A 55,509-nucleotide genomic window follows, 5' to 3' on the forward strand; every position below is an offset into this window, starting at 1 on the left:
GGCTGGCTCGGCGACCGCGGGTACCGCACCGGATGCTTCGCCTTCGAGGCCCTGGCCGTCCTGGTCCGCGACGGCTTCGCCGGCCGCCTCGTGCCCGGGGCGACCCCGCTGCTCGCGGCCGGTCTCGTCGAGGGCTTCGACGGCAACCCGCTCGACCGGGTCACCCACCCGGAGGCCTGGTGGGAGGCCTATCTGTCCCACGCCGTGCCCCCGGTCCTGGCGGCCTTCGCCGGGCACGGCGTCGTCGTCGAGGCCCATCTGCAGAACACACTGGTCGCCGTGGACGCCGACGGCATGCCCGTGCAGGTGCTGTACCGGGACGCCGAGGGCGTGAAGCTGCTGCCGGACGTGGAGCGCGCGGCCGGCTGGGAGCGGCTGGTGTACTGCCTGGTCGTCAACCACCTCACCGAGATCGGCGGCGCCCTCGCCGAGCGCCGGCCCGGGTTCGACCCCTGGCCCGCCGCCCGGCGCGAACTCGCCCGGCACGACCTGCCGGAGATCCCCGCCCTGCTCGCCTCCCCGACGCTCCCCGCCAAGACGAACCTGCTGCTGCGCTGGACGGGCGCGGACGGCGCCGACGCCCGCTACCTGCCGCTGCCGAACCCGCTCAGGCGGTCCTGACCCCGTCACGGCCCCGTGGAATGATGACCGGCGACAAAGGCGACGGCGGACGAGGAAGCCGGTGTGAATCCGGCGCGGTCCCGCCACTGTGATCGGCGAGCCGGTCCCGACATGCCACTGCCCGCGAGCGGGTGGGAAGGCCGGGACCGGCGTCGACCCGAGAGCCAGGAGACTCACGCGGTCGCCTCCTCCACGGACCACCGGGGCGGATCTCCCCGGAGAGAGGGCAGGTGCGGCATGCCCGCGACGCCGGCCGGCGAACCCCTGGACGACACCCCGAGCGGCCCTCCGCCGTGCCGCATCGTGGTGTGCCGCGACTGCTGCTGCGGCAGCCCCAAGGTGACCGGCGTCGACCACGCGGCCCAGACCGAGCGCCTGCGTGCGGCGGCGCCCGTGCGGGTCTCCGACTGCCTCGACGTCTGCGACCAGGCCAACGTGGTCGTCGTGCAGCCGTCCGCCGCGGGCCGGGCCGCCGGTGCCAGGCCGGTCTGGCTCGGCCTGGTCAACGACCCGGACGCCACCGAGGACGTCGTCTCCTGGGTCCGCGCAGGCGGCCCGGGCGTCGCCCCGCTGCCGGACATCCTCGGCCTGTACGTCTTCAGCCCCCGGGCGCGACGGGACGGCGACCGCCCCTGACACCGGCCTCAGACCGCCCTCCGGCTCCGGACCAGCAGCCACAGGAAGTACGGGGTGCCGATCACGGCCGTCATCAGGCCGGCGCCCAGCTGGGCCGGGGCGATCACGGTCCGGCCCAGCAGGTCGGCCGTGCCGACGAGCGCGGCGCCGAGCAGCACGGCCACCGGCACCACCCGCACGTGCCGCCGGCCCACCAGGGCCCGGGCCGCGTGCGGCGCTACCAGGCCCACGAAGCCGATGGTGCCGGCCGAGGCGACGGCGGTCGCCGCGAGCAGCACGCCCACCACCAGGAAGCCGAGCCGGGCCCGGGGCAGTCCGAGCCCCAGCAGCCGCGGGGTGTCCCCGTCCAGCGAGACGAGGTCCAGCTCGGTGCGCCGGGCGACCGCGACGGCCAGCCCCAGGGCCAGTACGAGCGCGACGGGCACGACGTCCGCCGTGGTCCGCCCGTACGTCGAACCGGACAGCCAGGTCAGCGCCTTCGTGGCGTTGAACGGGTCGGTGAGCACGATGAGCAGGCTGATCAGGGCCGTCGACCCGGCCGCCACGCCGATGCCGACGAGGACCAGCCGGCTCTGCTGGTAGCCGCCGCGGGCGGCGAGCCCGAAGACCAGGGCGGAGGCCAGCGCCGCGCCCGCGAAGGCGGCCCCCGCGACGCCCCAGGAGCCGGCGGCGGGCACGGTGGTCACCAGCAGCACGGCACCGAGCGCGGCGCCGCCCGAGACGCCCAGCACCCCGGGCTCCGCCAGCGGGTTGCGGGTCACGGCCTGCACCAGCGTGCCGGCCAGGGCGAGCGCGGCGCCCGCGCAGAGTGCCGCCAGCACCCGCGGCACACGGGTGTCCAGGACGAAGGAGACGGTCTGACCGGCCCGTCCCAGCGCCCAGTTGGCGACATCGCCGAGCAGGAGCTTTGCGTCGCCCAGCAGGACACCGGCGAGGGCGACGGCGACGACCACGGCGGCCAGGGCGGTCACCGTGGCCAGGAACGCCGTCCGGCCGGGGACGCGCAGCCGGTCCGGTGCCTCCACCCCGGCCGTGTCCTTCAGCCGCAGGGCCGTCGCCACCAGGAACACCGCCCCGACCAGGCTGGTGACGATGCCGGTGGGCACGCCGACCGCCGTGTCCGCCGGGATCAGGGCCCGCAGCAGCACGTCCGAGCCGAGCACCAGCGCCGCCCCGGCAAGCCCCGCCGCGGGCAGCGCCGCCCGCGCGCGGGTGAAACCCCGGAACCGGCGGGCGAGCGGACGGACCAGGGCGGGCGCGCACAGCCCGACGTAGCCGAGCGGGCCGGTGAGCGTGACGGCCGCCGCGGACAGCAGCGCCGCCAGCACCACCACCGTGACGCGGGTGGCGTGCACCGGCACGCCCAGCCCGCGCGCCGCGTCGTCGCCGAGGGCGAGCGCGTCGACCCGCCGGGCGACCAGCAGCAGCCCGGCGAGCCCCACCAGGGCGACGGGCAGCATCTGCAGGACGCCGTCGAAGCCGTTCTGGCCGATGCTGCCCTGGTTCCACTGGTAGAGGCCCTCCGTCTGCTGCGGGAACAGCAGCAGCAGCCCCTCGGTGAGGGAGTTCAGGCCCAGCGCGAGCGCGGTGCCGGCCAGCACCAGCCGTACGGTGCCCGTGCCGAGGCCGGACAGGGCGAGCACCACGGCCGCGGCCACCAGCCCGCCCGCGAAGGCCACGCCCGAGGAGGCGAGCAGCGGCAGGGAGACGCCGGTCGCGCCGACCAGCCCGAGCGCCAGGTACGAACCGGCGTTCACCGCGAGGGTGTCGGGCGAGGCGAGCACGTTGCGGCTGACGGCCTGCAGGACGGCGCCCGCGATGCCGAGGACGACGCCGACCAGGATCCCCGCGGCCATGCGCGGCAGCCGGGAGGCGATCACCACGGACGCGTCGGCCGGATCGGCCTGCCCGGTCAGGGCCTTGAACACCTGCGCCGGCCCGACGGCGGCGGTGCCCTGGGTGATGTCGACGACCGCGAGGGCGGCGACGAGGAGGACGAGTCCGGCCGTCACCGCGGACGCGCCCGACCGGGTCGCGGCCGCCGGGGGACGGACGGCGGAGGGCGCTTCGGCGACGGCCATGGGGGCGTTACTTCGTCAGCGCGCCGACGAGGGCGTCGATGTACGCCTCCATCGAGCCGGGACCGCCGAACATCCAGATGCCGTCGGGCAGCCGGTGCACGTCGCCGGCCTTCACGAACGGCAGGGAGCTCCACACGGCGTTCTTCTTCAGCTGCCCGGCGAACGGGTTGCTGGCCTTGTCGCCGTCGTTGCCTATGTAGGCGAACGCGGTGTCCTCCGGCAGGGCGGTGAGGCCCTCGACGTCGGTGGTGCCGAGGCCGTACGCCGGGTCGCCCTTGACCTTCCAGGCGTTCCTCAGGCCGAGTTCCTCGTTGACGGACCCGATGAGGGAGCCGCTGGTGTACGGACGGATGGAGACCTGGTTGGACGTCACGTACCCGTCGGCGAAGGCGACGGGGCTGCCGCCGAGCTTCGCGCCGGCGAGGGTCTTGCGGCCCGCGGCGACCTTGCTCTCGAAGCTCTCGCGGGCGGCCTCGGCCTTGTCGGTGGTGCCGGTGGCCTTCGCGATCAGGTCGAGGTTCTTGAACATCTGCCCGATCTGGTCGGAGGCGTCGGCCGACTTGATCTCCAGGACGGGCGCGATCTTCCGCAGCTGCTTCACGGCCGCGTCCGGCAGGTCCGAGCTGGCCACGATCAGGTCGGGGGAGAGCGAGGCGATGGTGTCCGTGCTCGGCTCGCCGCGCGTGCCGATGTCCTTGGGCTCGTTCCTCAGCGGGACGGCGGTGTCCCAGGTCCTGTAGCCCTTGACGTCGGCGACGCCCACGGGGTCCACGCCGAGGGTGAGCAGGCTCTCGACCTCGTTCCACTCGGTGGCCACGACCTTCTTCGCCGGGCCGTCCAGCTTCACCGTCGCGCCGGTGGAGTCGGTGAGGCTGATCGCCCCGGTGGTCTTCTTCGTGCTGTCGGCGGCCGGCTCGGTGGTGCCGCAGGCGGCGAGGGTGAGCGCCGCGGCGGTGGTGGTGGCCGCGGTGAGCAGGAGACGTCTCATGAGGTGGTGCCGAGCCTTTCGCTTCGGGTGGTGCGGGTGTGGTGGCGGCCGATCGGACGGGTCCGCAGCCGGCCGGTGAGGGGGTCGGTGTCGACGTCGATCCGGATGCCGTAGACGGCCGTGAGGCGCTCAGGCGTCAGGACGTCCTCGGGCGGGCCGTCGGCGACGACTCGGCCCGCTTCGAGCAGGGTGATCCGGTCGGCGATGGCCGCCGCCTGGTCGAGGTCGTGCAGGACGACGCCCACGGCGATCCCGTGGTCGTCGGCCAGGTCGCGGACGAGGTCGAGGAGTTCGATCTGGTACCGCAGGTCGAGGTAGGTCGTGGGTTCGTCCAGCAGCAGCACGCCGGTCTCCTGCGCGAGGCAGCTCGCGAGCCAGACGCGCTGCAGCTGCCCGCCGGAGAGGTGGTCGGCGCCGCGCCCGGCGAGCTCCGTGACCCCGGTCAGCGCCAGCGCCCGCTCGACCGCGGCCGGGGCGTCCGCGTCGGGACGGCCGAAGCGGCCCCGGTGGGGGTAGCGGCCGAACTCCACGAGGTCCCGCACGGTCAGTCCGCCGGGTGTGGGCCGCCCCTGGGTCAGCAGGGCCACGTGCCGTGCGAACTCCCGGGCGGACAGGGCCAGGCCGTCGATGTCGCCGTCGATCCGCAGCCCGGCCCGGCGGGCCCGCTGCAACCGGGCGACCGTCCGCAGCAGCGTCGACTTCCCGCTGCCGTTGGGACCGACCAGGACGGTGACCTCACCGGGGCGCAGGGCGATCGACGCGCCGTGCACGACGTCCACGCCGTCGTACGACACGGTCACGTCCGTGGCCGACAGTTCATGCCCGCGCAGACGCCGTCCGCCCGCGGGTGCTTCACCAGATCTCACGAGAGAGAAGGTTAGCCTAACCTAACCGCAGGTCGGGAGGGGGTGTCCGGTTCCGCCTCAGGCGACCGTCCAGGACGCGGGGTCCCACACGCCCGAGCGGCGCAGCGACGCGGGGCAGTGCAGATAGATCTCGTCGATCTCCAGCAGCAGGGCGAGGGCGGGGCGTTGGCCGCCGTGGCTCATGGCGTCGAAGAACGGGGCGTCGGTGAGGATGCGGGCGCGGCCGTTGACGCGCAGCACCTCCCTGCCGCCGGGTATCAGATACAGCAGGCCGGCGTGCGGGTTGTCCAGGATGTTGTGCAGACTGTCGCCGCGCCGGTTGCCCGGCCGCTCCGGCAGGGCGATCGTGCCGGAGTCGACGACGTGCGTGAAACCGGCCGTGTCCCCGCGCGGCGAGACGTCGCAGCTGCCTCCCGCGTCGGAGGTGGCCAGCAGGCAGAAGGGGGAGCGGGCGAGGATGCCGAGGTCCTGCTCGGTGAGCCGGTCGTGGACCTTCTCGATCACCGCGGGCCAGGGCTCGCCCAGCAGTCCGCGCAGTTCGGCGCGGGAGGCCAGTTCGGTCCAGCCCTCCTCGGGCGCCGCGTCGGGCCCGGCCCCGGCGGCGTCGGTGGTGTGCGGCATGACCGGCTCCCGTGCTCGAAGTGATCGAAGTTAGGCTTGGCTAACCTTAACGGCCGGGGTGACTGGCCACATCCACGGCCCGGCCGCCCGGTACGGTGGGGGGATGCTGTCCGAGGTCACCGCCACCCGCTACGTCGAGCCGCTGCGCTCCGGCGGTTCCGTCCCCGGGATCGTCGAAGCGGACGACCTGGGCACGTACGTCGTGAAGTTCACCGGCTCCGCACAGGGCCGCAAGGCGCTGGTCGCCGAGGTGATCGTGGGCGAACTGGCCCGGGCGCTCGGACTGCGCTTCCCCGAGCTGGTATTGGTGCACTTCGACCCGGCGATCGCGCGGGACGAGCCGCACCAGGAGGTGCGGGGCCTGCACGCGGCCAGCGCCGGAGTGAACCTCGGCATGGACTACCTCCCGGGCGCCCGGGACTTCACCCCCGAGGTCGCCCGGGTCTTCCCCGTTGATCCGCTGGAGGCCGGGCGGATCGTCTGGCTGGACGCCCTGACCGTGAACGTCGACCGCACGGTCCACAGCTCCAACCTGATGGTCTGGCCCACCCTGGGCGTGGCGCCGCCGCGCCTGTGGCTGATCGACCACGGCGCCGCCCTCGTCTTCCACCACCGCTGGGACGGCACCGACCCCGCCAAGTCCTACGACTTCCGGCACCACGCCCTCGGCCACTACGCGCCCGACGTCCGGGCCGCCGACGCCGAACTGGCCCCCAGGGTCACCGAGGACCTGCTGCGCCGCATCCTCGCCGAGGTGCCGGACGCCTGGCTGGCCGAGGATCCGGCCTTCGGCACCCCGGACGCGGCACGGAAGGCGTACGTGGCGTTTCTGCACGCGCGGGTGCGATCCTCCCCGGCGTGGCTGCCCACCGACTTCCCCAGCCGGGAGGAGCTCGCCGCCGAGGAGGCCCTGCGGGCGGCGCGGAACCAGCGAGGACGTCCCGCGTGGCTCAAGCAGGTCCCCGACCTGCACGGCAAGCCCGCGGCCCAGCAGGATTGGTCGGTGCACCTGGGATGAGTGGCCGTGTCGAGATCGAGTACTGCACCCGGTGCCGCTGGCTGCCCCGCGCGGCCTGGCTGGCGCAGGAGCTGCTCACCACCTTCGAGGCCGAACTGACCGAACTGGCCCTGAAGCCCGGCACCGGCGGGGTGTTCGTGGTCCGCGTCGGCGACGAAGTCGTCTGGGACCGTCGCGAGCAGGGCTTCCCCGAGCCGACGGCCGTGAAGAAGGCCGTACGCGACCGAGTGGCCCCGGGCAGGACCCTGGGCCACTCGGAGCGGTAGGGCCCGTTCAGCCCTTGAGCTGCTCGTAGGCGGGCAGCGTGAGGAAGTCGGCGTAGTCCTCGTCGAGGGCGACCTTCAGCAGCAGGTCGTGGGCCTGCTGCCAGGTGCCGGCCGCGAAGGCCTCCTCGCCGATCTCGGCCCTGATGGCGGCCAGTTCCTCGGCGGCGACCTCGCGGGCGAGTTCGGCGGTGACCCGCTCGCCGTTGTCCAGGACGACGCCCGCGTTGATCCACTGCCAGATCTGCGAGCGGGAGATCTCGGCGGTGGCCGCGTCCTCCATCAGGTTGAAGATGGCGACGGCGCCCAGGCCGCGCAGCCAGGCCTCGATGTACCGGATGCCGACCTGCACGGCGTTGACCAGGCCCGCGTAGGTCGGCTTGGCGTCGAGCGAGTCGACGGCGGTGAGGTCGGCCGCCTTGACGTCGACGTCCTCGCGCAGCCGGTCCTTCTGGTTCGGCTTGTCGCCGAGGACCTTGTCGAAGGACTCCATGGCGATCGGCACCAGGTCGGGGTGGGCGACCCAGGAGCCGTCGAAACCGTCGTTCGCCTCGCGGTCCTTGTCGGCGCGGACCTTCTCGAAGGCGACCTTGTTGACCTCGGCGTCCCGACGGGAGGGGATGAAGGCCGCCATGCCGCCGATGGCGTGCGCGCCGCGCTTGTGGCAGGTGCGGACGAGGAGTTCGGTGTAGGCGCGCATGAACGGGGCGGTCATCGTCACGGAGTTGCGGTCCGGCAGGACGAACTTCGCGCCGCCGTCACGGAAGTTCTTGACGATGGAGAACAGGTAGTCCCAGCGGCCCGCGTTCAGCCCGGAGGCGTGGTCGCGCAGCTCGTAGAGGATCTCCTCCATCTCGTAGGCGGCCGTGATCGTCTCGATGAGGACGGTGGCGCGGACGGTGCCGTGGGGGATGCCGCAGTACTCCTGCGCGAAGACGAACACCTCGTTCCAGAGGCGGGCCTCCAGGTGCGACTCCGTCTTGGGCAGGTAGAAGTACGGCCCCTTGCCGAGGTCGAGCAGGCGCTGGGCGTTGTGGAAGAAGTACAGGCCGAAGTCGACCAGCGCGCCGGGCACGGGGGTGCCGCCGGCGTCGACGAGGTGACGCTCGTTCAGGTGCCAGCCGCGCGGGCGCATCACGACCGTAGCGAGTTCCTCGTTCGCCTTCAGGGCATAGAACTTGCCCGACTTCGGGTCAGTGAAGTCGATGTTCCGGGTGTGGGCGTCGATCAGGCTGAGCTGGCCGAGGACCACGTTCTCCCAGGTGGGTGCGGAGGCGTCCTCGAAGTCCGCGAGCCACACCTTCGCGCCCGAGTTGAGGGCGTTGATGGTCATCTTGCGGTCGGTGGGGCCGGTGATCTCGACCCGGCGGTCGTTCAGGGCGTCCGGGGCCGGGGCGACCTTCCAGGAGCCGTCGGCGCGGATCGCGGCCGTCTCCGGCAGGAAGTCGAGGGTGCAGGTGCGGGCGATCTCGGCGCGGCGCTCGGCGCGGCGGGCGAGGAGTTCGTCACGCCGGGGGGTGAACCGCCGGTGCAGCTCGGCCACGAAGGCGAGCGCCGCTTCAGTGAGGACCTCCTCCTGCCGGGGCAGGGGCTCGGCGTCGACGATGGCCAGCGGGGACGGCGCTGGAGCGGACATGAACGGTCACTTCCTTCAGCGAGCTGTGAAGACGAGCCGGCGGTGGCACCCGGTGCCAGTCTTCCCGGATACGGCGTTCGGCGCCCGGGGAGCCACCGGGCGCTTCTGAATAGTGGATAGTAGTTTCCTCATGGTGGAAGTTCAATCGTCTGTTGATGTCGAGATTCTCTGAGTCGAGGCAAGGTGGCGCTGGGTGCCACCCCGCTCACTCCAGGTGGACGAGGTCGGCCTCGGTGTCGATGTCGAAGGGCCGGGCCACGTCGGCGCACTCCACGAGCGCGGGCGCGTGGGCCCTCAGATAGGCGCGTGCCCCTCGGTCCCCGGTGGCAGTCGCGGCGATGCCCGCCCAGTGGGCGGCGCCGAACAGCACCGGATGGCCGCGCACCCCGTCGTACGCGGCCGAGACCAGGGACTCCTCGCACGAGTGGGCCCCGAGCACCCGGGCCACCGCCTCGGGGCCGATGCCCGGCTGGTCGACGAGGAAGACCAGGGCCGCCCGTGCGTCCGTACCGGCGAGGGACTCCAGCCCGGCCCGCAGGGACGACCCCATGCCCTGCTCCCAGTGCGGGTTGTCGACCAGGACGCAGTCCGTCAGCTCGGCCCGGGCGCGTACCTCGTCGGACCGTGCGCCCAGGACCACGTGCACCCGGGTGCAGCCCCCCTCGCGCAGGACCCGCACCGCGTGCTCCACCAGGGGGCGCCCTCGGTGCGGAAGCAGCGCCTTGGGGCGTCCGCCCAGGCGTCGTCCGCCCCCCGCCGCGAGCAGCAGGGCAACCACACCCGCCCCGTCGGTCGTCTTCCTTGTCGTCATGGATCCTGCATACCGCACGATCTCGGGCCCGACGGTCACGCAGCGGAACAAGTCGATGACGCAATGGACTGGCGCCTGGTGGTCCGCGTCGTTTACTGTCGCCCGCACCGACCGGCCGGGCGTGCGGCCGCCGCCGGGTGCGGAGGGCTTCGTGCCGGCACGGCACGCGCACTACGAGGTGCGAGGGGGAGGACTGTGTTGCGGAGCGTGGAGCGGAAGCGGCAGGGGCCTGTGACCGGCAGCGACGAGGATCCGCGGGTGACGGAGCTGCGCTCCGCCGTGGCCCGGCTGCGGCGTCGGCTCGCCGCGCATCCCGGTGAGTTCGCCGACCGGAGCATCGCCGAGGAGGAGCTGGCCGCCCTTGCGGCCATGGTCGCCGCCGGCGCCCCCGAGGTCCCGCGGCTGCGCCGCTCCCTGCTGCTCATCGCGGGCGCGATCGGCTCGGTGAGCGCGCTGTCCCCCGGCCTGGCGGAGGTCCGTCAGGCGGTGGACCTCTTCGGTGGACCGGTGCGCGGGCAGGGGTAGCGCGTCCCGGGCGGTGCTACGGGAAGGTTTCCCGGTGACCGCCGTGCGCGCCGCGGTGCTCGAACGCCCCGCACGTCTACGTCCTCTACGTGAACTCCGGTCCCCGGTCTTTCGGAAGCAGGCCGGAGCGGTCATCGGCCCGCGGCCGGGGACCGGGGTGGGAAGCGGGACATCGCCTCGGGCGGCTCGCCGGCGAGTGTGCCCAGGGCGTCCATCGTCTCGCCCTCGAAGCGGACGCCCCTGGTCGTCGTGCGGATCAGCTGCGGCCGTCGGACTCGAAGGCGACCTCTCGTGCGCCGTGCCGGTCGGTGCAGCGGCCCGGCCGGGCGTGTGGGGCGCTCACGCGGGGTTCTGGCTGGCGAGCGCCTGCGACAGTTCGCCGGCGATCTGCTGGAGCACGGGCACGATCCGCTCCGTCGCCGCCTCCGTGACCCGGCCCGCCGGGCCGGAGATGGAGATGGCCGCGGCGGTGGGGGAGTCGGGCACCGGAACCGCGAGACAGCGGACCCCGATCTCCTGCTCGTTGTCGTCGATGGCGTAGCCCTGGCGGCGTACGTCCTCCAGCGCCGCGAGGAACCCGTCGGCCGTCGTGATCGTCTTCTCCGTCGCGGCGGGCATGCCCGTACGGGCCAGCAGCGCGCGCACCTCCTCCGGCGGGAAGCCGGCCAGCAGGGCCTTGCCCACGCCCGTGGAGTGCGGCAGCACGCGCCGGCCGACCTCCGTGAACATGCGCATCGAGTGCTTCGACGGCACCTGAGCCACGTACACGATCTCGTCGCCGTCCAGCAGCGCCATGTTCGCCGTCTCGCCGGTCTCCTCGACCAGGCGCGCCAGGTACGGCCGCGCCCAGGTGCCCAGCAGCCGGGAGGCCGACTCGCCCAGGCGGATCAGGCGGGGGCCGAGCGCGTACCGCCGGTTGGGCTGCTGGCGTACGTAACCGCAGGCCACGAGCGTGCGCATCAGGCGGTGGATGGTCGGCAGGGGCAGCCCGCTGCTCGCGGACAGCTCGCTCAGACCGACCTCGCCGCCCGCGTCCGCCATCCGTTCGAGCAGGTCGAAGGCGCGCTCCAGGGACTGGACCCCGCCGTTGGAGGACCGGGCGGAGTCGGTGGTGCTGGCGCTGGACGTGGGCACGGCGCGTTCCTTTCGGGTAGCATTTCGCTTCCCGGTATATTAATTCCGCTTCGTGGAAAAGTCCAGGGGGTGGCCGCCGGTGCCGTCCTGTAGCAGTGTGCCCTTGACGGGGCCGGAGCGGGAGTGAAGACTCTTCAACAGAATGTTGAAGAAAGGGGTTCGGGTGTCCGACGCTGAACTGGTGCTCCGCTCGACGCGCGTCATCACTCCCGAGGGGACGGTCGCGGCATCGGTGGCCGTCGCCGACGGCACGATCACCGCCGTCCTCCCGTACGACGCCCCCGTGCCCGGCGGGGCCCGACTGGAGGACCTGGGCGACCACGTCCTGCTGCCGGGCCTGGTCGACACCCACGTGCACGTCAACGACCCCGGCCGCACCGAGTGGGAGGGCTTCTGGACCGCCACCCGGGCCGCGGCGGCCGGCGGCATCACGACCCTCGTCGACATGCCCCTCAACTCCCTGCCGCCCACCACGACCGTCGCGAACCTGCGCACCAAGCAGCGGGTCGCCGCCGACAAGGCGCACATCGACGTCGGCTTCTGGGGCGGAGCCCTGCCCGACAACACCAAGGACCTGCGCCCGCTGCACGAGGCGGGGGTGTTCGGCTTCAAGGCGTTCCTGTCACCGTCCGGCGTGGACGAGTTCCCGCACCTGGAACGCGACCCGCTCGCCCGCACCATGGCCGAGATCGCCGCCTTCGACGGCCTGCTCATCGTGCACGCAGAGGACCCCCACCTGCTCGCCTCCGCCCCGCAGCGACCCGGCCCCCGCTACGCCGACTTCCTCGCCTCCCGCCCCCGGGACGCCGAGGACAGCGCCATCGCCCTGCTCATCCGCGAGGCCAAGGCCCTCGACGCCCGCGTGCACGTGCTGCACCTGTCGTCCAGCGACGCCCTGCCGATGATCGCCGAGGCGCGAGCGGAGGGCGTGCGCGTCACCGTGGAGACGTGTCCCCACTACCTGACCCTGACCGCCGAGGAAGTCCCCGACGGCGCCAGTGAGTTCAAGTGCTGCCCGCCGATCCGCGAGGCCGCCAACCAGGACCTGCTCTGGCAGGCGCTGGCCGACGGCACCATCGACTGCGTCGTCACCGACCACTCCCCGTCCACCGCCGACCTCAAGACCGACGACTTCGCGACGGCCTGGGGCGGCATCTCCGGGCTCCAGCTGAGCCTGGCGGCGGTGTGGACCGAGGCCCGTAGGCGCGGGCACGGCCTGGAGGACGTGGTCCGCTGGATGTCCGCGCGGACCGCCGCACTGGTCGGGCTCGACGACCGCAAGGGCGCCATCGCCGCCGGACGCGACGCCGACTTCGCGGTCCTCGCCCCCGACGAGACCTTCACCGTCGACCCGGCCTCCCTGCAGCACCGCAACCGCGTCACGGCCTACGCCGGCAAGACCCTGTACGGCGTCGTGAAGTCGACCTGGCTGCGCGGGCAGCGCATCGTCGCGGACGGCGAGTTCACCGAACCGAAGGGACGGCTGCTCACCCGGACCCACTGACATCCCATCCCGGACACCCGAAAGGAAGACCTGATCATCGTGACGGCGATTCCCAGCTTCACCGGCGACGCGAACCCCTACGGAGGCGGCGACCCCTACGCGGACTACCGCACCGCCGACCTCCCCTTCACCCAGTACGCCAACCTCGCCGACCGGCGCCTCGGGGCCGGGGTGATCGCCGCCAACGACGAGTTCTTCGCCCAGCGCGAGAACCTGCTGGTGCCCGGGCGTGCCGAGTTCGAGCCGGAGCACTTCGGGCACAAGGGCAAGATCATGGACGGCTGGGAGACCCGGCGCCGCCGGGGCGCGTCGGGCGACCACCCCTGGCCGACCGCCGAGGACCACGACTGGGCGCTGGTCCGCCTCGGCGCCCCGGGCGTGATCCGGGGGATCGTCGTCGACACCGCCCACTTCCGCGGCAACTACCCGCAGGCCGTGTCCGTCGAGGGCACCTCCGTGCCCGGCTCCCCGTCGCCGCAGGAGCTCCTCGGGGACGACGTGAAGTGGACGACGCTGGTGCCGCGCACGGCGGTCGGCGGCCACGCGGCGAACGGTTTCGCCGTCGCAGTCGAGCAGCGCTTCACCCACCTGCGGGTCAACCAGCACCCCGACGGCGGCATCGCCCGGCTGCGCGTCCACGGCGAGGTCGTCCCCGACCCGGCGTGGCTCGCGGCGCTCGGCACCTTCGACGTGGTCGCCCTGGAGAACGGCGGCCGGGTCGAGGACGCGTCCGACCTCTTCTACTCGCCCGCCACCAACACCATCCAGCCGGGCCGCTCCCGCAAGATGGACGACGGCTGGGAGACCCGGCGCCGCCGCGACCAGGGCCATGACTGGATCCGCTACGGGCTGGCCGCCCAGGCGCAGATCCGCGCGCTGGAGATCGACACCGCCTACCTCAAGGGCAACAGCGCCGGCTGGGCGTCGGTGTCGGTGCGGGACGGCGAGGACGGCGACTGGCGGGAGATCCTGCCCCGCACCCGCCTCCAGCCCGACACCAACCACCGCTTCGTCCTCCCGGAGCCGGCCGTGGGCACGCACGCGCGCGTGGACATCTACCCGGACGGCGGCATCTCCCGGCTGCGCCTCTTCGGCTCCCTCACCCAGGAGGGCGCGACCCGCCTGACGGCCCGCCACCAGGAACTGGGCGGCTGACCCGACCTCACGACCCACGGGACGCCCCGGCCGGACAGCACGGGTGGGCTTCTGTTTCTTGCACTGGGCGAGGGACAGCACCGGGTGCTCCGCGCGGCGCACCGGGCCGGAGCGCCGCGTGCGGGAAGAGCACTGGGGGGCCCTGCGCTGCACCGGCTCGGGACGCTGTACGCGCGGGACAGCACCGGCCTGCCCCCCGTGCCGCATCGGCCCGGGGCGCCGTACGCGAGGGAGCACTGGGGGCCCCGCGCTGCACCGGCTCGGGGCGCCGTACGCGCGGGACAGCACCGGGTGCTCCACGTGGCGCACCGGGCCGGAGCGCCGCGTGTGGGAGAGCACTGGTGGGGTTCCGCGCGCTGGGACCGGCCTGGGGCGGCGCGCGGGACAGCACCGGTGTGCCCCCCGCGCTGCACCGGCTCGGGGCGCCGTACGTGAGGGAGAGCACTGAGGGCCCCGCGCTGCACCGGCCCCCGGCGCCGTACGCGCGGGGCACGTGCCCCGCGTGCCGCACCGGGCCGAGGTGCCGCACGCGTGGGCAGCGCCGGGCGCTTGGCGTGGCCGCACCGGTCCGGCGCGCCGTGCGTGCCGGACCGGCTGCCCGAGCGTCAGGCCGCGTGTCCGCCGTCCACGGCGAACTCCGCTCCCGTCACGAACGTCGCCCCCGCCAGGTACGCGACCGTCGACGCCACCTCCCCGGCCGTGCCGAAGCGGCCCAGCGCCGTCATCGCCGCCTGCCCGGCCGCGTAGGGGCCGTCCGCCGGGTTCATGTCCGTGTCGATCGGGCCGGGATGGACGAGGTTCGCCGTGATGCCCCGCCCGCCCAGCTCCCGGGCCAGCGCCTTCGTCAGGCCGGTCAGCGCGGCCTTGCTCATCGCGTAGAGCGTCCCGCCCGGCCCCGGCACCCGCTGGGCCATGCAACTGCCGACCGTGATGATCCGCCCGCCCTCGCGCATGATCGCGGCGGCAGCCTGGGAGGCCAGGAAGACGGCGCGCACGTTCACCGCGAGGACCCGGTCCACCTCCGTCAGGGACAGGGTCTCCAGCGGCCCGAGCACCCCCACGCCCGCGTTGTTCACCAGGACGTCGAGCCCGCCCAGCGCCTGTGCCGCCGCGTTCACGACGCCGGCGGCCTCGCCCGGGTCCGCCGCGTCCGCGCGCAGCGCCACCGCCCGGCGCCCCCGCGCCTCCACGGCCCGGACGACCTCCTCGGCCGCCTCCTTGCCGCGCACGTACCCGACCGCCACGTCCGCGCCCTCCAGGGCGAGCCGCACAGCCGCCGCCGCGCCGATGCCACGGCTCCCGCCGGTCACGAGAGCCACCTTGCCGTCAAGAGTTCCTCGAGAAGTCATGCCTCCATCCCAGCGGCCCGCCCCCCGGCGGCGCTGGCGGCGAACGGACGTCGAACTCACGGGCGCCGCGCACCGGACGGCCCAGCGATGAGTTGCGGGGACCGGCGGGGTCTGAACCGATGACACCGGGGCCTCGGCGCCCCGCTCGGAATCCGGAAGGAAGGCACCCGCCATGGGCAAGCTCGTCTCCACCCTCTTCATCACCCTCGACGGCGTCTACCAGGCCCCCGGCGGCCCGCAGGAGGACACCCGCGGCGGCTTCACCCACGGCGGCTGGAGCTTCCCGTACGCCGACGAGGACTTCGGCCGGTTCATCAACGAGGTGTTCGCCCGCCCGGCCGCCTTCCTGCTGGGCCGCCGTACCTACGACATCTTCGCCACCTACTGGCCGAAGGTGACCGACCCCGCCGACCCGGTCGCCTCCAAGCTCAACTCCCTGCCGAAGTACGTCCCCTCCTCCACCCTGACCGACCCCGGGTGGGCCGGCACCACCGTGCTCTCCGGCGATCCCGTCGAGGAGGTCACCGCCCTGAAGGAGCGCACCGACGGCGAGATCCAGGTGCACGGCAGCGGGGCCCTGGTCCGCTCCCTGCTGGCGCTCGGCCTCGTCGACACCCTGCACCTGCTGACCTTGCCGGTCGTGCTCGGCTCGGGCTTCCGCCTGTTCCCGGAGGGCGCCGTGCCGACCGCCTTCGAGCACGCCGGAGGGAGCGTCACCGGCGCGGGCGTCTCGGTGCAGACGTACGACGTGGCGGGCCGCCCCCAGTACGGCGAGTTCGGACTGCCCGAGGACGCCTAGGGGCGCGCACGGCGCCGGACGGAAGGTTAACGTCCCGCGAACTCATCGGACTTGACCGGAAAATCTGTCGTCTTGTCATTGACATGCCACTGTCTACGCGCGTCATCATGAGCGCATGATTTTCCCCCCACGCGCCTCACGGCTGGGCGCAGCAGCCGCCCTCCTGTCCGCTCTCCTCGTCGGCGGTGCCGTCACCGCCCCCACCGCCGGCGCGGCCCCCACCGCCGTCGGTGACATCTGCTACAGCGCCCTGCCGTCCCAGGCCCACGACACGCTCGACCTGATCGAGCAGGGCGGCCCCTACCCGTTCGACCAGGACGGCACCGTCTTCCAGAACCGGGAAGGCATCCTGCCCCCCCAGTCGTCCGGCTACTACCACGAGTACACGGTCATCACCCCGGGCTCCTCCACCCGCGGCGCCCGGCGCATCGTCACCGGCGAGCGGAGCCAGGAGGACTACTACACGGCCGACCACTACGCGTCGTTCGACCTGGTCGACCACGGCTGCTGAACCGGGCCCCTCCCCGGCGTGCGCCGGCCGGAAGTCCGTCGCGTCCGGCGGGCCTCACACGGACTTCCGGCTCCCGGCCGCCGCGAACAGGGCGACGCCCAGCACCAGCAGGGCGACGCTCGCGTAGACCTCGTGGCCGTCGAGGAACCCCAGGCGCCGCACGAGGCCCCAGTCCCAGTCGGTGAACTCGTGCACCAGGCCCGCCACGCCCTGCACCAGGGCGAGGAAGCCGAGGATCTCCAGTACCTGCTTCATGCCTCCCGACCCTCGCCCCGCGGACCCCCCAACGCACATCGGCCGCGGGGCGGGCATCCCCCGACGGAAGTCCCCGTTCCGGCCGGACGGTCGCGCCGAAAGTCCACGCCGGGGCGACTTTGGTCGACGATCCCGCCCGCAGCACCCGTGGAGCGGGCCAGGGCTGCGTAGATTTGGCGACCGTGGATGGTGAGAACGCGGGGCGGACCGGCCCGGTGCCGACCGAGGAGACACCGGCGCTCTTCACCGGACCCCGGTGGTACTTCCCCTCCGCCCTGCTGCACGAGCTGGACCCCGAGGCCGCCGGGACCCGGCGGCGGCCCCGGCGCACCGCCCGCGACTGGGTCGTGGACTTCTCCTGCTTCCTGCTCGCCGTGATCGTGGGCGCGACGGCCCTCGACGCGCTCCAGCAGAACCCGCACGTCCCGCCGGGGCTCGCCGTCGTCGACCAGGTGGTGGGCGCGCTGGCCTGCGCGGCGGTCTGGCTGCGGCGCCGCTGGCCGCTGGGGCTGGCCGTGGCGATGGTCCCCGTCACCTTCGTCTCGGACACCGCGGGCGGCGCCGGCATCATCGCGCTGTTCACCCTGGCCGTGCACCGCCCCTTCCGGTACGCGGCCTGGGTGGGCGGCGTCAACACGGCGCTGGTTCCCCTCTACTACTGGCTGCGCCCCGACGCGGAAATCTCCTACCTGGTGATCGTGCCGTTCGTCATGCTGCTCACCGTGGCGATCATCGGCTGGGGCATGTTCGTGCGGGCCAAGCGGCAGCTCATGGTCAGCCTCAGGGACCGCACGCGGCGGGCGGAGACGGAGGCGCGGCTGCGGGCCGAGCAGGCGCAGCGGCTCGCCCGGGAGGCCATCGCGCGCGAGATGCACGACGTGCTCGCGCACCGGCTCACCCTGCTCAGCGTGCACGCGGGCGCACTGGAGTTCCGGCCGGACGCGCCCCCGGCGGAGACGGCGCGGGCGGCCGGCGTGATCCGGGAGAGCGCGCACGAGGCGCTGCAGGATCTGCGGGAGATCATCGGCGTCCTGCGGGCGGCCGAGCCGGACGACACCGGCCGGCCGCAGCCGACGCTCGGGGCGCTGGACACGCTCGTCGCCGAGTCCCGGGAAGCCGGTATGAAGGTCTCCCTCGACCTCCGTGTCGACGACCCGGCCGCCGTCCCCTCCTCCGTCGGCCGCACCGCCTACCGGATCGCCCAGGAGGGCCTGACCAACGCCCGCAAGCACGCCCCCGGCACCGAGGTCACGGTCTCGGTCGCCGGCGCGCCGGGCGACGGCCTCACCGTCCGCGTGCGCAACCCGGCTCCAGAAGGGGAGGTGCCCCCCGTACCCGGCTCCGGGCAGGGCCTGATCGGCCTGACGGAACGGGCGACCCTCGCGGGCGGCCGCCTGGAGCACGCCCCCACGCCGCAGGGTGGGTTCGAGGTGCGGGCCTGGCTGCCGTGGGGCTGAGGGGTGATCACCGTTCCCGCCCTGCTCCCGCGGCAGCCGTGATTACGTATGAGCCATGACTGCGATCAGACTCCTCCTCGTCGACGACGATCCGCTGGTGCGGGCCGGGCTGTCCCTGATGCTGGGCGGGGCCGACGACATCGAGATCGTCGGCGAGGCCGCCGACGGCGGCGAGGTGGAGTCCCTCGTCGACCGCACCCGCCCCGACGTCGTGCTCATGGACATCCGGATGCCGGCGGTGGACGGACTCACCGCAACCGAGCTGCTGCGCGCCCGCGAGGAGGGACCGCAGGTGATCGTCCTCACCACGTTCCACGCCGACGAACAGGTGCTGCGGGCCCTGCGCGCGGGCGCCGCCGGGTTCGTCCTCAAGGACACCCCGCCCGCCGAGATCCTCGCGGCAGTGCGCCGCGTCGCGGCCGGTGACCCGGTCCTGTCGCCCACGGTCACCCGCCAGCTCGTGCGGCACGCCGTCGGCAGCGCCGCCGACACCCGCCGCACGCGCGCACGCGCGCGCATGGACTGCCTCAACGACCGTGAGCGCGAGGTCGCCGTCGCGGTCGGCCGGGGCCTGTCCAACGCCGACATCGCCGCCGGCCTGTTCATGAGCGTCGCCACAGTCAAGACGCACGTCTCGCGCATCCTGGCCAAGCTCGGCCTGAACAACCGCGTGCAGATCGCGCTGCTCGCCTACGACGCGGGCCTCCTCGACGAAGGGGCCGAAGGGGCCGAGGAGCAGGCGGACAGCTGAAGGTCCGGGGGCCGGTCAGGCGAACGCGGCGGCCCCGCCGGGGATCTCCGCGAGCCGCACCGGCCTGCGCTCCCGGCGCGACACCTCGCACGCCTCGGCGACCCGCAGCGCCTGCAGGGCCTCCCGCCCGTCGCAGGGGTTGGCCCGCTCACCCCGGACGACCTCCACGAACGCGTTCAGCTCGGCCTCGTAGGCCGGGCCGAAACGCTCCAGGAAGCCCGTCCAGGGCTTGTCCGCGGCCGGCGGCCCGGTCGGCTCGGTGGACGCGATCGGAGTACGGTCGTCCAGCCCCACCACGATCTGGTCGTGCTCACCGGCCAGTTCCATGCGCACGTCGTAGCCGGCCCCGTTCAGCCGGGCACCGGTGACCGTGGCGAGCGTGCCGTCGTCGAGGGTGAGCAGCGCCGCGCCGGTGTCGACGTCCCCGGCTTCGCGGAACATCGCGGGTCCGGCGTCCGACCCGGTGGCGTACACGTCCGCCACCTCCCGGCCCGTCACCCAGCGCAGCACGTCGAAGTCGTGGATCAGGGTGTCCCGGTACAGCCCGCCGGACACCGGCAGCCACGCCGCCGGCGGCGGTGCCTGGTCGCTGGTCAGCGCCCGCACGGTGTGCAGCCGCCCCAGCCGGCCCGCGCGCACGGCCTCGCGGGCACCCGCGTAACCCGGGTCGAAGCGGCGCTGGAAGCCCATCTGCAGCACCGTCCCGGCCGTCTCGACCTCGGCGATCGCGCTCAGCGTCCCCGGCAGGTCCAGCGCGATGGGCTTCTCGCAGAACACGGGCAGGCCCGAGCGTGCTGCCCGACCGATCAGTTCGGCGTGGGCCGACGTGGCCGTCGTGATCACCACGGCGTCGACGCCCCAGCGGAAGATCTCCTCCACACCGGGGGCCGCCGTCTCACCCAGGCGGTGCGCCAGGTCCTGGGCCCGCGCGGGGTCCGCGTCCGTGAGGATCAAGGACCCCACGTCACGGTGCCTGCTGAGGGTGTTCGCGTGGATCGTGCCGATGCGGCCCGTACCGATGACGCCGATGCGCATGGAAACAAAGTGCGTGCACAGCCCTCCGCTGTCAATCTGTATGTCCGGACAATCTGACTACACAACTTCCCGTCAACAACGCGCGGAGCTACGCTCAGCGCGTGCCGAAACCAGAAGTGGACCCGACCGTGCAGCTAGAGCTCAGCGTGGACCGCAGTTCCCCCGTGCCGTTGTACTTCCAGCTGTCCCAGCAGCTGGAGGCCGCGATCGAGCACGGCACGCTGACGCCCGGCAGCCTGCTGGGCAACGAGATCGAGCTCGCCGCCCGGCTCGGGCTGTCCCGGCCGACCGTCCGCCAGGCCATCCAGTCGCTCGTCGACAAGGGCCTCCTCGTGCGCCGCCGCGGCGTCGGCACCCAGGTCGTGCACAGCCAGGTCAAGCGCCCGCTGGAGCTCAGCAGCCTCTACGACGACCTGGAGGCGGCGGGCCAGCGCCCCGCCACCAAGGTTCTCGTCAACACGGTCGTGCCCGCCTCCGCCGAGGTCGCCGCCGCCCTCGGAGTCGCCGAGGACAGCGACGTCCACCGCGTGGAACGCCTCCGCCTCGCCCACGGCGAGCCCATGGCCCACCTCTGCAACTTCCTGCCCCCCGGCCTGATCGACCTCGACACCGGCCAGCTGGAGTCGACGGGCCTGTACCGCCTGATGCGCGCGGCGGGCATCACCCTCCACAGCGCCCGCCAGTCCATCGGCGCCCGGGCGGCGAACCAGGCGGAGGCCGAGCGCCTGGCCGAGGAGCCGGGCGCCCCGCTGCTCACCATGCAACGCGTCACGTTCGACGACACCGGCCGCGCGGTCGAGTACGGAACGCACACCTACCGCCCCACGCGCTATTCCTTCGAGTTCCAATTGCTCGTGCGGTCGTGAGCTGGTTTCAGCAGCGCGGGGAACTGCGCGACGAGCCCTCACGCACCGGCACCCGGCGATGATCCGCACCACCCCTCTGCTCCGCACCCCGCCTCCCCGTGAGGCAGAATCGGCGGCGATGAGCACCTACCGCGACTTCACCGCCCCCATCGGTTCCCGCCGTGCCACCGTGCTCCGCACCGTCGGCACCCGGGAGCGCCGCTCGCACCTGACGGCACCCCGCGTGCCCACGGTCGGCATCGACATCGGCGGTACGAAGGTGATGGCGGGCGTCGTCGACGCCGACGGCAACATCCTGGAGAAGCTCCGCACGGAGACCCCGGACAAGTCCAAGAGCCCCAAGGTCGTCGAGGACACCATCGCCGAGCTGGTCCTGGACCTCTCCGACCGGCACGACGTGCACGCCGTCGGCATCGGAGCGGCCGGCTGGGTCGACGCCGACCGCAACCGCGTGCTGTTCGCCCCCCACCTGTCCTGGCGCAACGAACCGCTGCGCGACCGCCTCGCCAGCCGGCTGTCCGTCCCGGTGCTCGTCGACAACGACGCCAACACCGCCGCCTGGGCCGAGTGGCGCTTCGGCGCCGGCCGCGGCGAGGACCACCTGGTCATGATCACGCTGGGCACCGGCATCGGCGGCGCCATCCTGGAGGACGGCCAGGTCAAGCGCGGCAAGTACGGCGTCGCCGGCGAGTTCGGCCACATGCAGGTCGTGCCCGGCGGCCACCGCTGCCCGTGCGGCAACCGCGGCTGCTGGGAGCAGTACAGCTCCGGCAACGCCCTGGTCCGCGAGGCCCGCGAGCTGGCCGCCGCCGACTCCCCGGTCGCGTACGGGATCATCGAGCACGTCAAGGGCAGCATCGGCGACATCACCGGCCCGATGATCACCGAGCTGGCCCGCGACGGCGACGCCATGTGCATCGAACTCCTCCAGGACATCGGCCAGTGGCTCGGCGTCGGCATCGCCAACCTCGCCGCCGCCCTCGACCCGTCCTGCTTCGTGATCGGCGGCGGCGTCTCGGCCGCCGACGACCTCCTGATCGGGCCCGCCCGGGACGCCTTCAAACGGCACCTCACCGGCCGCGGCTACCGCCCCGAGGCCCGCATCGTCCGCGCCCAGCTCGGCCCCGAGGCCGGCATGGTCGGCGCCGCCGACCTCGCCCGGCTCGTCGCCCGCCGCTTCCGCCGCGCCAAGCGCCGCCGCGTGGAGCGCTTCGAGCGCTACGAGCGGTACACGCAGTCGCTGCGCAGCAGCCAGGAGACGCTGTGACCGCCTCCCTTCCCCACCAGGGCCCCTGGCCCGGCGGACCGGACCGCCCGGTCGAGGACCGCCGCCACATGATCCGCCGCAGGGCGCTCACCCTGCTGATCATCGTGCTGCTCATCGGCATCCCGGCCGGTTACCTGGTGATCTCCGCGAACCAGAGCCGCGACAGCGGCAAGGACAAGGAGGCCAAGTACTCGGCGACCGGCCTCACCGAAGGCTGGCCCTCCAAGCTCCAGCGCCGCATCTACCAGGTGCCGATCCCGCACCCGGCCTGGCACGTGGCGTACTACGAGACCAACAACTGGAAGACCAGCCGCCTCTACGCCCAGTTCGAGACCAACACGGCCGGTCTGGACGCCTATCTGACGGGCCTCGGCATGACCCGCGCGGACCTGAGGAAGGGCGACATCACCATCGGCGCCCGCGACCGCAAGATCACCGGCTGGAAGTTCCCCGGGGGCGACGCGTGGTACGGCTTCGTCCACCGGCAGAAGAACCCGGCCCCCACGCACGACGTCGTCGTCGACCTGTCCAACCCGGCGTACCCCTGGGTGTACGTCGTGTCCCGGACCGTGCCCTGAGCCCGCCGCCGGGGCCGGTTGTCAGACCCCGCCCGTAGAGTCGGAGACAACTGATCCGACAGGCGGGCGGGAGGTGGCAGGACGTATGGGCGACACGGCTGTGACAGCCGAGCGGGCGGACGACGCGACGGCACCGGCCCGGCTCCCGGCCGTCTTCCTGCCCGCGCCCCTCCCGCGCGACGGACGCATCGCCTTCTGGGACCCCGCCGGCGAGCCACTGCCCGCCGATGCCACGGAACTCACCGTCGTGCGACGCCACGGGACAGGCGTCCGGCGGCACGCCACCCCGGCGCTGTCCCTCCCGCTGGAGACGGCCCTGCCCCTGCTGGTGCGCGCCCGGCACGACCCGGCGGCCCACCCCGCCACCGCCTGCTGGGGCGCCGCCGCCCTGCACGCCCTGCGGCTGACCGCCCGCGGCCGGCTGCTGCCCGGCCTCACCGCCACGGGACACGACGCCTGGCGCGCGGGCCCCCTCGACCCGGATGACATCGCCCACCTGCGCGCGGTGGCCGCCGCCCTGCCTTACGAAGGCCACGCGGTCCCGCTGCCCGGCCCGGGCCCGATCCGCCTGCCCGAGCCGGAAGCGCTCGTGCGCGCCTTCCTGGACGCGGTCGCCGACACGCTGCCGCGCACCCCGGCCGCCCCCCACGCCACCGGCCGGCCCTTCGCCGCCCGCGACGCCACGCACCTGCCCGGCGCCCATGACTGGGCCGCCGAGGTCGCCGCCGGCATGGACGCCGGCGTGCGGATCTCGCTCCGCCTGGACCTCACCGCCTACGACCTGTTCGACGGTGCCCCCGACGGCGGCGCGCGCGGCGCCGGCGCGCGCGGCGCCGGCGCGGCCGTCGTCCAGGTGCACAGCCTCGCCGACCCGACCCTCGTGGCCGACGCGGCGGCCCTGTGGGCGGGCGAGACCGACGACGCCTTCGGCCCCCGCGCGCGCGTGGACGCGGCCCTCGCCGTCCGCCGCGCCGCCCGGGTCTGGCCGCCGCTGGACCGGCTCTCCGACCAGGACGTGCCCGACGTGCTGGCCCTGAGCGAGGAGGAGGTGAGCGACCTGCTCGGGATCGCCGCCACCCGGCTCGCCGCGGCCGGCGTCGCCGTGCACTGGCCGAGGGACCTCGCGCAGGACCTGTCCGCCACCGCGGTGGTCCGCCCCGCGCCCGGCTCGGCCACCGACGGCACCGGCTTCTTCGAGAGCGAGGACCTCCTCGGCTTCCGCTGGCAGCTCGCGCTCGGCGGCGACCCGCTCACCGACGCCGAGATGGACGCCCTCGCCGAGGCGCACCGGCCGGTCGTCCGGCTGCGCGACCGCTGGGTGCTGGTCGACCCGGCCCTCGTCCGCAAGGCCCGCAAGCGCGACCTCGGGCTGCTCGACCCGGTGGACGCGCTGTCCGTCGCCCTCACCGGCACGGCCGAGGTGGACGGCGAGACGGTGGAGGCCGTTCCGGTCGGCGCCCTGGCCACTCTGCGCGACCGCCTCACCGCCGGCATCCGCCCGGCCGAGCCACCGCCCGGCCTGCACGCCACCCTGCGGGACTACCAGCTGCGCGGCCTGGCCTGGCTCGACCTCATGACCTCCCTCGGTCTCGGCGGCTGCCTCGCCGACGACATGGGCCTCGGCAAGACCGTCACGCTCATCGCGCTCCACCTCAAGCGGGCCCGCCGAGAACCGACCCTGGTCGTCTGCCCCGCCTCGCTGCTCGGCAACTGGCAGCGCGAGATCAACCGCTTCGCCCCCGGCGTCCCCGTCCGCCGCTTCCACGGACCCGACCGCAGCCTGTCCGGCCTGGACGGCGGTTTCGTCCTCACCACGTACGGCACGATGCGCTCGGCCGCCCCCGCCCTGGCCGAGCAGGCCTGGGGCATGGTCGTCGCCGACGAGGCGCAGCACGTCAAGAACCCCTACTCGGCCACGGCCAAGGCGCTGCGCACCATCCCCGCCCCCGCCCGGGTCGCCCTCACGGGCACGCCCGTCGAGAACAACCTCTCGGAGCTGTGGGCCCTGCTCGACTGGACGACCCCGGGACTGCTCGGCCCGCTGAAGTCCTTCCGCGCCCGGCACGCCCGGGCCGTGGAGACCGGCGAGGACGAGCAGGCGGTGGAGCGACTGGCCCGCCTGGTCCGCCCCTTCCTGCTGCGCCGCAGGAAGTCCGACCCCGGCATCGTCCCCGAACTGCCGCCCAAGACCGAGACCGACCACCCGGTCCCGCTCACCCGCGAACAGGCCGCGCTGTACGAGGCGGTGGTGCGCGAGTCGATGCTCGCCATCGAGACGGCCGAGGGCATGGCGCGCCGCGGCCTGGTGCTGAAGCTGCTGACGTCGCTGAAGCAGATCTGCGACCATCCCGCGCTGTACCTGAAGGAGGAGCACGCGCCGCCGGGCGACCGGCTCGCCGCCCGCTCCGGCAAACTCGCCCTGCTGGACGAGCTGCTGGACACGCTGCTCGCCGAGGACGGCTCCGCCCTGGTCTTCACGCAGTACGTCGGGATGGCCCGCCTGATCACCTCCCACCTGGCCGGCCGCGCGGTCCCGGTCGACCTCCTGCACGGCGGCACCCCGGTCCCGGAGCGAGAGCGCATGGTCGACCGCTTCCAGGCCGGCTCGACCCCGGTCCTGGTCCTGTCCCTGAAGGCGGCGGGCACCGGCCTGAACCTCACCCGCGCGGGTCACGTCGTGCACTTCGACCGCTGGTGGAACCCCGCCGTCGAGGAGCAGGCCACCGACCGCGCCTACCGCATCGGCCAGACCCAGCCGGTCCAGGTCCACCGCCTCATCACCGAGGGCACGGTCGAGGACCGCATCGCCGAGATGCTCCACGCCAAGCGCGCCCTCGCCGACGCGATCCTCGGCTCCGGCGAGTCGGCCCTCACCGAACTGACCGACCGCGAGCTGTCGGACCTGGTCTCCCTGCGGAGGTCGTCATGAGCCCCCGCCCGGCCGACGAGGCCCGCCGAGCCCTGCGCGAGGCCAGGTCCCGGGCGGCCCAGGACTCCCACACGGCACCGTCCCCCGGCGGTGAGTCCACGGGCCGGGAGACCCCGCGCCCCGGGGACGCCGCCCGTGAGGCACTGCGGAGGGCGGTGTCGGAGCAGCGGGGGAGTGGCCGGGGCGACGACGACCCGCCGGGCGAGGAGCCTGCGGCGCGGGACACCGGGGCGGGCCAGGACACCGGGACGGGCCAGGACACCGGCGCGGCCGGAAGCGGTACGGAGCCGGAAGCGTTCACCGGCCCGCAGGAGAGCCCTGCCGGGACCGACCCGGCCCACGCGACCGCAGCAGCGGCGGAGGAGGAACGAACTCCGAGCGCGGAAGCCGACCGGCCCGGGCCCCGCGCCGCGGACGTCGCACGCGAGGCGCTGCGCGCGGCCCGGGAGGACGCGCGGCGGGCCCGGGAGGAGACCGAACGGGAGGGCGCCCGACGCAGGCGCCGGGCCCGGCAGAAAGCCGTGGACGACAGGGCGGCGGCAGTACGCCGGGCGCGTGACCACGGCACGGGCGAAGCCGCTGACGTACGGCGGCTGCTGTCGGACGCGTTCCGGATGCCGGACCTGCCGGACGAGCCGGAGGGAGCGTCCTCCGACCGCGCGGAGAGGGCAGGACAGGACAGGACGCCCTCACGCGTGACCGAGTTGCTCCACGGGCATGCCGGCAGGGAGCCGGAGCCGGAGCCGGAGCCGGAGCCCGAGGACGTGGCGTCCTGGTCATCTCCCGCCGCGCCCAGGGCGGCCCGGAACGGCGCTGCGGACGCCGAGCCCGCGCCGACGCCGCCGGCCGCCCCGCTGCACGCTCCCGGGACCGGTGCTCCCGCCGCGCCGGTCACGACCCCTGCCCGACCCCCCGAAGCAGGCCCTTCGGCGACTCCGGCCCCGGAACAACGGGATCCTTCGGTGACTCCGGCCTCTGAAAAGGGCCAAGCCCCTGCATCCGACACCCCTGCGCCCCCGGCCTCGTCGCCCCACGCCCCGTCGGCCACCGTCCACCTAGCACCCCCGCCCCCCGTCACACCCGACCCCACTCCGCCCCCCACCCACGCAACCCCCCGCACAGCCGCCGGGGCGAACCCCCGCACCACCCCCCGCTCCATGGCCGCCCCCAACCGCGACAATGACCTCCGCCGCACGTTCCCGGCCTTCCCGGCCAGGGAGGGCGACCGGTTCGCCGAGAGCTGGTGGGGGAACGCCTGGGTCTCCGCGCTGGAACAGGGCGCGCTGGACGTCAACCGACTGGAGCGCGGCCGCGGGTACGCCGAGCAGGGACACGTGGACGCCATCACGGTGACGCCCGGCCTCGTGCTGGCGTACGTGCAGGGGAGCCGCCCCCGGCCGTACCGCGTCCAGGTGCGTCTGCGCACGCTCGACGACTCCGACTGGGACCGCTTCCTGGACGCCGCCGCCGACCGGCCAGGAGACATCGCGGCGTTGCTCGACAAGGAGATGCCCCCGTCACTCGCCCACGGCGGCGTGCCCCTGCTGCCCGGCCCCGGTGATCTGGAGCCCCGGTGCAGCTGCCCCGACCGCGGCCACCCCTGCAAGCACGCCGCCGCCCTCTGCTACCAGACCGCCCGGCTGCTCGACGCCGACCCGTTCGTGCTGCTCCTGCTGCGCGGCCGGGGCGAGCGGGAGCTGCTCGACGCGCTGTCCCGGCTGAGCGCCACCCGCGCGGCGCGCGCCGCGCAGGACAAGGAACCGGCACCGCTCCCCGGAGTGCGGGCCAAGGAGGCGCTGCAGCCGCGCGCCCTGCCGCCCCTACCCGCGCCCCTGCCCCCGCCCGCGCACCCGGAACAGCCCCCGGCCTACCCGGCGTCCCCCGGCGGCCCGGACCCCTTCGCCCTGGACCAGCTGGCCACGGACGCCGCCGCCCGGGCGCACGCCCTCCTCACCACAGGCCGTGACCCGGTCGGGCAGCTGACGTTCTGGCAGGACGCGGTCCGCCTGGCCGCGGCCCGCCCCGGCTCGGGACTCACCGCCGGCACCCGGGCCCTCTACTCCTCCCTCGCCACCGCGGCCGGCCGCACGCCCGCCGACCTGGCGCGGGCGGTCGCCGCCTGGCGGCAGGGCGGGCTCGAGGGCCTCGCCGTACTGGAGGAGCCCTGGGACCCGCCGGCCGGCCGGTTCGACCGGGCCCGCCCCCTGCTCCTCGCCGCCGACCTCCCAGCGTTCCGCCCCTGGCGCAACCACCTCACGCACCCCCACGGCCACCTTCAGCTCCGCCTCGGCCGCGACGGCCTGTGGTACGCGTACGAATCCGAGCCGGGCCGCGACGACTGGTGGCCGCGCGGCACCCCCGACCTGGACCCGGTCGGCGCCCTGACCGGCCTCGGCCTGACAGACGACCTCTGACGCCGCCGTGCCCGCCAGGCCATAGCGCACACCGGTGGGCACCGTTTCGGCCGGTGTCCAGCCCCCTCGTTTCAGGGGCGCTCGTCCTACGTGAGAAGGTCTACGGCGTGAGTGAGACACCGTCGAACACCCTGCAATACCGCTTTGACGGGCCGGAAGAGGCTCCCGTCCTGATCCTCGGTCCCTCACTGGGTACCACGTGGCACAAGTCATAGAACCTTTCCGAGGGGTTCCGCACAGTCCAGACAGTGCCGAAAACTTCCAGGTGAGCGCCGCTCACTCCGTCTCGCTCCGCAGAGAGTGTGACACCTCGTGACACGACGAAGCCCTGGCCGGGGAACACCACCGGCCGGGGCTTCTGTCGTCAGGCGTCGCGGTCCCGCAGTCTCTCCTCACGGGTCTTGATCACCCGCAGCCGGTCCGGCTGCTGCGAGGTCCACCGGTCCGGACCGGCCTCCGGCCGCAGCACCCACGTGGCGCCGCCGCGCACGTCCGCCACGATGCCGCGACGGTCGGCGTCTTCGTCGTGGATCAGGTCGCCCACCCACGCGCGCCGCGTCTGCTCGCCGGTCATCCGTGTCCCTTCCCGTGCAACTCCGCCCACACGTGTTTCCCCCACGGGAGCAACGTGGTGCCCCAGCCCTCCGCCAGCGCCGCCACGAGCGCGAGGCCACGCCCGCCTTCGTCCTCGGGGCCGGACGCCTTGCACACCGGTGGCGCCTTCGAGAAGTCCACGACGCCAATACGCACCCGCGCTGTCTCGGGCCTCTCGACAACCACCCGGATCGAGTCACGCCTTGCGTGCTGCACGGCGTTGGCCACCAGTTCGGACACGATCGTGGCGCCGTCCTCGGCCAAGTCCTCCAGGCGCCACGCGGCGCACGCTGCACGGACCAGGCGCCGGGCGGGCGCGGCGCTCTCGGGCTGACGGGGCAGGGTCTCGCTGTACCCGGGGTGCCCGGTCCTGCGAGCCCGCGTTGTAGGTTGCGGCATGTCGGTCTGCTCTCTCAGATCGGCCAAGCCCCGGGGCCGGTCGCACGGCCGCCGGGGCGCTGTCCGCTCATGTAAGCGACATGCCTGGAACGCTGACAGGGGCGCAACGTCCCAATTTCACCACGCTATTCGCAGACCCCCAGGAACTCCGCCAACGGCCGCAAGCCCGGAGGGTGATTGGGGAGCGCCCACAGGTCGCGCACGATGGCCACCGCCAAGGTGTGGTGCTGCATCCATGTCGGCGCCACACGGCGCAGGGACTCCAGGGTCTTCACCGCTCCGGCCGCATCCCCGGTGTCCGTGTGGGCCCGGGCCACGTCCAGCAGCAGCCACGTGCGCCACGACGGAGGCGTGTCCTTGCTGAGCCGCATCCCCTTTGCCAGAGCTAGGGCGTCCTGCGGGTGCCCGTACTGCACTGCGAGCCGGACGCGTTCGATGCGGACCGATGAAGGGCTGAAGACGCTGACCATGCGGTTGTCTCCGCCGTCCGGCAACTTCGAGACCCGGGCGGCTTCCTTCTCGGCCGTCTCCATCATCGCGGCTGCGCGCTCGTAGTCGCCGCTGCGCGCAGCAGACGTGGCGGCGCTCATGGTCAGCGCGCCCCACACCTTCAGGCCATCGGCCGTATCCGTCTGGTCCGCGTTCGCCATGGAGTCGGCGGCCCGGAGAGCGATACCCAGCGCGTCTTCCAGACGGCCTTGCCGCTGGTACGTCCACGCCGTGGAGTTGACGATCATCGGCAGTAGCAGCGGATCGGAGGACTGCCCGGCAGCGTCTATGGCGCGCTCCAGGCTGATCAGAGCGAGGTCCGTCTTGCCCATCCGCACGGCAACGTGCCCGGCGAGCTGAAGTGCCTTCCCCAGGGCCGCGAAACCGGCCCTGCGCTCGTCCTCGCTGACCGATGCGGTGGCGGAACGCGCATCCGAGATCAGGTCCGGCAGCGCCTTCATCACCGTGTCGAACTCGGCAGAGTGGTACTGCGTCCAGCCGTCCGCGATTTGCTCACGCAGGCTGTCCATGGAGAAGTCGGGCCCGGGTGGCTCGGGTGCCGGTCCCCAGAGCGCGGGCATGATGGCACGGCGCACCGCCACGAAGCGGGGACCGTCGTTCTCCCCGGTGGAGGACACGGCAGGCGGGTCCCCGAGAAGCGTGGTCAGCTCCACGCCGAGACCATTCGCCAGGGCGTGCAGCGTGGGGAGACGCGCCGAGTGCTTCCGTCCCTGTTCGAGCTGACGAATCACGTCAACGGATACGCCGGAGCGCTCGGCCAGCTCTTCTTGTGTGAGGGAGGCGAGACGGCGCAGGCGGCGCAGAGTCTTCCCCAGGTCTTCGTTTGCCACGCTGCCACGGTACGCCTGCCGTGCTCAGGACAGGGCGCCGATGACGCCTCCGCTCGGGCGCTAGGCAGGGCTGTCCGCGTATAGCCCTCGCAGATGGTGGCTCAGCCGGTCCTGAAGGGCATCGAGCGCCGCCCGTGCTGCTGCCGCATTGCGGTGCGGCTCCAGCCACTCCAGCGCGCTGGCGGCAAGTTCGCGGTCTTCAAGCCGGGCGATGTGGGCACGGAGATGCAGCGCGGATTCCGTTGCCGCTGCCCGGAATTGCTCACTCATCCTGGCCCCGGGCGGCAGCTCGTTCGCGGCCATGCGGCCTTCAAGCGCGTGCTGTATCTCCATGATCGCTTCCCGCTGGAGAGTCGCCCGCTCTGCGGCCAAACGGATCTTCGCTTCTTCCTGTGCGAGCAGCCGGTCACGCCGGAGGGTGCGTGAGTCGGACAGCCTCTGCCCGAGCAGTGTGCCGAGACTTCCCAGGACAACACCGACCAGGGGCGCGATCGTCTTCCACCATTCCATCGGGGGATCGTAACCAGGGCCCGCAGCGTTGGGCTGTGGGTCGGTTGTAGCAGGCCGGCTAACCGTTTACACGCCAGAAGGCCGCAGCTCACACGGGCTGCGGCTCACTGACATTCAGGCGGCGGGAAGTTCCGGCCGCCCCTCGGTGGCCATGCCCCGCAGGAGACCGGCCATCACGTCCGGCACCCGGCGCCGCTGCTCCGCCGTCAGCTCCGGAGCGTCCAGCGCCCGGTTCATCGCCTCGAACATGATCTTCGTCTGGACCTCGGCCAGCGTCACGGGCGCTCGCTTACACCCATGCGGGCCGCGAGGTCTGTACATCTTCAGCAGCCGGTCCCGTTCCTCGCCGTACAGCCGCACCCACCCGGGCCGTGACGCGTCGCCTGGTGACCGTGAACGTGGCGAGCGAGGTGCACATCCCGCTGAAGGCGCGAAAGGCGGAGCGCAAGACGAAGGCGGTCGTGGCGCCGTGGAACGCCACGGAGGTCGGAGCCTTCGTCACCGCGATGAAGGGGGACCGCCTGTACGCGCCCCTACTGCTCTCCCTGATGGGCCTGCGCCCGGCGGAAGTCTGCGGCCTGCGGTGGTCGGACATCGACCTGGACGCGGCCATGCTCAGCATCGCCAACACGCGGACTCTGATGGGGAATCGCACCGTCGTGGAGAAGGACACGAAGAGCATGGCGGGCGAACGCGTGCTGCTCGTGCGCGAGGCACTGAAGACGTTCCGCGCCACGCAGGCAGCGGAGCGCCTGGCGGCGGGCGAAGGCTACGAGGGCGCGGGCTACGTGCTCGTGGACGAACTCGGGGCCGCGCTGAACGGTCGGCAGCTCCGGGTGCGGGCCTACAAGATCATGGACGAAAACGGCCTTCGCAGGGTCCGTCTGTACGATGCTCGGGCGTCGTGCTTGACCTTCCTGGCGAACAACGGGGTGCCGGATCACCTGCTTGCCATGTGGGCCGGGCACACAAACGTGAAGACGACGAAGAAGTGGTACGTGAAGCCGGACGTGGCAGCCCTGCTTCCAGCAGCGGAGGCATGGGGAGGTCTCGCACGGGGCGTGTGACAGATCGTGACAGATGAAGGTGTGAACCCGTGAGCGAGACCAGGATCAATACGCTGCAATACCGCTTTGACGGGCCAGAAGACGCCCCAGTCCTGATCTTGGGACCGTCCCTCGGTACCACATGGCACATGTGGGACCGCCAGGTCCCCGAGCTGATCAAGCAGTGGCGGGTCTTCCGGTTCGATCTGCCGGGCCACGGCGGCGCTCCCGCCTACCCGGCCGGTTCCGTCACCGATCTCACCACACGGCTGCTGGCCACCCTCGAAGCGCTCGGCGTGCACCGCTTCGGCTACGCGGGCTGCGCGCTCGGCGGCGCCGTCGGTATCGAGCTGGCCCTGCGCCACCCCGAGCGGCTCGCCTCCCTCGCGCTGATCGCGGCCTCCCCGCGCTTCGGCACGGCCGACGAGTTCCGGCAGCGTGGCGTGATCGTCCGGACCAACGGCCTCGACCCCATCGCCCGGACCGCGCCGGAACGCTGGTTCACCGGCGGGTTCGCCGCCGCGCAGCCCGCCATCACGGAGTGGGCCGTGCAGATGGTGCGCACCACCGACCCCGGCTGCTACATCGCCGCCTGCGAGGCGCTCGCCTCCTTCGACGTCCGCACCGAGCTCGGGCGCGTCGGTGTCCCCACCCTGGTCCTCGTCGGTTCGGACGACCAGGTCACCGGCCCCGCCGAGGCCCGCACGCTGGTCGCCGGCATCCCGGACGCCCGCCTCGCCGTCGTCCCGGGGGCCTCGCACCTGGTGCCGGTGGAGCAGCCCGCCGCCGTCACCGACCTGCTCGTGCGGCACTTCTCCACCGCCTGGCAGCCCGCCTTCGAGACCTCCACCGGCCAGACCGCGCTGCCCGCCGCCGGGCTCAAGCCGGTCCTGTCCCCGGCCCCGCCGCAGCCGCCGCAGACCGGCCCCGTCGCCGAGATCGCCCCGGTCGCCGCCCCGCCGCAGGGGCAGGGGCGGCCCGACCCGTACGACGCCGGGATCAAGGTCCGCCGCGAGGTGCTCGGCGACGCCCACGTGGACCGGGCGCTGGCGCAGGCCGACGAGTTCTCGGGGGACTTCCAGGAGTTCGTCACCCGCTACGCCTGGGGCGAGATCTGGGACCGCCCTGGCCTCGACCGGCGCACCCGCAGCTGCGTCACCCTCACCGCCCTGGTCGCCGGCGGACACCTGGACGAGCTGGCTTTCCACACCAGAGCCGCCCTGCGCAACGGCCTCACCCCCGATGAGATCAAGGAGGTGCTGCTCCAGGCGGCCGTCTACTGCGGCGTGCCCGCGGCGAACAGCGCCTTCAAGGTGGCCCAGCAGGTCATCCGCGAGGAGACCACGCCCCAGGAGTGAGTCCGCCGCGCACCGCGGAGGCAGGATGGAGACCATGAAGCTCACGAAGCAGTCACACTCCTGTGTCCGCCTGGAGAAGGCCGGCCGGACCCTCGTCCTCGACCCCGGCGTCTTCACCGAGGAGGACGCCGCGCTCGGCGCGGACGCGATCCTCGTCACCCACGAGCACCCCGACCACTTCGACGAGTCCCGGCTGCGCGCCGCGATGGAGGACAACCCGGCCGCCGAGATCTGGACCCTGCGGTCGGTCGCGGAGAAGCTCTCCTCCGCCTTCCCCGGCCGCGTCCACACCGTGGGCCACGGCGACACCTTCACCGCCGCCGGCTTCGACGTCCAGGTCCACGGGGAGCTGCACGCGGTGATCCACCCGGACATCCCGCGCATCACCAACGTCGGCTACCTCGTCGACGGCGGCAAGGTCTTCCACCCCGGCGACGCCCTCACGGTCCCCGACCAGCCGGTCGAGACGCTGATGCTGCCCGTCATGGCCCCCTGGAGCAAGATCTCGGAGGTCATCGACTACGTCCGCGAGGTGAAGCCGCATCGCGCCTACGACATCCACGACGCCCTCCTCACCGACCTGGCCCGCCCGATCTACGACCGCCAGATCGGGCAGCTCGGCGGCTCGGAACACCTGCGGCTGACCCCCGGCGACTCCGCCGAGATCTAGGCCCGGGCGGCACCCGGCCGCGTCGTCACACCCTCCGGGTAGGTTGTGAGGCATGCGCATCGCGACCTGGAACGTGAACTCGATCACCGCCCGCCTGCCGAGGCTCCTGGCCTGGCTGGAGAGCAGCGGCACGGACGTGCTGTGCCTCCAGGAGGCCAAGGTCGCCGAGGAGCAGTTCCCCGCGGAGCAGCTGCGCGAGCTGGGCTACGAGTCGGCGGTGCACGCCACCGGCCGGTGGAACGGCGTGGCGGTGCTCTCCCGCGTCGGCATCGAGGACGTCGTCAAGGGCCTGCCGGGCGACCCCGGCTTCGACGGCTCGGTGGAGCCCCGTGCCATCTCGGCGACCTGCGGCCCGGTCCGCGTCTGGTCGGTCTACGTGCCGAACGGCCGTGAGGTGGACCACCCCCACTACGCCTACAAGCTGCAGTGGTTCGAGGCACTCAGGGCCGCCGTCGCCGGTGACGCGGCCGGCAGCCGCCCCTTCGCGGTGATGGGCGACTACAACGTGGCGCCGACGGACGACGACGTCTTCGACCCCGCCTTCTTCGAGGGTTCCACGCACGTGACGCCCGCCGAGCGCGCCGCCCTGGCCTCCCTGCGCGAGACGGGCCTGTCGGACGTGGTCCCGCGGCCCCTGAAGTACGAGCACCCGTTCACGTACTGGGACTACCGCCAGCTCTGCTTCCCGAAGAACCGCGGCATGCGCATCGACCTGGTGTACGGCAACCAGCCGTTCGCGCAGGCCGTGAAGGACGCGTACGTGGACCGCGAGGAGCGCAAGGGCAAGGGCGCCTCGGACCACGCCCCGGTCGTCGTCGACCTGGACGTCTAGGGCCTGAGCAGCCGCAGGTCCACCGAGTCCGCCAGGGCCGCCAGTCCCGCGTCGCCCGGATGCAGATGGTCGCCGCTGTCGTAGGCGGGCAGCAGCCGTGACGGCTGCTGCGGGTCCCGGGCGACGGCGTCGAAGTCGAGCACGCCGTCGAAGACCCCGCCGTCCCGGAGCCAAGCGTTCACGGCCCGGCGTTCGGCGTCCACGGCGGCGGTGCACCGCGCCTCGCCCTCGCAGGGCAGGATCGTCGCGGCGAGCATCCGCACCCCCCGGGCGTGCCCGCGCGCCGCGAGTTCCCGCAGGCCCGCGATCACCTGCTCCGCCGAGGTGTCCCACCGCAGGTCGTTGACGCCCTCGAAGACGACCGCCGTCCGCGCCGACGTCTGGGCGAGCACGTCCCGGTCGAACCGGTGCAGGGCGCTCACCCCGGCCGTGTCCGTGGACACCCCGTCACCGGGGTACCGGTCGGTGACCACCCGGTTGCCCGAGACGCCCTGGTTCAGCACGCCGTAGCGCGGGACGGTGCTCTGGCTCAGGAGGCGGCCGGCCAGCACGTCCGGCCAGCGCCGGTTGGCGTCCACCGTCGACTTGTCGCCGTCGGTGATCGAGTCCCCGAGCAGGACCACGGACCCCGGCCCGCCGCCCACGTCGACCCCGGCGAGCAGCGGCCAGCCGGTGATCGCCGAGGTGTACGCCCGCGCCGAGCCGTCCGCCGCGTGGTCGCCGGGCTCACTGACGTACGACCGCTGCTGCGCGAGCCGGTGCACCGGCGCCGCCGCCACCGTGCCGGGCAGGTGGAAGCTCACCAGCAGGTCGCTGCCGGCCGGCACGTCGAAGCCGAGGGGATCGCTGTACGCCTGCGCCCCGGCCGGGATCGCGACGCCCGCCGCCCCGCCGAAGGACAGCGGCACCGGAGTGCCCCGCGCGGCCGCCCCCGAGGCGCGCACGGCCACCGTCGCGCCGCCGATCCGCACGGGCGCGGACGCGAACGTGTTGTCGAACCGGACCCGCACCCGGGGCCCGCCGGCCGAGGCGTGCACCACCAGCCGCAGTGTGCGGTCCGTCCACGGCCCGACGGCGGCGTAGCCGCCCGTGGACGTCGCCCAGCTGCCCGTCCAGCCCGCCGTCCCGGACCGTACCGAGACGGCGAAGACGTGCAGCCCGGCCGCGTCCGGCAAGCGCACCGAGGCGACCGCGCGCCCCGGCGCCAGCGGCACGGTCACGGCGTACAGCCGGGCGCGCTCGGTGAGTTGCCCGCCGGGCGTGTTGACGTGCGGCAGGGCCACGGCCTTCGTGGCGAGCGGCCCGGTGCGCCAGTCGGGCGCGGTCAGCCGGTACGCGGAGCGGGTGCCGTCCGCGTAGACGACCGTGCCCGGGCCGCCCGCCTGCGCGCCGGAGGTGCCCGCCACCAGGAAGGCGAGGGCGTCGCCGCGCCCCGTGACCCGGACGTCCTGCCCCGCGGCGCGGACGTTGTCCGGCTCGCCGGGTTGCCGCTTGGGCCAGGTCAGCCGGGCGCCCTGAAGGGTGAGGGCACGGCCGGGCGTCCAGCCCGCGGCCGTGAGGTCGCGTGCCGACAGGGAGGCCCCTGAGCCGTCGAAGTCGGCCTGCCCGGGCCGGTCGTCGTGGCTGACGGCGATGTTGTCGAACAGCCGCTCAAGCGGCACCGGCGCGGCGCGTCTCCCCTCGGCGGCCTCCGCCGGCACCGCCGGCACCAGCGGCCCGCACAGGGCCAGGACGACCAGGATCCCCCGGACACATCGGCGCACGGCCGACTCCTCCCGCTCATCGAGACACGACGCGACACCACGCAACGCAGGGACGGAACAGAAGGCTCAACGACAGCCGGTACACAAGGCGCACGGTGAAGTTAGGGAGACGCCGGGGACTCGTCAACGAGCGCGGCGCGAACTCGGCGTGAACTCGGCCACCGCCCCCGGTCCGCGCGCCACTGTGGTGCATACGGCGGTACGAATGACACGCTGGAGATATGAACATCCCTTTCCTGGGCCACCGGCGTCAGAAGGTGGGGTTCCCCGATCCGGCGGGCATCGCGGAACTCCTCGCCGAGTGCGAACTGCTCCGCTCCCAGGCGTCCCGGGAGGGTGTCCGGCTGGACGACTCGGCGGCCTCCCTGGAGGCGCTCGACCAGCTCGTCCCGCGCTGGCGGGACGACGAGGAGACGTTGACCTGGCTCGGCAACGACGCCGGGCTCTACCTGGGCACCGTGATCGTGCGGACCGTGCCGGGCGCCGCCTGGGAGATCCGGTCCGACGGGCAGCCCGTCGTGCGGCTCACCTCCGGCCGGGAGTTCGACGTCGTGGACTGCGGCCACGAGTGGGCCGCGCACGGGGTGCCCGAACTGTCCCAGCTGTACGCTGAAGTCGCGGAGTCCTGAGCCCCCGGGCCGGAACCTTTGGCCCAAAGTCCGACGTAAATACGGCTAATGATCGAAAAGTGCGTGTCTCCCGACACATCCGATCATGCCTGGATACGTTGCGGCAACCACCACACAGCTGAGAGTGAGTAGGGCTGAGTATGGCCGTCGATCCGCTGATCGAGCTGCGTGACGTCAACAAGCACTTCGGGGACCTGCACGTCCTGAGGGACATCAACCTCACCGTCGGCCGGGGGGAGGTGGTCGTGGTCATCGGCCCGTCCGGGTCGGGCAAGTCGACGCTGTGCCGGGCGATCAACCGGCTGGAGACCATCGAGTCCGGGCAGATCGTCCTCGACGGGCAGCCGCTGCCGGACGAGGGCAAGCCGCTGGCCCGGGTGCGCGCCGATGTCGGCATGGTCTTCCAGGCGTTCAACCTCTTCGCCCACAAGACCGTCCTGCAGAACCTCTCGCTGGGGCAGGTCAAGGTGCGCGGGCGCAAGAAGGAGGACGCCGACAAGCGCTCCCGGGAACTCCTCGAGCGGGTCGGGGTCGCCGACCAGGCCGACAAGTACCCGGCGCAGCTCTCCGGCGGTCAGCAGCAGCGCGTGGCGATCGCCCGCGCCCTGGCCATGGAGCCCAAGGCGATGCTCTTCGACGAGCCGACCTCGGCCCTCGACCCGGAGATGATCAACGAGGTGCTGGAGGTCATGCGGCAGCTCGCCCGCGACGGCATGACGATGATCGTCGTGACGCACGAGATGGGCTTCGCCCGCTCGGCCGCCAACCGCGTCGTCTTCATGGCGGACGGCCGGATCGTCGAGGACCGCACACCCGACGAGTTCTTCACCAACCCCAGCAGCGACCGCGCCAAGGACTTCCTCTCCAAGATCCTCAAGCACTGAACGGGCGGGCACCGGAAGACCCATCGTGTCGGACCTCGACTACGATGTGCCCTTCATCCCTGTCGGAGAGGGGGACTTCGCCGAAGACCGCCGATCCGTTCGGGGTGAGCAGACCGCCCGCCCGGTCCGCGGGGCGTCACCCGCCGGGCGCGGCCCCCGCGGCACCAGGCCACGGGGGCGGTGGTTCACATCGGCCAGGCCCGTCCGGCGGCAGCCGGAGATCACTGCTCGCGCAGCGGAACCGACACGTACGACGGGTCGTTCGCCGGCGAGGAGAAGGTCAGCTGCGCGCCGGACGGGTTGTGCTCGATGTAGAGCGGGTCGACCGTGTCGACGACCAGGGCGAGGCGATGCCCGGCCGGGACGTCGTAGGCCGTGGAGTACAGCTCCAGGTCGACGCCGAACGGCTTCCCGGGGGTGCGCCCGTGGAAGGTGTACGGCGCGTGGGAGACCAGCTTGCCGAGGCCGAGCGGCCCCACGTCGTACAGGTAGGCGACGAGGGTGCCGCTCTCCTTGGTCGGGGTGAGGGTGGTGTGCAACCCGGCCGTGCCGCGCACCTGTTGGGCCGTGGCGTACTTCTCCGACTGCCACACGGCGGCCCAGCGGCGCGGGAGCAGCGGGATCGAGGCCATCGGGGGCAGCTGGGCCACCTGGTCGAGGATGCTGGACAGGAAGACGACCCCGCCGTCCGCGCCCGAGTTCACGTTGGTGTGGATGGTTTTCGAGCCCGCGAGGGCGATCTTCCGGTCGTTCGCTCCGACCGACTTCCAGTCCGGGTAGCCCTCCTGGCCGCCCGCGGCGCGGGACTTGAGCTGGACCGGCTGCTCGCGGTCGATGCCGTTGTCCACGCCCCGCAGGTGGTGGTCGAACCAGCGCTCAGTGTCCTTCCAGACGTCGTTGGGCAGTCCGAACAGACCGGTCAGCTCGGCGGTGGCGTGGTCTCCGGGCCGCAGCTGCAGCCGCTTGGGGCCGGTCAGCTTCTCGTAGAAGTCGGCGTACTGGTTGGGCGGGAAGATCGAGTCGCCCCAGGCGTTGGCGAGCATGATCGCCGTGCCGTTGTCGTTGATCCGGTCGACGAATGTCGCAGCGGAACGTTTCTTCCCCCAGGCGATGAGTTCCGGCTCCTTCGCCAGGTCGGAGCTGTATAAGTCGTCGAAGACCTGCCGGAGTTCGGCGCCCTGGCGGCCCGTGACGATGCTCGCGCCGTCCAGCAGGGCGGCCGCCTGGACGTGCTGGGTGCGTCCTGGGTAGATCGAGCCGATCAGGTCGGCCCAGCCGCTCAGCGAGGCGACCGCTCTGACGCGCTTGTCGTGCGCGGCGGTGAGCAGGCTGATGCCGGCGCCGTAGGAGACGCCCGCCATGCCGACGCGCCCGGCGTCGGAGGGAGTGTGCGCGAGCGCCCAGTCGATGACCTTCGAGGCGTCGGCGATGTCGGGCGGGCCCGCCACTTCTATCTCGCCGCCCGACTGCCAGAAGCCGCGCACGTTGTAGGTGACGACGACGTACCCGGAGTCGGCGAGCTGCTGGGCCTGGGCGAGGTACTCGATCTGTGGCAGGCCCCAGCTGGTGGGCATGACGAGCAGCGGGTAGCGCCGGGTGCCGTCGGCGCCGGCCGGGGTGACGACGTTGGCCTTGAGGACGGTGCCGCCGTCGCCGCCGATGTCGACGAAGCGGACGGGGTTCGGCGCGGCCTGGGCGGTGGGGGCGATTCCGAGGGCGCTTCCGGCGACCAGGGTCGCCGAGACGGCGCCTACGGCGGTGGTGCGCAGGGCCTTGCGGTGGGGTCCCACGGGTCACTCCTCACTCGTGTCAGTGCAAAGTGACCGAACGGTAACCTCGGTCCCTTACCAGGGGTAACCCGTCAGTAAGTTACGTGCCAGTAACGATTGTTGATCCGTGGAGGACTTCAGGAGGCGCGGTGTGTGTTGCGTGGAGCCGCCCCCGTGGTCGCGGGCGGCGCCGTCTGCGCCGCACGCGTCACGTCCGCCACCAGCTCGACGACGTCCGGTCCGTACGCCTGCGAGTTGATCACCTTCAGCAGCAGCACGAACGAGCTGTTGCCGTACTTGCGGGTCAGCCGCTCGTGGTTGCGGGCGAGGTAACGGGTGGCGGCCTGGTTGGTGATCGACGTCTGGCCGCAGAAGAGGAACACCGGGCGGATGTCGTGGGTGCGGTCCGCGGTGAGGCGGGCCAGCAGCGCGTACTCCTCCCGGCCGTGCTCCACGCGGTAGCGCTCCGCGCCCACCAGGAACGACCCCCGGTCCGGACCCGGTTCGGGGTCCACGTTCACCCGCACGCCCGGCAGCAGCGAGGACAGGTGGGCCGCCATCCGCCGGTTGGACGCCGGGCCGCCGACGCAGAACTCGGTGCGCTCGCCGAAACCCTGACGCGCCGTGTCGTGCGGGAGGATCTGGGCGTGGGCGTTGCAGTCCCTGATCAGCGCGGCGAGTTCGAGCAGCGCGAACACGTCGTAGCGCATCACCGCGAACTCCGGCCCCGCCGCGCCCCGGTTCACCACCAGCAGGGACTCGGAGTTGTCGGGCAGCCCGAAGAACGCCTGCTTGCGGCGCAGCCTGCGTTTGTACAGGTAGGTGCGGGCCACCCAGCCGAGCGCGGCGCTGATGCCCGCCGCTATCACGCCCAGGACGATGTTGCGCACGTCGTCATTCATGGGCGCGCATGGTAGCGGTCCGGGCGGACACGCGTTCAGCGCGTTCCTGACGAGGCCATGGCCATGAATTAAGCTGCGCGCACTGCCTTTGCCTGGAGGTGCGGATGCGTCGCCCTGTCGCACGGAATCTGACGGTCCTGGCGGTCTCGGCCGCCGTGGTGGCTTCGGTGGGGGCGGCGGCGCCACCCGCCGCGCAGAGCCCCGGCGGTGGGAAGACCCCCCTGGCCGTCGGCTACGGCGGCGCGGTCTCCAGCGTCGACCCGGACGCCTCCGCCGCCGGGATCGAGGTCCTCAGGAAGGGTGGCAACGCCGTCGACGCTGCCGTCGCCACGGCCGCGGCCCTCGGTGTCACCGAGCCCTACTCCGCCGGCATCGGCGGGGGCGGCTACTTCGTCTACTACGACGCCCGCTCCCGCACGGTCCGCACCATCGACGGCCGCGAGACCGCCCCCTTGAGCGCCGACGAGAACCTCTTCGTCGAGAACGGCAAGCCCGTCCCCTTCGCCGAGGCCGTCAGCAGCGGTCTGAGCGTGGGCACGCCCGGCACGCCCGCCACCTGGCAGGCGGCCCTCGACCGGTGGGGCAGCAAGCGGCTCGCGAGCGTCCTCAAGCCCGCCGAGCGGCTCGCCCGCGACGGCTTCACGGTCGACGAGACCTTCCGCTCGCAGACCGCCTCCAACGAGGCCCGCTTCCGCTACTTCCCGGACACCGCCGAGCTGTTCCTGCCGGGGGGCCGCCTGCCCGTCGTCGGCTCCACCTTCAAGAACCCCGATCTCGCCCGCACGTACGCGGAGTTGGCGCGCAAGGGGGTGGGGGAGCTCTACCACGGCCGGCTCGGGCGGGAGGTCGTCGAGACGGTGAACAAGCCGCCGGTGGACCCCGGCTCCGGCTGGAACGCCCGGCCCGGCGACCTGTCCGTCAAGGACCTGGCCGCCTACCGCACCAGGCTCCAGGCGCCCACCCGGACGTCCTACCGCGGCCTCGGCGTCTACTCCATGGCGCCCTCCTCCTCCGGCGGCACGACGGTCGGCGAGGCGCTCAACATCCTGGAGCGGACCGACCTGTCCAAGGCCGACCGGGCGACCTACCTGCACCGGTTCATCGAGGCGAGCCGGATCGCGTTCGCGGACCGGGGGCGCTGGGTGGGCGACCCCGCGTTCGAGGACGTGCCGACGAAGGAGCTGCTGTCGCAGCGGTTCGCCGACGCGCGCGCGTGCCTCATCAAGGACGACGCGGTGCTCACGAGCCCCGTGGCGCCCGGAGATCCGCGCGACCCGAAGGCGTGCGACGCCGGTGGCACGGCCGCTCCCACCACCTACGAGGGCGACAGCACCACGCATCTGACCGTGGCCGACAAGTGGGGGAACGTCGTCTCGTACACCCTCACCATCGAGCAGACGGGCGGCAGCGGGATCACCGTGCCGGGCCGGGGCTTCATCCTCAACAACGAGCTGACCGACTTCTCCTTCACCCCGGCGAACCCCGCCGTGCACGACCCGAACCTGCCCGGGCCGGGCAAGCGGCCGCGGTCCTCGATGGCGCCGACGATCGTGCTCGACCGGCACGACAGGCCCGTGGTGGCGCTGGGCTCGCCGGGCGGGGCGACGATCATCACGACCGTGCTGCAGACGCTCACCGGGTTCCTCGACCGGGGACTGCCGCTGGTCGACGCGATCGCGGCGCCCCGGGCCAGTCAGCGCAACGCCGCGCAGACGGAGCTGGAGCCGGGGCTCGACGGCGACGTGCGGCGGCAGTTGGAGGCGATCGGGCACTCGTTCAAGGCGAACCCGGAGATCGGGGCGGCCACGGGTGTGCAGCGGCTGCCCGGCGGCAAGTGGCTGGCAGCCGCCGAGACCGTGCGGCGGGGCGGAGGATCGGCGATGGTGGTGCGGCCCGCGCGCTGAGTGCCGGGTGCGGGGGTGCGGGGGCTGGTCGCGCGGTTCCCCGCACCCCTAACGGGGCGCCGTACCGAACGCGAGACGGCCGTCCTGCACGTCCACCGTCACCCGGCCGCCCTCCGCGACCCTGCCGTCCAGCAACAGGCGTGACAGTTCGTTGTCGACCTCGCGCTGGATGGTGCGGCGCAGGGGGCGGGCGCCGTACTCCGGCTGGTAGCCGTGGTCGGCCAGCCACTCCACCGCGCGGTCGGTGAAGTCGACCGTGACGCCCTTGCTCCGGACCAGCGAGCGGGTGCGGTCCAGCAGCAGGTCGGTGATCCGGCGCAACTGCTGGGTGGTGAGCTGGCGGAAGACGACGATCTCGTCGATGCGGTTGAGGAACTCCGGGCGGAAGTGCTCCCGCAGGGGACGCAGGATCTGCTCGCGGCGGGCCTCCTCGTCCGCGTCGGCGCCGCCCGAGGCGAAGCCCACGGACCCGCCGCGGCGGGTGATCGCCTCGGAGCCGAGGTTGCTGGTCATGACGATGACCGTGTTGGTGAAGTCCACCGTGCGGCCCTGCGAGTCGGTCAGGCGGCCGTCGTCGAGGACCTGGAGCAGGATGTTGAAGATGTCCGGGTGGGCCTTCTCCACCTCGTCCAGCAGGAGCAGCGAGTACGGGTGGCGGCGGACGACCTCGGTGAGCTGACCCGCCTCCTCGTGGCCGACGTACCCGGGCGGGGCGCCGACCAGCCGGCTGACGGTGTGGCGCTCCTGGTACTCGCTCATGTCGAGGCGGACCATGCGGTCCTCGCTGCCGAACAGGGCCTCCGCGAGGGCCCGGGCCAGCTCGGTCTTGCCGACGCCCGTCGGGCCCAGGAAGAGGAAGCTGCCGATCGGGCGGTCGGGGGCCGCGAGCCCGGCGCGGGAGCGCAGGACCGCGTCGGCGACGACCCGGACGGCCTCGTCCTGGCCGACGACCCGCTCGTGCAGATGCTCCTCCAGGCCCAGCAGGCGGTCCTTCTCCTCCTGCGTGAGGCTGCTGACCGGGATGCCCGTCTGCCGGGACACCACCTCGGCGATCGCCTCGGCGCCGACCACCAGGTCCTGGCCCTCGTCGACCTCGCCGTCGCCGCCGGCCTCGGTGATCCGCTGCTTCACGTCCAGGATCCGGTCGCGCAACTGGGTGGCCTGCTCGTACCTCTCGTCCGCGACCGCCTGGTCCTTGTCCCGGACCAGCTGCTCCAGCTCCCGCTCCAGGGCCCGCACGTCCGTGCCCTTGGTGCGCGCCCGCAGCCGCACCCGGGCACCGGCCTGGTCGATCAGGTCGATCGCCTTGTCGGGCAGGCGGCGGTCGGTGAGATAGCGGTCGGACAGCTCCACGGCCGCCACCAGCGCCTCGTCGGTGTAACGGACCTGGTGGTGGGCCTCGTAGCGGTCCTGCAGCCCGCGCAGGATCTCGATCGCGTCGGCCGGGGTCGGCTCCGGCACCATGATGGGCTGGAAGCGGCGGGCCAGCGCCGCGTCCTTCTCGATCCGGCGGTACTCCTCCAGCGTCGTGGCGCCCACGATGTGCAGCTCGCCGCGGGCGAGGGCGGGCTTGAGGATGTTGCCCGCGTCCATGGAACTGCCGTCGCCGCCACCGGCACCGGCGCCCACGACCGTGTGCAGCTCGTCGATGAAGATGATCAGCTGCTCGGAGTGGGCGCGGATCTCCCCGACGATGTTGTTCATCCGCTCCTCGAAGTCACCCCGGTAGCGGGTGCCCGCGACCACGCCCGTCAGGTCCAGGGCGACCACCCGGCGCCCGGCCAGCACGTCCGGCACGTCCCCCTCGGAGATGCGCTGGGCCAGGCCCTCCACGATGGCGGTCTTGCCGACGCCCGCGTCACCGATCAGCACGGGGTTGTTCTTGCCGCGCCGGGAGAGCACCTCGACGGTCTGCTCGATCTCCTCGTCCCGGCCGATCACCGGGTCGATCCGGCCCTGCCGGGCCAGCTCGGTGAGGTCGCGGCCGTACTTGTCGAGCGTCGGCGTGTTCGTCGCGCGCGGCCGCTCGGCCTGCGGTGCCTCCGGCGCCTCGGGCGGGCCGGAGGGCGCGAAGCGGGCCGCGTTGAGGATGTGCCCGGCGGCCGAGTCCGGGTTCGAGGCCAGGGCGCTGAGCACGTGCTCCGGGCCGATGTAGCCGTAGCCGCGGGCCCGGGCCATGTCGTGCGCGTCCAGCAGGGCCCGCTTGGCGGCCGGGGTGAGGGAGAGCGCGGTCGGCGGCGGCGCGTCGTCCGGGGAGTGCTGGGCCGGGCCCGAGCGTTCGTCGATCTGGGAGGCCAGCGAGTCCGGGTTCGCGCCGGCCTTGCTGAGCAGGGTCCGGGTGGGCTCGGTGGAGAGCGCCGCCCGCAGCAGGTGTTGCGTGTCGAGGTCCCGGCTGCCGTGCTCGGCGGCGTACTGGGCGGCGCCGCGGACGAGCTCCCGGGCCGGCTGACTGAGCAGCCGGCCCAGGTCGATCTGCCGGGGACCGGGGCGCGGTCCGCCGAAGAAGCGTGCGAGGAATTCTCCGAAGGGATCCGAGCCGTAGCCCTCCGGGCTGCTGAAGCCGCTGCTCATGGGCCTTCCGTTCCCGGCGTCCCCGGCGCCCGGGCGGGGGACGCCCTCGCTGGTCGACGTGCCGGGGTCGGGTAACCCGGGTGGCAGCCCGTTACACCTGGGGCGCGCTCGTAGAACACCTTCGCACGATCGCCGACGACGGGCACCTCCGGCACATACCCGGGCGAACCCGGCGGTGTCAGCGTGCGGTCAGGATCCTCGGGCCCGAATCGGTGATCGCCACCGTGTGCTCGGCGTGGGCCGCGCGGGAGCCGTCGTTCGTCTTCAGGGTCCAGCCGTCGGGGGCCGCGTGGTAGTCGTCCGTGCCGCCCGCGACGACCATGGGCTCGATCGCCAGTACCATGCCGTGCCGCAGCCGCATGCCGCGCCCCGGGCGCCCCTCGTTCGGCACCCCCGGGTCCTCGTGCATCCGGCGGCCGATGCCGTGGCCGCCGAAGCCGTCGGGGATGCCGTAGCCGGCTCCGCGGCAGACGGTGCCGATCGCGTGGGCGATGTCGCCGATGCGGTTGCCGACGACGGCCGCCTCGATGCCGGCCGCGAGGGCCCGCTCGGCGGTCTCGATCAGGCGCAGATCGGCCTCGCGCGGGGTGCCGACGACGAAGCTCAGCGCGGAGTCGCCGACCCAGCCGCCCAGTTCGGCACCGAAGTCGATGGACACGAGGTCGCCGTCGCGCAGGCGGTAGCGGGTCGGGATGCCGTGCACGATCGCGTCGTTCACCGAGACGCACAGGACGGCGGGGAAAGGGGTCGGCGCGAAGGACGGCCGGTACCCGAGGAAGGGCGAGGTCGCGCCCGCCTCACGCAGTACGTCGTGTGCCACCTCGTCCAGTTCCAGCAGGGAGACGCCCACGTCGGCGGCCTTCTGCGCGGCCGTCAGCGCGCGGGCGACGACCTGTCCCGCCTCGTACATGGCATCGATCGATGTGTCTGTCTTGAGCTCCACCATGCCAATTACTATACCGGTATTAGAATGGGGGCATGGTGCGCACCCCTCTCACCCCCGAAGAGCGCGAACGCGGCGAGCGGCTGGGCAAGCTGCTGCGCGAGGCGCGTGGCGACCGGAGCATGACCGAGGTCGCGGCGAGCGCCGGCATCTCCGCCGAGACCCTCCGCAAGATCGAGACCGGGCGGGCCCCGACCCCGGCCTTCTTCACGGTGGCCGCGCTGGCCGGCGCGCTCGGGCTGTCGATGGACGACCTGGCCGGGCAGTGCGTCCTCGTGCCGCTCTGACCGGCCACGCAGGCGCCTGCTCCGCGGGTGAAAACTCCCCGTAGCACCCCTGTAACACGACTGGTGTTGCCTACGGGGCGGAGTGCTCCGGTCTGGCGGGAGTTGAGCGATGACGGCGGATCGACTCCCGCCCGAGGCGCGGGAGTTCGCGAACTACCTGGACGGTCTCCTGGCGCGCCTCGACCCGTCCGGCGGCTGGTGCGCGGTGTTCTGGCAGCGGGACCCGGAGGGCATGCGGGCCTGCCTCGAAGGGCGCGAGATGCCGCCCTGGGACGTGGTGGAGTCCCTGCTGGGCGACCTGGCCGGGCAGTACGGGCCGGGACACGCCGGCCCGGAGACCGAACACGCCCGCTTCCTGCACGCCGCCGCGCTCGCCGCGTACGACGACCGGCCCGGTGGCCGGGACGCCCTCGGCGATCGCCTCGACGTCATGCTCCGCGAGCAGAAGTACGCGGCGGAACGCCAGGCCGCCCTGGCCCGTCAGCTGGCCTCCGCCACGACCCGCGACCAGGCGGACGCCCTCCGCCTGGACCTGGCCTGGGCCCGCGACGACCACGCACGCGCGACGGCCCGCTGCGCGGAACTGCGTGCGCGGACGGCACGCCTGGACCGGCACGGGCAGAGGGTGTCCGTCGACCCGGCCGCCGCGAACCTCTTCGGGGCTCCGGCCACTGCCTCCGGTCCCGCTGCTCCCACCCCTGCCCCTGCCACCGCCCCGCCCCCTGTCACCACCTCCGCCGCACCCACCTCGGCCACCACCTCCCCGCCCCGGCCCGTCGCCCCCGAACCCCGCAAGCGCCGGCGTGGCGGTGCGCGATTCGCCGGGGTCGTGGACGAGGACGTCGTGCCCGTGGTCGTGCCTCCGGCCGCTGCCGTGCCGGTGCTGCCCGTGCCCGATGCCCCGGGCTCCGGGCGTTCGCCCCGGGGTGCCCGATTCGCCGGGGCCGCCGAGGAGGCGGTGAGGGAGCGCCCGGCTCCGGAGGACCTCACCGCCGGGGACGCCGACCGGGACGACGTGGCCAGGGCCGTGGAGACGCTGGCGCGGCTGCGGGGCGAGGGGCGAAGTGGCGAGGCGCACGCCCTGCTGGTCGAGGCCGCCGCCTGGGGGCCGGCCCGGTTCCCGCTGCTCGCCGAGCTGCTGCACCGCGCCGGGCTGGACGCCGACTGGCAGACCCTGCTCTGGGAGGCCGCCTCGCTGCCGGCCGAGCGGCTGGTCGCCGCCGCCGACGCCCTGGCTGCGGCCGGGCGCGCGGGCGACGCGCGGCAGATGCTCCGGCAGGGCGTCGCCCGCCCGCCCGGCGAGATCGGCCGGGCCGTCCTCGGGCTGGTCGACGAGGGGCGCCGGCGTGAGGTGCGCGTGCTCCTCGACGCCTACGTCGCGGCCCGCACCCCCGAGGAGGCCGCCCGCAGCGCCGCGCCCGACCCGCGGCGCCTCGTACCGCTCCTGCTTCAGGCCGCCGCGGGCGTGTCGGACGAGCGCCGCTGGGATCTCGTGCACGCGCTCCGGGTCGCCGGACACCCCGCCTGACCGGCGACGCCGTGGCCCCGGCGACTCACCCACCGGAGTGCGAATCGCGCGCTGCCCCGCGGGTTGGCGACGATGGTCTTGGCAAGCCCCGGCAGGAGGCTTACGTTCGTGGCTCTACGGCTCGCTTCTACGGGCGTAGAGGCGCAGACGTCGCGTCGAAGGAGCAGCTCATGGCCAACGTCGTACGTGCCGCTCTGGTCCAGGCCACCTGGACCGGCGACACCGAGTCCATGGTGGCGAAACACGAGGAGCACGCCCGCGAGGCGGCCCGCCGGGGCGCGAAGATCATCGGGTTCCAGGAGGTCTTCAACAGCCCCTACTTCTGTCAGGTCGAGGAACCGGAGCACTACCGCTGGGCCGAGCCCGTCCCCGACGGGCCGACCGTGCGGCGCATGCGGGCGCTCGCCCGCGAGACCGGCATGGTGATCGTCGCGCCGGTGTTCGAGGCCGAGCAGCCCGGCTTCTACTACAACACCGCGGCCGTGATCGACGCCGACGGCAGCTACCTCGGCAAGTACCGCAAGCACCACATCCCGCAGCTGAAGGGCTTCCGCGAGAAGTACTACTTCAAGCCCGGCAACCTCGGCTGGCCCGTCTTCGACACCGCCGTCGGCAAGGTCGGCGTCTACATCTGCTACGACCGCCACTTCCCGGAGGGCTGGCGCGAACTCGGCCTGGCCGGAGCCCAGCTGGTCTACAACCCCTCCGCCACGCACCGGAGCCTGTCCGCCCACCTGTGGCGGCTGGAGCAGCCCGCGGCGGCCGTCGCCAACGGCTACTACATCGCCGCGATCAACCGTGTCGGACAGGAGGAGTACGGCGACAACGACTTCTACGGCACGAGCTACTTCGTCGACCCGCGCGGGCAGTTCGTGGGGGACGTCGCCAGCGACAGCAAGGAGGAGCTCGTGGTCCGGGACGTCGACCTCGACCTGATCGAGGAGGTGCGGCAGACGTGGGCCTTCTACCGCGACCGCCGCCCCGACGCCTACGAAGGGCTGGTGCGGCCGTGATGACCCACGACCTGCTGGGCCGCCACCGGGCCGTGCTCCCCGACTGGCTCGCCCTCTACTACGAGGAGCCGATCGAGATCACCCACGGCGAGGGCCGCCACGTCTGGGACTCCGAGGGCAACCGCTACCTCGACTTCTTCGGCGGCATCCTCACCACCATGACCGCGCACGCGCTGCCCGAGGTGACCAAGGCGGTGAGCGAGCAGGCCGGGCGGATCATCCACTCCTCGACCCTCTACCTCAACCGCCCGATGGTCGAACTGGCCGAGCGTGTCGCCCAGTTGAGCGGCATCCCGGACGCCCGGGTCTTCTTCACCACCTCCGGCACCGAGGCCAACGACACCGCCCTGCTGCTCGCCACGACGTACCGGCGCAGCAACACCGTCCTGGCCATGCGCAACAGCTACCACGGCCGCTCCTTCAGCTCGGTGGGCATCACCGGCAACCGCGGCTGGTCCCCGACCTCGCTGTCCCCGCTGCAGACGCTGTACGTGCACGGCGGAGTGCGCACCCGCGGCCCGTACGCCGAGCTGAACGACGGCGACTTCATCGCGGCCTGCGTGGACGACCTGATCGACCTGCTGGGCCACACCCGTGCGCCGGCCGCGCTGATCGCCGAGCCCATCCAGGGCGTCGGCGGCTTCACCTCCCCGCCGGACGGGCTCTACGCCGCCTTCCGCGAGGTGCTGCACGAGCGCGGCATCCTCTGGATCGCCGACGAGGTGCAGACCGGCTGGGGCCGCACCGGCGAGCACTTCTGGGGCTGGCAGGCCCACGGGCAGCACGGGCCGCCGGACATCATGACCTTCGCCAAGGGCATCGGCAACGGCATGTCCATCGGCGGGGTCGTCGCCCGCGCCGAGATCATGAACTGCCTGGACTCCAACAGCATCTCGACCTTCGGCGGCACCCAGATCACCATGGCGGCGGGCCTCGCCAACCTGAACTACCTGCTGGAACACGACCTCCAGGGAAACGCCCGGCGCGTGGGCGGACTGCTCATCGAACGGCTGCGGGCCGCCGCCGCCCAGGTCCCGGCCGTCCGGGAGGTCCGCGGCCGCGGCCTCATGATCGGCATCGAGATCACCAGACCGGGCACCGACGAGGCCGATCCGGCGACCGCTGCGGCCGTCCTGGAGGCGGCCCGCGAGGGCGGCCTGCTGATCGGCAAGGGCGGCGGCCACAACACCAGCTCCCTGCGTGTGGCCCCGCCCCTGTCCCTCAACGTCGCGGAGGCCGAGGAGGGTGCCGCGATCCTCGAGAACGCTCTGCGGAGCATCACGTAGCGGTGGACCGAACAAGGGAACCCACACCATGACCATCACCTTGGATTCCCCGGAGCCGGCCCTGTCGGTCCGGCAGGTCCTCGCCCTGGAGCGGGTGCTCGCCGGGGAGCCCGAGGTGGTGGCCGGTGCCGGCCACCTCGACCGGCCCGTGCGGTGGGTGCACGTCGCCGAGGCCGCCGACGTCGGGGTCATGCTCAGCGGTGGCGAGATGGTCCTCACCACCGGGGTGCTGCTCGCCGGCGACGAGGACAAGCAGGCCGAGTACGTGCGCTCGCTGCACCGCGCCGAGGCGGCGGCGGTCGTCCTCGGACTCGGCCGGGCCTTCCCCTCCCCGCCGGACGTGATGCGCCGGGCCGCCGAGCGGTGCGGGCTGCCGATGGTCGTGCTGCACCGGCCCTTCCCCTTCGCCGAACTGACCGAGGAGGTCCAGTCCCGGCTGGTGCGGCGCAAGTTCGCCGCCGTCAGCCTCTCCGAGGCCGTCCGCACCGAACTCACCGCCCTCATCACCGCGGGCGCCCCGCTGCAGCGCCTGCTCGACGAGGTCGCCCGGCACAGCGCCTGCCCGGTCGTCGTCACCAACCTCGCCCACCGCGTCCTCGGCACGGCGGGGGAGCGCCCGGCCGTCGACGACGTGCTGCGCGACTGGGAGCGCATCGCCCGGCAGGCATGGGGGCACCGCCCAGGCCGCTCAGACACTGGGGGAGAGGGCGACGGCTGGATCCGGGCCGAACTCGGCGGGCGCGGGGAGCGCTGGGGCCGGATCGTGCTGTGCGGCTACCGCGGTGACACCGCCACCGGACGGCTGCTGGCCGACCGTGCCGCCGAGGCCCTCGTCCTGCACCGCATGCTCGGCGGCGCCGCCTGCTCCTGGGAGGAGCAGTCCGCGCAGGGCCTGCTGACCGACCTGGTCAGCGGCGTCGTACCGGCGCGGCACCTGCTGCCCCGGGCCCGGGCGGCCGGACTGCCGGTCAACCGGCGCACGTTCGTGCCGCTGGTCGTCCGCGACGGCGACGTCGCCCGCCTGGAACGGCTGCTGCGGCTGCTCGGTCTGTCCGGGCTGGTCGCCGAACTCGCCGATGGCGCCACCGCCGTGCTGCTCAGCCTCGCCCACGACCAGGACGCGGGCGCCCTCGCCACGCACTTCGCGACCCGGCTGCGCACGGAGTCCGGCACGGACGGCACGGTCGTCGCGGCGGCCGAACCCCGTCTCGCCTGGGACGACGTGCCCACCGGCCTGCGCGAGGCCCAGCACGTCGCGGACGCCGTCGCCGGTTCCTCCGCCGCCCTCGACCTGCCCCCGGTGGTCCGCCTCAGGGACGTCCACCTGCGCGGGCTGATCCGCCTGCTGCGGGACGACCCGCACGTGCAGTCCTTCGCGGAGCGGGAACTGGACGGGCTGCTGTGCGAGGCGGACGAGGACCTGCTGTCCGTGCTGCGCACCTACCTCGCCACCGGCCGCAACAAGTCCCGCACCGCCCAGCTCCACCACGTCTCCCGGCCGGCCCTCTACCGCCGCCTGGAGGCGATACAGGTCCGCCTCGGGGTGGACCTCGACGACTTCGAGCAGGCCGCCTCGGTGCACATCGCACTCCTCGCACACGACGCGCAACACCACTGAAACACGCAACCACCTGGGAAAACGGCGGTGAAACATGGGCCTTCGCGAGAGTGACACGGTGGCACGCCGCACGCCCCGAGACGTGACACGGTGCCACTCAAAGAGGACGTCCCGGCTTCCTAGGCTCACGGAACACCGAGCGACCGGAGGTCCCGATGAGCCGAGTGATCCGTGCCGCCGTCTTCCAGACCGCCTGGACGGGCGACAAGGAGTCGATGATCCAGGTCCACGAGCAGGCGGCCCGCGACGCCGCCGCGCAGGGCGCCCAAGTCCTCTGCTTCCAGGAGCTGTTCTACGGCCCGTACTTCTGCCAGGTGCAGGACCCGGCCTTCTACGAGTACGCCGAGCAGATCCCCGAGGGCCCGATCGTCCGTCGCTTCCAGGCCCTGGCGAGGGAGCTGGGCCTCGTCCTGGTGCTGCCGATGTACGAGGAGGAGCAGCCCGGCGTCCTGTACAACACCGCCGCCGTGATCGACGCGGACGGCACCTACCTCGGCAAGTACCGCAAGACCCACATCCCGCAAGTACGCGGGTTCTGGGAGAAGTTCTACTTCCGCCCGGGCAACTCCGGCTGGCCCGTCTTCGACACGGCGGTCGGCCGGGTCGGGGTCTACATCTGCTACGACCGGCACTTCCCGGAGGGCTGGCGGGCGCTGGGCCTCGCGGGTGCCGAACTCGTCTTCAACCCCTCGGCCACCTCCCGGGGCCTGTCCGGCTACCTCTGGCAACTGGAGCAGCCGGCGGCGGCCGTGGCCAACGAGTACTTCATCGGCGCCATCAACCGGGTCGGCGTGGAGGAGTACGGCGACAACGACTTCTACGGCACCTCGTACTTCGTCGACCCCGAGGCCCGGTTCGTCGGCGAGGTGGCGAGCGACAAGGCGCCCGAACTGGTCGTCCGCGACCTGGACCTGGCCAAGCTCCGCGAGGTCCGCGACCGCTGGCAGTTCTACCGGGACCGGGCGCCCGCCGCGTACGGTCCGCTGACGGACCTCTAGGGGCGCGGGGCTGTATTCGATATGCGGCTGCCGCCGCGTGCGCGCGACCAGCCACGACGAACCCGCACGTATCCACATTGAGGAGCGCCCGATGACCCGAACATTGATCCACGGCGGTCTAGTCATCACAGCTTCCGACGAAGTCCACGCCGACGTCCTGATCGAAGACGGCCGAATCGCCGCCCTGGCCGCGCCCGGAGTTCTCACCGCCGACCGCACCATCGACGCCACCGGGAAGTACGTCATCCCCGGCGGCGTCGACGCCCACACCCACATGGAGCTGCCCTTCGGCGGCACCTTCGCCTCCGACACCTTCGAGACCGGCACCCGCGCCGCCGCCTGGGGCGGCACCACGACGATCATCGACTTCGCCGTGCAGAGCGTCGGCCACGGCCTGCGCGAGGGCCTCGACGCCTGGCACGCCAAGGCGGAGGGCAACTGCGCGGTCGACTACGGCTTCCACATGATCGTCTCCGACGTCAACGAGGACACGCTCAAGGAGATGGACCTGCTGGTCGAGGAGGGCGTCACCTCCTTCAAGCAGTTCATGGCCTACCCGGGCGTCTTCTACAGCGACGACGGCCAGATCCTGCGCGCCATGCAGCGCTCCGCCGACAACGGCGGCCTGATCATGATGCACGCCGAGAACGGCATCGCCATCGACGTCCTGGTCGAACAGGCCCTGGCCCGCGGCGAGACCGACCCGCGCTTCCACGGCGAGGTCCGCAAGGCCCTGCTGGAGGCCGAGGCCACCCACCGTGCCATCCGGCTCGCGCAGGTGGCCGGCGCTCCCCTCTACGTCGTGCACGTCTCGGCGATGGAGGCGGTCGCCGAACTGGCCCGGGCCCGCGACGAGGGGCTGCCCGTCTTCGGCGAGACCTGCCCGCAGTATCTGTTCCTGTCCACCGACAACCTCGCCGAGCCGGACTTCGAGGGCGCCAAGTACGTGTGCAGCACGCCCCTGCGCCCCCGCGAACACCAGGCGAAGCTCTGGCAGGGCCTGCGCACGAACGACCTCCAGGTCGTCTCCACCGACCACTGCCCCTTCTGCTTCTCCGGCCAGAAGGAACTCGGCCGCGGCGACTTCTCCAAGATCCCCAACGGCCTGCCGGGCGTGGAGAACCGCATGGACCTGCTCCACCAGGCCGTCGTCGACGGGCACATCAGCCGCCGCCGCTGGATCGAGATCGCCTGTGCCACCCCGGCCCGCATGTTCGGCCTCTACCCCAAGAAGGGCACCATCGCGCCGGGCGCCGACGCCGACGTCGTGATCTACGACCCGCACGCCGAGCAGGTCATCTCGGTCGAGACCCACCACATGAACGTCGACTACTCGGCGTACGAGGGCAGGCGGGTCACCGGCCGGGTCGAGACGGTGTTCTCGCGCGGCGTCCCCGTCGTCACCGAGCGGGAGTACACCGGGCACGCCGGACACGGCGTCTTCACCCCGCGTTCGACCTGTCAGTACCTCAACTAGGAGTGGTGGGCATGGACTTCGGACTCGTCCTGCAGACCGACCCGCCGGCCTCGCGGGTGATCAGCCTGATGAAGCGCGCGGAACGCAACGGCTTCACCCACGGCTGGACCTTCGACTCCGCCGTGCTGTGGCAGGAGCCGTTCGTGATCTACAGCCAGATCCTGGCCAACACCACGAAGCTGAAGGTCGGCCCGATGGTGACCAACCCCGGCACCCGCACCTGGGAGGTCACCGCCTCCACCTTCGCCACCCTCAACGACATGTTCGGCAACCGCACCGTCTGCGGCATCGGCCGCGGCGACTCAGCGATGCGCGTGGCCGGACGCAAACCCAACACCCTGGCCCGGATCAGCGACGCCATGCGGGTCATCCGGGCCCTCGGCAGCGGCCGGGAGGCCGACCTCGGCGGCGGCAGCGTCGTCCGGTTCCCGTGGATCAAGCCGGACGCCGAGCTGCCCGTGTGGATGGCCGCGTACGGCCCCAAGGCCCTGAAGATGGCCGGCGAGGAGGCGGACGGGTTCATCCTCCAGCTGGCCGACCTGTACCTGACCGAGTACATGGTCAAAGCCGTGAAGGACGCGGCCGTCGCCGCCGGACGCGACCCGTCGGAGGTGACCGTCTGCGTGGCCGCCCCCGCCTACGTCACCGAGGACGACTCGCCCGAGGCGCTCGCCCACGCGCGCGAGCAGTGCCGCTGGTTCGGCGGCATGGTCGGCAACCACGTGGCCGACCTGGTCTCCAAGTACGGCGAGCACTCGGCCGCCGTCCCGGACGAACTCACCGCCTACATCAAGGCCCGCCAGGGTTACGACTACTCCCACCACGGCCGCGCCGGCAACCCGGACACCCGGTTCGTGCCCGACGAGATCGTCGACCGGTTCTGCCTGATCGGCCCGGTGGAGCGGCACGTCGAGAAACTGAACGCACTGCGCGAACTCGGCGTGGACCAGTTCGCCGTCTACGACATGCACGACGCGCAGGAAGCAGTGATCGACGCCTACGGATCCCGGGTGATCCCAGTCCTCAACCACTGACCCCTGTCGCGCACCCCCCGTCAACTCCCCCTTCCCCCGGCCCGGGAAGGGGGCGCAGGACGCTCCCGGGCGCACCCCCCGTCG

At 73.0% G+C, this 55,509-nt stretch carries 51 protein-coding genes and 1 riboswitch (1 of these 52 only partly in view); of the genes, 31 read left to right on the forward strand and 20 right to left on the reverse strand.

Annotation, left to right across the window (positions count from 1 at the left end):
• Together ABTZ58_RS02030 and ABTZ58_RS02035 are read left to right on the forward strand one after the other, a co-directional pair.
• A protein-coding gene (locus ABTZ58_RS02030) for an IucA/IucC family protein (RefSeq protein ID WP_502995989.1) crosses the window boundary here: on the forward strand, nt 1-621 show its 3' end. 912 nt of this gene lie to the left of the window's left edge; 621 of the gene's 1,533 nt are visible here — the last part of the coding sequence; its start codon lies beyond the left edge, outside the window; its stop codon occupies nt 619-621.
• A 51-nt stretch (nt 622-672) separates the two neighbouring features.
• Nucleotides 673-796, forward strand: a riboswitch (cobalamin riboswitch).
• Between the two features lie 62 nt (nt 797-858).
• Nucleotides 859-1,257 carry a (2Fe-2S) ferredoxin domain-containing protein gene (locus ABTZ58_RS02035; RefSeq protein WP_351349419.1) on the forward strand — a complete coding sequence of 133 codons (399 nt, stop codon included), beginning with the start codon at nt 859-861 and terminating at the stop codon, nt 1,255-1,257.
• 8 nt (nt 1,258-1,265) lie between these two features.
• Here the strand turns inward: ABTZ58_RS02035 and ABTZ58_RS02040 are convergent, their stop codons facing one another.
• The 4 genes from ABTZ58_RS02040 to ABTZ58_RS02055 are packed head-to-tail and all read right to left on the reverse strand — an operon-like array spanning nt 1,266 to nt 5,813.
• Nucleotides 1,266-3,338, reverse strand: coding sequence for an iron ABC transporter permease (locus ABTZ58_RS02040; RefSeq protein WP_351349422.1), 2,073 nt, complete (start codon nt 3,336-3,338; stop codon nt 1,266-1,268).
• Between the two features lie 7 nt (nt 3,339-3,345).
• Nucleotides 3,346-4,326 (reverse strand): iron-siderophore ABC transporter substrate-binding protein, encoded by a 981-nt coding sequence (locus tag ABTZ58_RS02045; RefSeq protein ID WP_351349424.1) that lies wholly within the window; start codon nt 4,324-4,326, stop codon nt 3,346-3,348.
• Nucleotides 4,323-5,192: an ABC transporter ATP-binding protein gene (locus ABTZ58_RS02050; protein ID WP_351349427.1), complete on the reverse strand. Its 870-nt coding sequence runs from the start codon at nt 5,190-5,192 to the stop codon at nt 4,323-4,325. Before ABTZ58_RS02050 ends, ABTZ58_RS02045 begins: the two co-directional genes overlap by 4 nt.
• Before the next feature lie 57 nt (nt 5,193-5,249).
• A complete protein-coding gene (locus tag ABTZ58_RS02055; RefSeq protein WP_351349430.1) occupies nt 5,250-5,813 on the reverse strand; it encodes an MSMEG_1061 family FMN-dependent PPOX-type flavoprotein in 564 nt (187 codons plus the stop codon).
• 103 nt (nt 5,814-5,916) lie between these two features.
• On the opposite strand from ABTZ58_RS02055, the gene ABTZ58_RS02060 reads away from it, so the two are divergent.
• Complete coding sequence (locus ABTZ58_RS02060; protein ID WP_351349433.1) at nt 5,917-6,831, forward strand: HipA family kinase; 915 nt, start codon at nt 5,917-5,919, stop codon at nt 6,829-6,831.
• The gene (locus tag ABTZ58_RS02065) at nt 6,828-7,097 is read left to right on the forward strand and encodes an Rdx family protein (protein ID WP_351349436.1); all 270 of its coding nucleotides are present in this window, start codon (nt 6,828-6,830) and stop codon (nt 7,095-7,097) included. The genes ABTZ58_RS02060 and ABTZ58_RS02065 overlap by 4 nt, the downstream gene beginning before the upstream one ends.
• A gap of 7 nt (nt 7,098-7,104) precedes the next feature.
• Here ABTZ58_RS02065 and aceB read toward each other — a convergent pair whose 3' ends face one another.
• Nucleotides 7,105-8,730 (reverse strand): malate synthase A, encoded by a 1,626-nt coding sequence (gene aceB, locus ABTZ58_RS02070; RefSeq protein WP_351349438.1) that lies wholly within the window; start codon nt 8,728-8,730, stop codon nt 7,105-7,107.
• Between the two features lie 205 nt (nt 8,731-8,935).
• Nucleotides 8,936-9,541: a nucleotidyltransferase family protein gene (locus tag ABTZ58_RS02075; RefSeq protein WP_351349440.1), complete on the reverse strand. Its 606-nt coding sequence runs from the start codon at nt 9,539-9,541 to the stop codon at nt 8,936-8,938.
• Between the two features lie 231 nt (nt 9,542-9,772).
• Between ABTZ58_RS02075 and ABTZ58_RS02080 the strand changes: the two genes are divergently transcribed.
• On the forward strand, nt 9,773-10,066 hold the full coding sequence (locus ABTZ58_RS02080) for a DUF5955 family protein (RefSeq protein WP_502995990.1): 294 nt from the start codon (nt 9,773-9,775) through the stop codon (nt 10,064-10,066).
• Nucleotides 10,067-10,405: 339 nt separating this feature from the next.
• Here the strand turns inward: ABTZ58_RS02080 and ABTZ58_RS02085 are convergent, their stop codons facing one another.
• A complete protein-coding gene (locus tag ABTZ58_RS02085; protein ID WP_351349444.1) occupies nt 10,406-11,200 on the reverse strand; it encodes an IclR family transcriptional regulator in 795 nt (264 codons plus the stop codon).
• Nucleotides 11,201-11,363: 163 nt separating this feature from the next.
• On the opposite strand from ABTZ58_RS02085, the gene allB reads away from it, so the two are divergent.
• Both allB and alc read left to right on the forward strand, forming a co-directional pair.
• Nucleotides 11,364-12,704 (forward strand): allantoinase AllB, encoded by a 1,341-nt coding sequence (gene allB, locus ABTZ58_RS02090; RefSeq protein ID WP_351349446.1) that lies wholly within the window; start codon nt 11,364-11,366, stop codon nt 12,702-12,704.
• A 39-nt stretch (nt 12,705-12,743) separates the two neighbouring features.
• Nucleotides 12,744-13,859 carry an allantoicase gene (gene alc, locus ABTZ58_RS02095; protein ID WP_351349448.1) on the forward strand — a complete coding sequence of 372 codons (1,116 nt, stop codon included), beginning with the start codon at nt 12,744-12,746 and terminating at the stop codon, nt 13,857-13,859.
• A gap of 605 nt (nt 13,860-14,464) precedes the next feature.
• Here the strand turns inward: alc and ABTZ58_RS02100 are convergent.
• Nucleotides 14,465-15,208, reverse strand: a complete 744-nt coding sequence (locus ABTZ58_RS02100) for an SDR family oxidoreductase (protein ID WP_351349450.1) — start codon at nt 15,206-15,208, stop codon at nt 14,465-14,467.
• 172 nt (nt 15,209-15,380) lie between these two features.
• Between ABTZ58_RS02100 and ABTZ58_RS02105 the strand changes: the two genes are divergently transcribed.
• Complete coding sequence (locus ABTZ58_RS02105) at nt 15,381-16,007, forward strand: dihydrofolate reductase family protein (RefSeq protein WP_351349452.1); 627 nt, start codon at nt 15,381-15,383, stop codon at nt 16,005-16,007.
• Nucleotides 16,008-16,122: 115 nt separating this feature from the next.
• Entirely contained in the window at nt 16,123-16,518 is a 396-nt protein-coding gene (locus ABTZ58_RS02110; protein WP_351349454.1) for a ribonuclease domain-containing protein, read from the forward strand.
• 54 nt (nt 16,519-16,572) lie between these two features.
• On the opposite strand, the gene ABTZ58_RS02115 is transcribed toward ABTZ58_RS02110, so the two are convergent.
• On the reverse strand, nt 16,573-16,773 hold the full coding sequence (locus ABTZ58_RS02115; RefSeq protein WP_351349456.1) for a hypothetical protein: 201 nt from the start codon (nt 16,771-16,773) through the stop codon (nt 16,573-16,575).
• Between the two features lie 182 nt (nt 16,774-16,955).
• On the opposite strand from ABTZ58_RS02115, the gene ABTZ58_RS02120 reads away from it, so the two are divergent.
• Nucleotides 16,956-18,230 carry a sensor histidine kinase gene (locus tag ABTZ58_RS02120; RefSeq protein ID WP_351349458.1) on the forward strand — a complete coding sequence of 425 codons (1,275 nt, stop codon included), beginning with the start codon at nt 16,956-16,958 and terminating at the stop codon, nt 18,228-18,230.
• 55 nt (nt 18,231-18,285) lie between these two features.
• Complete coding sequence (locus ABTZ58_RS02125) at nt 18,286-18,981, forward strand: response regulator transcription factor (RefSeq protein WP_351349460.1); 696 nt, start codon at nt 18,286-18,288, stop codon at nt 18,979-18,981.
• Nucleotides 18,982-18,996: 15 nt separating this feature from the next.
• Here ABTZ58_RS02125 and ABTZ58_RS02130 read toward each other — a convergent pair whose 3' ends face one another.
• Complete coding sequence (locus tag ABTZ58_RS02130) at nt 18,997-20,016, reverse strand: Gfo/Idh/MocA family protein (protein WP_351349462.1); 1,020 nt, start codon at nt 20,014-20,016, stop codon at nt 18,997-18,999.
• A gap of 128 nt (nt 20,017-20,144) precedes the next feature.
• Between ABTZ58_RS02130 and ABTZ58_RS02135 the strand changes: the two genes are divergently transcribed.
• The 5 genes from ABTZ58_RS02135 to ABTZ58_RS02155 all read left to right on the forward strand — a co-directional run bounded on the left by ABTZ58_RS02135 (nt 20,145) and on the right by ABTZ58_RS02155 (nt 28,070).
• Nucleotides 20,145-20,882, forward strand: a complete 738-nt coding sequence (locus ABTZ58_RS02135; RefSeq protein WP_351349596.1) for a GntR family transcriptional regulator — start codon at nt 20,145-20,147, stop codon at nt 20,880-20,882.
• Nucleotides 20,883-21,000: 118 nt separating this feature from the next.
• The gene (locus ABTZ58_RS02140; RefSeq protein ID WP_309094958.1) at nt 21,001-22,149 is read left to right on the forward strand and encodes an ROK family glucokinase; all 1,149 of its coding nucleotides are present in this window, start codon (nt 21,001-21,003) and stop codon (nt 22,147-22,149) included.
• Complete coding sequence (locus tag ABTZ58_RS02145) at nt 22,146-22,727, forward strand: sugar kinase (protein ID WP_309094959.1); 582 nt, start codon at nt 22,146-22,148, stop codon at nt 22,725-22,727. The genes ABTZ58_RS02140 and ABTZ58_RS02145 overlap by 4 nt, the downstream gene beginning before the upstream one ends.
• 85 nt (nt 22,728-22,812) lie before the next feature.
• Complete coding sequence (locus ABTZ58_RS02150; protein WP_351349464.1) at nt 22,813-25,656, forward strand: SCO1167/SCO6262 family helicase; 2,844 nt, start codon at nt 22,813-22,815, stop codon at nt 25,654-25,656.
• Nucleotides 25,653-28,070 (forward strand): SWIM zinc finger family protein, encoded by a 2,418-nt coding sequence (locus ABTZ58_RS02155; RefSeq protein ID WP_351349466.1) that lies wholly within the window; start codon nt 25,653-25,655, stop codon nt 28,068-28,070. Before ABTZ58_RS02150 ends, ABTZ58_RS02155 begins: the two co-directional genes overlap by 4 nt.
• Before the next feature lie 364 nt (nt 28,071-28,434).
• Here the strand turns inward: ABTZ58_RS02155 and ABTZ58_RS02165 are convergent, their stop codons facing one another.
• The 5 genes from ABTZ58_RS02165 to ABTZ58_RS02185 all read right to left on the reverse strand — a co-directional run bounded on the left by ABTZ58_RS02165 (nt 28,435) and on the right by ABTZ58_RS02185 (nt 31,192).
• A complete protein-coding gene (locus ABTZ58_RS02165) occupies nt 28,435-28,644 on the reverse strand; it encodes a hypothetical protein (protein WP_351349468.1) in 210 nt (69 codons plus the stop codon).
• On the reverse strand, nt 28,641-29,063 hold the full coding sequence (locus ABTZ58_RS02170) for an ATP-binding protein (RefSeq protein WP_351349470.1): 423 nt from the start codon (nt 29,061-29,063) through the stop codon (nt 28,641-28,643). The genes ABTZ58_RS02165 and ABTZ58_RS02170 overlap by 4 nt, the downstream gene beginning before the upstream one ends.
• A 125-nt stretch (nt 29,064-29,188) precedes the next feature.
• Nucleotides 29,189-30,403: a helix-turn-helix domain-containing protein gene (locus tag ABTZ58_RS02175; RefSeq protein ID WP_351349472.1), complete on the reverse strand. Its 1,215-nt coding sequence runs from the start codon at nt 30,401-30,403 to the stop codon at nt 29,189-29,191.
• A 60-nt stretch (nt 30,404-30,463) separates the two neighbouring features.
• The gene (locus ABTZ58_RS02180; protein ID WP_351349474.1) at nt 30,464-30,913 is read right to left on the reverse strand and encodes a hypothetical protein; all 450 of its coding nucleotides are present in this window, start codon (nt 30,911-30,913) and stop codon (nt 30,464-30,466) included.
• A gap of 114 nt (nt 30,914-31,027) precedes the next feature.
• On the reverse strand, nt 31,028-31,192 hold the full coding sequence (locus tag ABTZ58_RS02185; protein ID WP_351349476.1) for a hypothetical protein: 165 nt from the start codon (nt 31,190-31,192) through the stop codon (nt 31,028-31,030).
• Nucleotides 31,193-31,311: 119 nt separating this feature from the next.
• Here ABTZ58_RS02185 and ABTZ58_RS02190 point away from each other — a divergent pair, with 119 nt between their 5' ends.
• From ABTZ58_RS02190 to ABTZ58_RS02205, 4 genes are read left to right on the forward strand one after another with little or no spacing between them, the layout of a single operon-like run.
• On the forward strand, nt 31,312-31,980 hold the full coding sequence (locus tag ABTZ58_RS02190) for a site-specific integrase (RefSeq protein ID WP_351349478.1): 669 nt from the start codon (nt 31,312-31,314) through the stop codon (nt 31,978-31,980).
• 29 nt (nt 31,981-32,009) lie between these two features.
• Nucleotides 32,010-33,317 carry a bifunctional 3-oxoadipate enol-lactonase/4-carboxymuconolactone decarboxylase PcaDC gene (gene pcaDC / locus ABTZ58_RS02195; protein WP_351349480.1) on the forward strand — a complete coding sequence of 436 codons (1,308 nt, stop codon included), beginning with the start codon at nt 32,010-32,012 and terminating at the stop codon, nt 33,315-33,317.
• A gap of 34 nt (nt 33,318-33,351) precedes the next feature.
• Entirely contained in the window at nt 33,352-33,987 is a 636-nt protein-coding gene (locus ABTZ58_RS02200; protein WP_351349482.1) for an MBL fold metallo-hydrolase, read from the forward strand.
• A 52-nt stretch (nt 33,988-34,039) separates the two neighbouring features.
• A complete protein-coding gene (locus tag ABTZ58_RS02205; RefSeq protein WP_351349484.1) occupies nt 34,040-34,819 on the forward strand; it encodes an exodeoxyribonuclease III in 780 nt (259 codons plus the stop codon).
• Here the strand turns inward: ABTZ58_RS02205 and ABTZ58_RS02210 are convergent.
• On the reverse strand, nt 34,816-36,582 hold the full coding sequence (locus ABTZ58_RS02210; protein WP_351349486.1) for an SGNH/GDSL hydrolase family protein: 1,767 nt from the start codon (nt 36,580-36,582) through the stop codon (nt 34,816-34,818). The two genes, ABTZ58_RS02205 and ABTZ58_RS02210, sit on opposite strands and share 4 nt — an antisense overlap.
• Before the next feature lie 221 nt (nt 36,583-36,803).
• Between ABTZ58_RS02210 and ABTZ58_RS02215 the strand changes: the two genes are divergently transcribed.
• Both ABTZ58_RS02215 and ABTZ58_RS02220 read left to right on the forward strand, forming a co-directional pair.
• Nucleotides 36,804-37,211: a DUF6278 family protein gene (locus tag ABTZ58_RS02215; RefSeq protein ID WP_351349488.1), complete on the forward strand. Its 408-nt coding sequence runs from the start codon at nt 36,804-36,806 to the stop codon at nt 37,209-37,211.
• Between the two features lie 140 nt (nt 37,212-37,351).
• Complete coding sequence (locus tag ABTZ58_RS02220; protein WP_351349490.1) at nt 37,352-38,095, forward strand: amino acid ABC transporter ATP-binding protein; 744 nt, start codon at nt 37,352-37,354, stop codon at nt 38,093-38,095.
• 221 nt (nt 38,096-38,316) lie between these two features.
• Here ABTZ58_RS02220 and ABTZ58_RS02225 read toward each other — a convergent pair whose 3' ends face one another.
• On the reverse strand, nt 38,317-39,885 hold the full coding sequence (locus ABTZ58_RS02225) for a CocE/NonD family hydrolase (RefSeq protein ID WP_351349492.1): 1,569 nt from the start codon (nt 39,883-39,885) through the stop codon (nt 38,317-38,319).
• A gap of 116 nt (nt 39,886-40,001) precedes the next feature.
• A complete protein-coding gene (locus tag ABTZ58_RS02230; RefSeq protein WP_351349494.1) occupies nt 40,002-40,766 on the reverse strand; it encodes a hypothetical protein in 765 nt (254 codons plus the stop codon).
• Nucleotides 40,767-40,870: 104 nt separating this feature from the next.
• Here ABTZ58_RS02230 and ggt point away from each other — a divergent pair, with 104 nt between their 5' ends.
• Entirely contained in the window at nt 40,871-42,670 is a 1,800-nt protein-coding gene (ggt, locus tag ABTZ58_RS02235) for a gamma-glutamyltransferase (protein ID WP_351349496.1), read from the forward strand.
• A 48-nt stretch (nt 42,671-42,718) separates the two neighbouring features.
• Here the strand turns inward: ggt and ABTZ58_RS02240 are convergent, their stop codons facing one another.
• Together ABTZ58_RS02240 and map are read right to left on the reverse strand one after the other, a co-directional pair.
• Nucleotides 42,719-45,241 (reverse strand): ATP-dependent Clp protease ATP-binding subunit, encoded by a 2,523-nt coding sequence (locus tag ABTZ58_RS02240; protein ID WP_351349498.1) that lies wholly within the window; start codon nt 45,239-45,241, stop codon nt 42,719-42,721.
• A gap of 178 nt (nt 45,242-45,419) precedes the next feature.
• On the reverse strand, nt 45,420-46,187 hold the full coding sequence (gene map, locus ABTZ58_RS02245; protein ID WP_351349500.1) for a type I methionyl aminopeptidase: 768 nt from the start codon (nt 46,185-46,187) through the stop codon (nt 45,420-45,422).
• 32 nt (nt 46,188-46,219) lie between these two features.
• On the opposite strand from map, the gene ABTZ58_RS02250 reads away from it, so the two are divergent.
• From ABTZ58_RS02250 to ABTZ58_RS02285, 8 genes are all read left to right on the forward strand, one after another.
• Entirely contained in the window at nt 46,220-46,471 is a 252-nt protein-coding gene (locus tag ABTZ58_RS02250) for a helix-turn-helix domain-containing protein (RefSeq protein ID WP_351349502.1), read from the forward strand.
• A 109-nt stretch (nt 46,472-46,580) separates the two neighbouring features.
• Nucleotides 46,581-47,999, forward strand: a complete 1,419-nt coding sequence (locus tag ABTZ58_RS02255; RefSeq protein ID WP_351349504.1) for a hypothetical protein — start codon at nt 46,581-46,583, stop codon at nt 47,997-47,999.
• Between the two features lie 170 nt (nt 48,000-48,169).
• Nucleotides 48,170-49,012, forward strand: a complete 843-nt coding sequence (locus ABTZ58_RS02260) for a nitrilase-related carbon-nitrogen hydrolase (protein ID WP_351349506.1) — start codon at nt 48,170-48,172, stop codon at nt 49,010-49,012.
• Complete coding sequence (locus tag ABTZ58_RS02265; RefSeq protein WP_351349508.1) at nt 49,012-50,298, forward strand: aspartate aminotransferase family protein; 1,287 nt, start codon at nt 49,012-49,014, stop codon at nt 50,296-50,298. The genes ABTZ58_RS02260 and ABTZ58_RS02265 overlap by 1 nt, the downstream gene beginning before the upstream one ends.
• A gap of 28 nt (nt 50,299-50,326) precedes the next feature.
• The gene (locus tag ABTZ58_RS02270; RefSeq protein ID WP_351349510.1) at nt 50,327-51,916 is read left to right on the forward strand and encodes a PucR family transcriptional regulator; all 1,590 of its coding nucleotides are present in this window, start codon (nt 50,327-50,329) and stop codon (nt 51,914-51,916) included.
• A 155-nt stretch (nt 51,917-52,071) separates the two neighbouring features.
• On the forward strand, nt 52,072-52,914 hold the full coding sequence (locus ABTZ58_RS02275) for a nitrilase-related carbon-nitrogen hydrolase (protein WP_351349512.1): 843 nt from the start codon (nt 52,072-52,074) through the stop codon (nt 52,912-52,914).
• A gap of 91 nt (nt 52,915-53,005) precedes the next feature.
• Nucleotides 53,006-54,391: a dihydropyrimidinase gene (gene hydA, locus ABTZ58_RS02280; protein WP_351349514.1), complete on the forward strand. Its 1,386-nt coding sequence runs from the start codon at nt 53,006-53,008 to the stop codon at nt 54,389-54,391.
• Between the two features lie 11 nt (nt 54,392-54,402).
• The gene (locus ABTZ58_RS02285) at nt 54,403-55,425 is read left to right on the forward strand and encodes a TIGR03842 family LLM class F420-dependent oxidoreductase (protein WP_351349516.1); all 1,023 of its coding nucleotides are present in this window, start codon (nt 54,403-54,405) and stop codon (nt 55,423-55,425) included.
• Nucleotides 55,426-55,509: the final 84 nt, after the last annotated feature.

This window comes from Streptomyces sp. NPDC094143 (assembly GCF_040303825.1).
In the GTDB taxonomy this organism is placed as follows: Bacteria; Actinomycetota; Actinomycetes; order Streptomycetales; family Streptomycetaceae; genus Streptomyces.

What these genes read in the sequence shown, in the direction of transcription:
- ABTZ58_RS02035 (WP_351349419.1), top strand. Translation starts at nt 859, where the DNA reads ATGCCCGCGACGCCGGCCGGCGAACCCCTGGACGACACCCCGAGCGGC.
- ABTZ58_RS02040 (WP_351349422.1), bottom strand. Translation starts at nt 3,338, where the DNA reads ATGGCCGTCGCCGAAGCGCCCTCCGCCGTCCGTCCCCCGGCGGCCGCG.
- ABTZ58_RS02045 (WP_351349424.1), bottom strand. Translation starts at nt 4,326, where the DNA reads ATGAGACGTCTCCTGCTCACCGCGGCCACCACCACCGCCGCGGCGCTC.
- ABTZ58_RS02055 (WP_351349430.1), bottom strand. Translation starts at nt 5,813, where the DNA reads ATGCCGCACACCACCGACGCCGCCGGGGCCGGGCCCGACGCGGCGCCC.
- ABTZ58_RS02060 (WP_351349433.1), top strand. Translation starts at nt 5,917, where the DNA reads ATGCTGTCCGAGGTCACCGCCACCCGCTACGTCGAGCCGCTGCGCTCC.
- ABTZ58_RS02065 (WP_351349436.1), top strand. Translation starts at nt 6,828, where the DNA reads ATGAGTGGCCGTGTCGAGATCGAGTACTGCACCCGGTGCCGCTGGCTG.
- aceB (WP_351349438.1), bottom strand. Translation starts at nt 8,730, where the DNA reads ATGTCCGCTCCAGCGCCGTCCCCGCTGGCCATCGTCGACGCCGAGCCC.
- ABTZ58_RS02075 (WP_351349440.1), bottom strand. Translation starts at nt 9,541, where the DNA reads ATGACGACAAGGAAGACGACCGACGGGGCGGGTGTGGTTGCCCTGCTG.
- ABTZ58_RS02100 (WP_351349450.1), bottom strand. Translation starts at nt 15,208, where the DNA reads ATGACTTCTCGAGGAACTCTTGACGGCAAGGTGGCTCTCGTGACCGGC.
- ABTZ58_RS02105 (WP_351349452.1), top strand. Translation starts at nt 15,381, where the DNA reads ATGGGCAAGCTCGTCTCCACCCTCTTCATCACCCTCGACGGCGTCTAC.
- ABTZ58_RS02110 (WP_351349454.1), top strand. Translation starts at nt 16,123, where the DNA reads ATGATTTTCCCCCCACGCGCCTCACGGCTGGGCGCAGCAGCCGCCCTC.
- ABTZ58_RS02115 (WP_351349456.1), bottom strand. Translation starts at nt 16,773, where the DNA reads ATGAAGCAGGTACTGGAGATCCTCGGCTTCCTCGCCCTGGTGCAGGGC.
- ABTZ58_RS02125 (WP_351349460.1), top strand. Translation starts at nt 18,286, where the DNA reads ATGACTGCGATCAGACTCCTCCTCGTCGACGACGATCCGCTGGTGCGG.
- ABTZ58_RS02130 (WP_351349462.1), bottom strand. Translation starts at nt 20,016, where the DNA reads ATGCGCATCGGCGTCATCGGTACGGGCCGCATCGGCACGATCCACGCG.
- ABTZ58_RS02140 (WP_309094958.1), top strand. Translation starts at nt 21,001, where the DNA reads ATGAGCACCTACCGCGACTTCACCGCCCCCATCGGTTCCCGCCGTGCC.
- ABTZ58_RS02150 (WP_351349464.1), top strand. Translation starts at nt 22,813, where the DNA reads ATGGGCGACACGGCTGTGACAGCCGAGCGGGCGGACGACGCGACGGCA.
- ABTZ58_RS02155 (WP_351349466.1), top strand. Translation starts at nt 25,653, where the DNA reads ATGAGCCCCCGCCCGGCCGACGAGGCCCGCCGAGCCCTGCGCGAGGCC.
- ABTZ58_RS02165 (WP_351349468.1), bottom strand. Translation starts at nt 28,644, where the DNA reads ATGACCGGCGAGCAGACGCGGCGCGCGTGGGTGGGCGACCTGATCCAC.
- ABTZ58_RS02170 (WP_351349470.1), bottom strand. Translation starts at nt 29,063, where the DNA reads ATGCCGCAACCTACAACGCGGGCTCGCAGGACCGGGCACCCCGGGTAC.
- ABTZ58_RS02180 (WP_351349474.1), bottom strand. Translation starts at nt 30,913, where the DNA reads ATGGAATGGTGGAAGACGATCGCGCCCCTGGTCGGTGTTGTCCTGGGA.
- ABTZ58_RS02200 (WP_351349482.1), top strand. Translation starts at nt 33,352, where the DNA reads ATGAAGCTCACGAAGCAGTCACACTCCTGTGTCCGCCTGGAGAAGGCC.
- ABTZ58_RS02205 (WP_351349484.1), top strand. Translation starts at nt 34,040, where the DNA reads ATGCGCATCGCGACCTGGAACGTGAACTCGATCACCGCCCGCCTGCCG.
- ABTZ58_RS02215 (WP_351349488.1), top strand. Translation starts at nt 36,804, where the DNA reads ATGAACATCCCTTTCCTGGGCCACCGGCGTCAGAAGGTGGGGTTCCCC.
- ABTZ58_RS02220 (WP_351349490.1), top strand. Translation starts at nt 37,352, where the DNA reads ATGGCCGTCGATCCGCTGATCGAGCTGCGTGACGTCAACAAGCACTTC.
- ABTZ58_RS02230 (WP_351349494.1), bottom strand. Translation starts at nt 40,766, where the DNA reads ATGAATGACGACGTGCGCAACATCGTCCTGGGCGTGATAGCGGCGGGC.
- ggt (WP_351349496.1), top strand. Translation starts at nt 40,871, where the DNA reads ATGCGTCGCCCTGTCGCACGGAATCTGACGGTCCTGGCGGTCTCGGCC.
- ABTZ58_RS02240 (WP_351349498.1), bottom strand. Translation starts at nt 45,241, where the DNA reads ATGAGCAGCGGCTTCAGCAGCCCGGAGGGCTACGGCTCGGATCCCTTC.
- map (WP_351349500.1), bottom strand. Translation starts at nt 46,187, where the DNA reads ATGGTGGAGCTCAAGACAGACACATCGATCGATGCCATGTACGAGGCG.
- ABTZ58_RS02250 (WP_351349502.1), top strand. Translation starts at nt 46,220, where the DNA reads ATGGTGCGCACCCCTCTCACCCCCGAAGAGCGCGAACGCGGCGAGCGG.
- ABTZ58_RS02255 (WP_351349504.1), top strand. Translation starts at nt 46,581, where the DNA reads ATGACGGCGGATCGACTCCCGCCCGAGGCGCGGGAGTTCGCGAACTAC.
- ABTZ58_RS02260 (WP_351349506.1), top strand. Translation starts at nt 48,170, where the DNA reads ATGGCCAACGTCGTACGTGCCGCTCTGGTCCAGGCCACCTGGACCGGC.
- ABTZ58_RS02265 (WP_351349508.1), top strand. Translation starts at nt 49,012, where the DNA reads ATGACCCACGACCTGCTGGGCCGCCACCGGGCCGTGCTCCCCGACTGG.
- ABTZ58_RS02270 (WP_351349510.1), top strand. Translation starts at nt 50,327, where the DNA reads ATGACCATCACCTTGGATTCCCCGGAGCCGGCCCTGTCGGTCCGGCAG.
- ABTZ58_RS02275 (WP_351349512.1), top strand. Translation starts at nt 52,072, where the DNA reads ATGAGCCGAGTGATCCGTGCCGCCGTCTTCCAGACCGCCTGGACGGGC.
- hydA (WP_351349514.1), top strand. Translation starts at nt 53,006, where the DNA reads ATGACCCGAACATTGATCCACGGCGGTCTAGTCATCACAGCTTCCGAC.
- ABTZ58_RS02285 (WP_351349516.1), top strand. Translation starts at nt 54,403, where the DNA reads ATGGACTTCGGACTCGTCCTGCAGACCGACCCGCCGGCCTCGCGGGTG.